General features: G+C 36.1%; 75 protein-coding genes and 2 tRNA genes (2 of these 77 only partly in view). 13 read left to right on the top strand and 64 right to left on the bottom strand.

Annotated elements, in window-relative coordinates:
• From MXE27_RS05395 to MXE27_RS05355, 9 genes are all read left to right on the top strand, one after another.
• Window positions 1-225, top strand: the 3' portion of a protein-coding gene (locus tag MXE27_RS05395; RefSeq protein ID WP_248611382.1) for a hypothetical protein. 291 nt of this gene lie to the left of the window's left edge; 225 of the gene's 516 nt are visible here — the last part of the coding sequence; the start codon falls outside the window, past its left edge; the stop codon is at window positions 223-225.
• Window positions 188-589 carry a nuclease-related domain-containing protein gene (locus tag MXE27_RS05390; protein ID WP_248611381.1) on the top strand — a complete coding sequence of 134 codons (402 nt, stop codon included), beginning with the start codon at window positions 188-190 and terminating at the stop codon, window positions 587-589. The genes MXE27_RS05395 and MXE27_RS05390 overlap by 38 nt, the downstream gene beginning before the upstream one ends.
• A gap of 139 nt (window positions 590-728) precedes the next feature.
• The gene (locus MXE27_RS05385) at window positions 729-2039 is read left to right on the top strand and encodes an ATP-binding protein (protein ID WP_248611380.1); all 1311 of its coding nucleotides are present in this window, start codon (window positions 729-731) and stop codon (window positions 2037-2039) included.
• Window positions 2040-2104: 65 nt separating this feature from the next.
• Complete coding sequence (locus tag MXE27_RS05380; RefSeq protein ID WP_248611379.1) at window positions 2105-2398, top strand: winged helix-turn-helix domain-containing protein; 294 nt, start codon at window positions 2105-2107, stop codon at window positions 2396-2398.
• Window positions 2398-2730 carry a DUF8036 family membrane protein gene (locus tag MXE27_RS05375; protein ID WP_248611378.1) on the top strand — a complete coding sequence of 111 codons (333 nt, stop codon included), beginning with the start codon at window positions 2398-2400 and terminating at the stop codon, window positions 2728-2730. Before MXE27_RS05380 ends, MXE27_RS05375 begins: the two co-directional genes overlap by 1 nt.
• A gap of 180 nt (window positions 2731-2910) precedes the next feature.
• Complete coding sequence (locus MXE27_RS05370; RefSeq protein WP_248611377.1) at window positions 2911-3804, top strand: hypothetical protein; 894 nt, start codon at window positions 2911-2913, stop codon at window positions 3802-3804.
• A 53-nt stretch (window positions 3805-3857) separates the two neighbouring features.
• The gene (locus MXE27_RS05365; RefSeq protein ID WP_248611376.1) at window positions 3858-4781 is read left to right on the top strand and encodes an NAD(P)-dependent alcohol dehydrogenase; all 924 of its coding nucleotides are present in this window, start codon (window positions 3858-3860) and stop codon (window positions 4779-4781) included.
• Between the two features lies 1 nt (window position 4782).
• Window positions 4783-5517 (top strand): class I SAM-dependent methyltransferase, encoded by a 735-nt coding sequence (locus MXE27_RS05360; protein WP_248611375.1) that lies wholly within the window; start codon window positions 4783-4785, stop codon window positions 5515-5517.
• A gap of 11 nt (window positions 5518-5528) precedes the next feature.
• Window positions 5529-6014, top strand: coding sequence for a flavodoxin family protein (locus tag MXE27_RS05355; RefSeq protein ID WP_248611374.1), 486 nt, complete (start codon window positions 5529-5531; stop codon window positions 6012-6014).
• 106 nt (window positions 6015-6120) lie between these two features.
• Here MXE27_RS05355 and MXE27_RS05350 read toward each other — a convergent pair whose 3' ends face one another.
• From MXE27_RS05350 to MXE27_RS05325, 6 genes are all read right to left on the bottom strand, one after another.
• The gene (locus MXE27_RS05350) at window positions 6121-6342 is read right to left on the bottom strand and encodes a TRAM domain-containing RNA chaperone (RefSeq protein WP_248611373.1); all 222 of its coding nucleotides are present in this window, start codon (window positions 6340-6342) and stop codon (window positions 6121-6123) included.
• A 288-nt stretch (window positions 6343-6630) separates the two neighbouring features.
• Window positions 6631-6852 (bottom strand): TRAM domain-containing RNA chaperone, encoded by a 222-nt coding sequence (locus MXE27_RS05345; RefSeq protein WP_248611373.1) that lies wholly within the window; start codon window positions 6850-6852, stop codon window positions 6631-6633.
• Between the two features lie 182 nt (window positions 6853-7034).
• Complete coding sequence (locus MXE27_RS05340) at window positions 7035-7295, bottom strand: hypothetical protein (protein ID WP_248611372.1); 261 nt, start codon at window positions 7293-7295, stop codon at window positions 7035-7037.
• Window positions 7296-7338: 43 nt separating this feature from the next.
• Entirely contained in the window at window positions 7339-7854 is a 516-nt protein-coding gene (locus MXE27_RS05335; protein ID WP_248611371.1) for a DUF1802 family protein, read from the bottom strand.
• A 100-nt stretch (window positions 7855-7954) separates the two neighbouring features.
• Window positions 7955-8608 (bottom strand): ABC transporter ATP-binding protein, encoded by a 654-nt coding sequence (locus tag MXE27_RS05330; RefSeq protein WP_248611370.1) that lies wholly within the window; start codon window positions 8606-8608, stop codon window positions 7955-7957.
• The gene (locus MXE27_RS05325; RefSeq protein WP_248611369.1) at window positions 8601-9695 is read right to left on the bottom strand and encodes an ABC transporter permease; all 1095 of its coding nucleotides are present in this window, start codon (window positions 9693-9695) and stop codon (window positions 8601-8603) included. Before MXE27_RS05325 ends, MXE27_RS05330 begins: the two co-directional genes overlap by 8 nt.
• A gap of 207 nt (window positions 9696-9902) precedes the next feature.
• Here MXE27_RS05325 and MXE27_RS05320 point away from each other — a divergent pair, with 207 nt between their 5' ends.
• Window positions 9903-12479 (top strand): histidine kinase dimerization/phosphoacceptor domain -containing protein, encoded by a 2577-nt coding sequence (locus MXE27_RS05320; RefSeq protein WP_248611368.1) that lies wholly within the window; start codon window positions 9903-9905, stop codon window positions 12477-12479.
• A 91-nt stretch (window positions 12480-12570) separates the two neighbouring features.
• On the opposite strand, the gene MXE27_RS05315 is transcribed toward MXE27_RS05320, so the two are convergent.
• Entirely contained in the window at window positions 12571-13980 is a 1410-nt protein-coding gene (locus MXE27_RS05315) for an MFS transporter (protein ID WP_248611367.1), read from the bottom strand.
• Between the two features lie 136 nt (window positions 13981-14116).
• Between MXE27_RS05315 and MXE27_RS05310 the strand changes: the two genes are divergently transcribed.
• Window positions 14117-15400: a PrpF domain-containing protein gene (locus tag MXE27_RS05310; protein ID WP_248611366.1), complete on the top strand. Its 1284-nt coding sequence runs from the start codon at window positions 14117-14119 to the stop codon at window positions 15398-15400.
• Between the two features lie 79 nt (window positions 15401-15479).
• On the opposite strand, the gene MXE27_RS05305 is transcribed toward MXE27_RS05310, so the two are convergent.
• The 55 genes from MXE27_RS05305 to MXE27_RS05035 all read right to left on the bottom strand — a co-directional run bounded on the left by MXE27_RS05305 (window position 15480) and on the right by MXE27_RS05035 (window position 50509).
• Window positions 15480-16715, bottom strand: coding sequence for an LL-diaminopimelate aminotransferase (locus MXE27_RS05305; protein WP_248611365.1), 1236 nt, complete (start codon window positions 16713-16715; stop codon window positions 15480-15482).
• 14 nt (window positions 16716-16729) lie between these two features.
• Complete coding sequence (locus MXE27_RS05300; RefSeq protein WP_248611364.1) at window positions 16730-18403, bottom strand: glutamate--tRNA ligase; 1674 nt, start codon at window positions 18401-18403, stop codon at window positions 16730-16732.
• A 47-nt stretch (window positions 18404-18450) separates the two neighbouring features.
• The gene (gene idsA, locus MXE27_RS05295; protein ID WP_248611363.1) at window positions 18451-19440 is read right to left on the bottom strand and encodes a short chain isoprenyl diphosphate synthase IdsA; all 990 of its coding nucleotides are present in this window, start codon (window positions 19438-19440) and stop codon (window positions 18451-18453) included.
• Window positions 19440-20789, bottom strand: a complete 1350-nt coding sequence (locus MXE27_RS05290; protein WP_248611362.1) for an RNase J family beta-CASP ribonuclease — start codon at window positions 20787-20789, stop codon at window positions 19440-19442. Before MXE27_RS05290 ends, idsA begins: the two co-directional genes overlap by 1 nt.
• A gap of 1 nt (window position 20790) precedes the next feature.
• Window positions 20791-21843 carry a type 2 isopentenyl-diphosphate Delta-isomerase gene (gene fni / locus MXE27_RS05285; RefSeq protein ID WP_248611361.1) on the bottom strand — a complete coding sequence of 351 codons (1053 nt, stop codon included), beginning with the start codon at window positions 21841-21843 and terminating at the stop codon, window positions 20791-20793.
• A gap of 98 nt (window positions 21844-21941) precedes the next feature.
• Window positions 21942-22754 carry an isopentenyl phosphate kinase gene (locus MXE27_RS05280; RefSeq protein WP_248611360.1) on the bottom strand — a complete coding sequence of 271 codons (813 nt, stop codon included), beginning with the start codon at window positions 22752-22754 and terminating at the stop codon, window positions 21942-21944.
• A gap of 51 nt (window positions 22755-22805) precedes the next feature.
• Window positions 22806-23759, bottom strand: coding sequence for a mevalonate kinase (gene mvk / locus MXE27_RS05275; protein ID WP_248611359.1), 954 nt, complete (start codon window positions 23757-23759; stop codon window positions 22806-22808).
• A 123-nt stretch (window positions 23760-23882) separates the two neighbouring features.
• Window positions 23883-24719 (bottom strand): MEMO1 family protein, encoded by an 837-nt coding sequence (locus MXE27_RS05270; RefSeq protein WP_248611358.1) that lies wholly within the window; start codon window positions 24717-24719, stop codon window positions 23883-23885.
• 100 nt (window positions 24720-24819) lie between these two features.
• The gene (gene rpsB / locus MXE27_RS05265) at window positions 24820-25416 is read right to left on the bottom strand and encodes a 30S ribosomal protein S2 (protein ID WP_248611357.1); all 597 of its coding nucleotides are present in this window, start codon (window positions 25414-25416) and stop codon (window positions 24820-24822) included.
• A gap of 86 nt (window positions 25417-25502) precedes the next feature.
• Window positions 25503-25694, bottom strand: coding sequence for a 4Fe-4S dicluster domain-containing protein (locus MXE27_RS05260; RefSeq protein ID WP_248611356.1), 192 nt, complete (start codon window positions 25692-25694; stop codon window positions 25503-25505).
• 103 nt (window positions 25695-25797) lie between these two features.
• Window positions 25798-27048, bottom strand: a complete 1251-nt coding sequence (eno, locus tag MXE27_RS05255) for a phosphopyruvate hydratase (protein WP_248611355.1) — start codon at window positions 27046-27048, stop codon at window positions 25798-25800.
• 89 nt (window positions 27049-27137) lie between these two features.
• The gene (locus MXE27_RS05250) at window positions 27138-27308 is read right to left on the bottom strand and encodes a DNA-directed RNA polymerase subunit K (RefSeq protein WP_248611354.1); all 171 of its coding nucleotides are present in this window, start codon (window positions 27306-27308) and stop codon (window positions 27138-27140) included.
• A 102-nt stretch (window positions 27309-27410) separates the two neighbouring features.
• Window positions 27411-27542: transfer RNA gene (locus MXE27_RS05245), tRNA-Pro, on the bottom strand.
• Between the two features lie 2 nt (window positions 27543-27544).
• Window positions 27545-27712, bottom strand: coding sequence for a DNA-directed RNA polymerase subunit N (locus MXE27_RS05240; RefSeq protein ID WP_248611353.1), 168 nt, complete (start codon window positions 27710-27712; stop codon window positions 27545-27547).
• A 108-nt stretch (window positions 27713-27820) separates the two neighbouring features.
• Entirely contained in the window at window positions 27821-28222 is a 402-nt protein-coding gene (locus tag MXE27_RS05235) for a 30S ribosomal protein S9 (protein WP_248611352.1), read from the bottom strand.
• A 43-nt stretch (window positions 28223-28265) separates the two neighbouring features.
• Window positions 28266-28688 carry a 50S ribosomal protein L13 gene (locus MXE27_RS05230; protein ID WP_248611351.1) on the bottom strand — a complete coding sequence of 141 codons (423 nt, stop codon included), beginning with the start codon at window positions 28686-28688 and terminating at the stop codon, window positions 28266-28268.
• Between the two features lie 34 nt (window positions 28689-28722).
• Window positions 28723-29088, bottom strand: coding sequence for a 50S ribosomal protein L18e (locus tag MXE27_RS05225; protein ID WP_248611350.1), 366 nt, complete (start codon window positions 29086-29088; stop codon window positions 28723-28725).
• 2 nt (window positions 29089-29090) lie between these two features.
• A complete protein-coding gene (locus tag MXE27_RS05220; RefSeq protein WP_248611393.1) occupies window positions 29091-29891 on the bottom strand; it encodes a DNA-directed RNA polymerase subunit D in 801 nt (266 codons plus the stop codon).
• A 1-nt stretch (window position 29892) separates the two neighbouring features.
• Window positions 29893-30291 (bottom strand): 30S ribosomal protein S11, encoded by a 399-nt coding sequence (locus MXE27_RS05215; protein WP_248611349.1) that lies wholly within the window; start codon window positions 30289-30291, stop codon window positions 29893-29895.
• Window positions 30292-30302: 11 nt separating this feature from the next.
• Entirely contained in the window at window positions 30303-30836 is a 534-nt protein-coding gene (locus MXE27_RS05210; RefSeq protein WP_248611348.1) for a 30S ribosomal protein S4, read from the bottom strand.
• 20 nt (window positions 30837-30856) lie between these two features.
• The gene (locus MXE27_RS05205; RefSeq protein WP_248611347.1) at window positions 30857-31312 is read right to left on the bottom strand and encodes a 30S ribosomal protein S13; all 456 of its coding nucleotides are present in this window, start codon (window positions 31310-31312) and stop codon (window positions 30857-30859) included.
• 160 nt (window positions 31313-31472) lie between these two features.
• A tRNA-Ser gene (locus tag MXE27_RS05200) sits at window positions 31473-31557 on the bottom strand.
• A 226-nt stretch (window positions 31558-31783) separates the two neighbouring features.
• Window positions 31784-32746, bottom strand: coding sequence for an RNA-guided pseudouridylation complex pseudouridine synthase subunit Cbf5 (locus MXE27_RS05195; RefSeq protein WP_248611346.1), 963 nt, complete (start codon window positions 32744-32746; stop codon window positions 31784-31786).
• A gap of 94 nt (window positions 32747-32840) precedes the next feature.
• Window positions 32841-33068 (bottom strand): 50S ribosomal protein L14e, encoded by a 228-nt coding sequence (locus MXE27_RS05190; protein WP_248611345.1) that lies wholly within the window; start codon window positions 33066-33068, stop codon window positions 32841-32843.
• A complete protein-coding gene (gene cmk / locus MXE27_RS05185) occupies window positions 33068-33586 on the bottom strand; it encodes a (d)CMP kinase (protein WP_248611344.1) in 519 nt (172 codons plus the stop codon). Before cmk ends, MXE27_RS05190 begins: the two co-directional genes overlap by 1 nt.
• Complete coding sequence (locus MXE27_RS05180; RefSeq protein WP_248611343.1) at window positions 33586-33852, bottom strand: 50S ribosomal protein L34e; 267 nt, start codon at window positions 33850-33852, stop codon at window positions 33586-33588. Before MXE27_RS05180 ends, cmk begins: the two co-directional genes overlap by 1 nt.
• A gap of 80 nt (window positions 33853-33932) precedes the next feature.
• Window positions 33933-34502: an EMC3/TMCO1 family protein gene (locus MXE27_RS05175; RefSeq protein ID WP_248611342.1), complete on the bottom strand. Its 570-nt coding sequence runs from the start codon at window positions 34500-34502 to the stop codon at window positions 33933-33935.
• A 53-nt stretch (window positions 34503-34555) separates the two neighbouring features.
• The gene (locus MXE27_RS05170) at window positions 34556-35113 is read right to left on the bottom strand and encodes an adenylate kinase (RefSeq protein ID WP_248611341.1); all 558 of its coding nucleotides are present in this window, start codon (window positions 35111-35113) and stop codon (window positions 34556-34558) included.
• Window positions 35114-35151: 38 nt separating this feature from the next.
• Window positions 35152-36501, bottom strand: coding sequence for a preprotein translocase subunit SecY (gene secY, locus MXE27_RS05165; protein ID WP_248611340.1), 1350 nt, complete (start codon window positions 36499-36501; stop codon window positions 35152-35154).
• A gap of 40 nt (window positions 36502-36541) precedes the next feature.
• The gene (locus tag MXE27_RS05160; protein WP_248611339.1) at window positions 36542-36979 is read right to left on the bottom strand and encodes an uL15m family ribosomal protein; all 438 of its coding nucleotides are present in this window, start codon (window positions 36977-36979) and stop codon (window positions 36542-36544) included.
• Window positions 36980-37037: 58 nt separating this feature from the next.
• A complete protein-coding gene (gene rpmD / locus MXE27_RS05155; RefSeq protein WP_248611338.1) occupies window positions 37038-37499 on the bottom strand; it encodes a 50S ribosomal protein L30 in 462 nt (153 codons plus the stop codon).
• 11 nt (window positions 37500-37510) lie between these two features.
• A complete protein-coding gene (gene rpsE / locus MXE27_RS05150) occupies window positions 37511-38155 on the bottom strand; it encodes a 30S ribosomal protein S5 (protein ID WP_248611337.1) in 645 nt (214 codons plus the stop codon).
• Window positions 38156-38157: 2 nt separating this feature from the next.
• Entirely contained in the window at window positions 38158-38739 is a 582-nt protein-coding gene (locus tag MXE27_RS05145) for a 50S ribosomal protein L18 (protein WP_248611336.1), read from the bottom strand.
• Between the two features lie 11 nt (window positions 38740-38750).
• Window positions 38751-39200, bottom strand: coding sequence for a 50S ribosomal protein L19e (locus MXE27_RS05140; RefSeq protein WP_248611335.1), 450 nt, complete (start codon window positions 39198-39200; stop codon window positions 38751-38753).
• A 222-nt stretch (window positions 39201-39422) separates the two neighbouring features.
• On the bottom strand, window positions 39423-39749 hold the full coding sequence (locus tag MXE27_RS05135; protein ID WP_248611334.1) for a 50S ribosomal protein L32e: 327 nt from the start codon (window positions 39747-39749) through the stop codon (window positions 39423-39425).
• 30 nt (window positions 39750-39779) lie between these two features.
• A complete protein-coding gene (locus MXE27_RS05130; RefSeq protein ID WP_248611333.1) occupies window positions 39780-40310 on the bottom strand; it encodes a 50S ribosomal protein L6 in 531 nt (176 codons plus the stop codon).
• A gap of 9 nt (window positions 40311-40319) precedes the next feature.
• Window positions 40320-40712: a 30S ribosomal protein S8 gene (locus MXE27_RS05125; RefSeq protein ID WP_248611332.1), complete on the bottom strand. Its 393-nt coding sequence runs from the start codon at window positions 40710-40712 to the stop codon at window positions 40320-40322.
• A gap of 18 nt (window positions 40713-40730) precedes the next feature.
• Window positions 40731-40874, bottom strand: coding sequence for a 30S ribosomal protein S14 (locus tag MXE27_RS05120; protein ID WP_013295326.1), 144 nt, complete (start codon window positions 40872-40874; stop codon window positions 40731-40733).
• Window positions 40875-40884: 10 nt separating this feature from the next.
• On the bottom strand, window positions 40885-41391 hold the full coding sequence (locus MXE27_RS05115) for a 50S ribosomal protein L5 (protein WP_248611331.1): 507 nt from the start codon (window positions 41389-41391) through the stop codon (window positions 40885-40887).
• Complete coding sequence (locus MXE27_RS05110; RefSeq protein ID WP_248611330.1) at window positions 41392-42120, bottom strand: 30S ribosomal protein S4e; 729 nt, start codon at window positions 42118-42120, stop codon at window positions 41392-41394.
• A 1-nt stretch (window position 42121) separates the two neighbouring features.
• Complete coding sequence (gene rplX, locus MXE27_RS05105) at window positions 42122-42475, bottom strand: 50S ribosomal protein L24 (RefSeq protein ID WP_248611329.1); 354 nt, start codon at window positions 42473-42475, stop codon at window positions 42122-42124.
• Between the two features lie 9 nt (window positions 42476-42484).
• Window positions 42485-42883, bottom strand: coding sequence for a 50S ribosomal protein L14 (locus MXE27_RS05100; protein ID WP_248611328.1), 399 nt, complete (start codon window positions 42881-42883; stop codon window positions 42485-42487).
• Between the two features lies 1 nt (window position 42884).
• The gene (locus MXE27_RS05095; protein ID WP_248611327.1) at window positions 42885-43205 is read right to left on the bottom strand and encodes a 30S ribosomal protein S17; all 321 of its coding nucleotides are present in this window, start codon (window positions 43203-43205) and stop codon (window positions 42885-42887) included.
• 11 nt (window positions 43206-43216) lie between these two features.
• Entirely contained in the window at window positions 43217-43498 is a 282-nt protein-coding gene (gene rnp1 / locus MXE27_RS05090) for a ribonuclease P protein component 1 (protein WP_248611326.1), read from the bottom strand.
• A gap of 17 nt (window positions 43499-43515) precedes the next feature.
• Window positions 43516-43851, bottom strand: coding sequence for a stress response translation initiation inhibitor YciH (yciH, locus tag MXE27_RS05085; protein WP_248611325.1), 336 nt, complete (start codon window positions 43849-43851; stop codon window positions 43516-43518).
• Window positions 43852-44058: a 50S ribosomal protein L29 gene (gene rpmC / locus MXE27_RS05080; protein WP_248611324.1), complete on the bottom strand. Its 207-nt coding sequence runs from the start codon at window positions 44056-44058 to the stop codon at window positions 43852-43854. It abuts the gene before it with no gap.
• Between the two features lie 27 nt (window positions 44059-44085).
• Window positions 44086-44940 carry a 30S ribosomal protein S3 gene (locus MXE27_RS05075; RefSeq protein ID WP_248611323.1) on the bottom strand — a complete coding sequence of 285 codons (855 nt, stop codon included), beginning with the start codon at window positions 44938-44940 and terminating at the stop codon, window positions 44086-44088.
• A 5-nt stretch (window positions 44941-44945) separates the two neighbouring features.
• Window positions 44946-45407 (bottom strand): 50S ribosomal protein L22, encoded by a 462-nt coding sequence (rplV, locus tag MXE27_RS05070; RefSeq protein ID WP_248611322.1) that lies wholly within the window; start codon window positions 45405-45407, stop codon window positions 44946-44948.
• Window positions 45408-45419: 12 nt separating this feature from the next.
• Window positions 45420-45830, bottom strand: a complete 411-nt coding sequence (rpsS, locus tag MXE27_RS05065; RefSeq protein WP_248611321.1) for a 30S ribosomal protein S19 — start codon at window positions 45828-45830, stop codon at window positions 45420-45422.
• 26 nt (window positions 45831-45856) lie between these two features.
• Window positions 45857-46582: a 50S ribosomal protein L2 gene (locus MXE27_RS05060; protein ID WP_248611320.1), complete on the bottom strand. Its 726-nt coding sequence runs from the start codon at window positions 46580-46582 to the stop codon at window positions 45857-45859.
• 34 nt (window positions 46583-46616) lie between these two features.
• Window positions 46617-46877 carry a 50S ribosomal protein L23 gene (locus tag MXE27_RS05055; RefSeq protein WP_248611319.1) on the bottom strand — a complete coding sequence of 87 codons (261 nt, stop codon included), beginning with the start codon at window positions 46875-46877 and terminating at the stop codon, window positions 46617-46619.
• Between the two features lie 35 nt (window positions 46878-46912).
• Entirely contained in the window at window positions 46913-47683 is a 771-nt protein-coding gene (gene rpl4p, locus MXE27_RS05050) for a 50S ribosomal protein L4 (RefSeq protein ID WP_248611318.1), read from the bottom strand.
• A gap of 25 nt (window positions 47684-47708) precedes the next feature.
• Window positions 47709-48719 carry a 50S ribosomal protein L3 gene (gene rpl3p / locus MXE27_RS05045; RefSeq protein ID WP_248611317.1) on the bottom strand — a complete coding sequence of 337 codons (1011 nt, stop codon included), beginning with the start codon at window positions 48717-48719 and terminating at the stop codon, window positions 47709-47711.
• 43 nt (window positions 48720-48762) lie between these two features.
• On the bottom strand, window positions 48763-49575 hold the full coding sequence (locus MXE27_RS05040) for a putative RNA uridine N3 methyltransferase (protein WP_248611316.1): 813 nt from the start codon (window positions 49573-49575) through the stop codon (window positions 48763-48765).
• A gap of 259 nt (window positions 49576-49834) precedes the next feature.
• Window positions 49835-50509, bottom strand: coding sequence for an METTL5 family protein (locus tag MXE27_RS05035; RefSeq protein ID WP_248611315.1), 675 nt, complete (start codon window positions 50507-50509; stop codon window positions 49835-49837).
• Between the two features lie 312 nt (window positions 50510-50821).
• Here MXE27_RS05035 and MXE27_RS05030 point away from each other — a divergent pair, with 312 nt between their 5' ends.
• Both MXE27_RS05030 and MXE27_RS05025 read left to right on the top strand, forming a co-directional pair.
• Window positions 50822-52318: an acetyl-CoA carboxylase biotin carboxylase subunit gene (locus MXE27_RS05030; protein WP_248611314.1), complete on the top strand. Its 1497-nt coding sequence runs from the start codon at window positions 50822-50824 to the stop codon at window positions 52316-52318.
• Window positions 52319-52354: 36 nt separating this feature from the next.
• A complete protein-coding gene (locus MXE27_RS05025) occupies window positions 52355-53329 on the top strand; it encodes a biotin--[acetyl-CoA-carboxylase] ligase (RefSeq protein WP_248611313.1) in 975 nt (324 codons plus the stop codon).
• 21 nt (window positions 53330-53350) lie between these two features.
• Here MXE27_RS05025 and rtcA read toward each other — a convergent pair whose 3' ends face one another.
• Window positions 53351-54367, bottom strand: coding sequence for an RNA 3'-terminal phosphate cyclase (gene rtcA / locus MXE27_RS05020; RefSeq protein ID WP_248611312.1), 1017 nt, complete (start codon window positions 54365-54367; stop codon window positions 53351-53353).
• A gap of 53 nt (window positions 54368-54420) precedes the next feature.
• Window positions 54421-55280: the 3' portion of a TIGR03576 family pyridoxal phosphate-dependent enzyme gene (locus MXE27_RS05015; protein ID WP_248611392.1), read on the bottom strand. The gene runs 322 nt beyond the window's last position; only the last 860 of its 1182 coding nucleotides appear in the window; its start codon lies off the right edge, out of view; it ends in the stop codon at window positions 54421-54423.

Below are 55280 nucleotides of genomic sequence, written 5' to 3'. Positions count from 1 at the left end.
ACAATAATTGGTGTGGGCTTGTATCTATATTCCCAGTCATTTATTTCCATCAATGAACTAAAAGGTAAAGGATGGGCCAAGGGCCTTGAAGGAGAAGACATAGCTTCACATCATCTTAAAGAATTACCTCATGACTATTTTATTTACAATGATGTTAACCTGCTAGGTAAAAAAGGGAATATTGACCATGGTGGTTATTGGTCCCAATGGAATATTTGTAATTGAAACTAAAAATTACACAGGTAAATACTTAATAAAAGGAAATAACTGGTTCTACTATAAAAATGGCAAATATCATGAGACTAAAACTAACCCCGCAAAACAAGTTCTCAGAAATACCATGGAATTGAAGAGTTTTCTGGAGACTAAAGGAGTGGATAGTTCTATCTGGTATCAGGCCATTGTGGCCTTTAAAAGTTATAGTTTTAAGGTTTCAGGAAAGCCTAAAGCATATCGGGTTCTTCTTCCACAGACTGTGCCGGAGTATATTTTAAATCAGAAGAGAAACTATGATCTTGAAATATTAAAAAAAGCAGCCATTGAACTGGAACCTTATTGTGTAGAGCTTTCATTTCTTAATAAACAGTGATTGATAATTTAAAATTGATCTTTATAAACCACAACAATTTAAACTAAAATAGCCAATCGTAGTATTAAATGGTTTAAATCTTTATTTTCAATAAAAAGTTTCCATTTCACCATCAAGAAATTAATTATGAGGCAATTAAATGTATCGTTTAACATCTAAATTGGTGATTTACAAGAACATCAGTAAAGATAGCATATTATTTAGATTATCTAATATCTGCCAAAATTTCAACACAGGCAACTACATAAAAGAAGATCTGATTACAGAGATTTATACAGAAATCAATCGTCTGCTTGATATTTCAACACGTTATGGTTTTAACAAAAACTTATGGCATAATTATCTGGCTTTTGTTTTGTCCATGACTGAAAACCCTTTTACTCTTGTCTCAGAAAAAGTTGGAGCCAATGAAGGTACGGTTAATAAATTTGCCAAAAGTGACTTCCACATCTTCAAACAATTGTTTGATTATGATTTTTCCCCCATAGAAAAAGAACTTGATATCGACTGTTTTTCCATTATAACTGATTATGATGCTGTTGTAAAAAGTGAGCAGATTTTCAACAAAAGCGTGAGTGAAAAGGTTCAAAAACTAAGTAAATCTATTGAAAACTCCAAAAACAACCAGGAACTATATCAAATCATTACAGATTTCTACAAAGAGTATGGTGTTGGAAAACTTGGGTTAAATAAGGCTTTCCGTATTTCAACTGATGATAAATCCAGCCTCCTCTCTCCCATCACTGCAACCAGTGATGTGATTTTAGATGATTTGGTGGGTTATGAGTCCCAAAAGAGAGAACTTATGCAAAATACTGAGGCATTTGTTGAAGGGCGTAGGGCTAATAATGTCCTTCTTTATGGTGATGCCGGTACTGGAAAATCTGCAAGTATAAAGGCTATTTTGAATCAGTATTATAGTCGCGGTCTGCGTATGATCGAGATTTATAAACATGAATTCAAAGAGTTACCTAAAATCATTGCCGAGGTAAAAAACAGGAATTATCGATTTATTATTTATATGGATGATTTATCATTTGAGGAGTTTGAAATTGAGTATAAATATTTGAAGGCTGTTATGGAGGGCGGATTAGAGGCAAAACCTGAAAACGTGCTAATATATGCAACTTCCAACAGACGCCATTTGATACGGGAAAGCTGGAGTGATCGCTCAGATATCTCAGATGATGAACTGCACCTTTCAGATACTGTAAATGAAAAATTATCTTTAGCTGCACGTTTTGGTGTGACCATTGGTTATTATAATCCTCTGCGGGAAGAATATTTCAATATCGTCACCACTCTGGCAAGGCGGCACCCTGAAATCAAATTGACTGATGACGAACTGAGATTAGCAGCAGGTAGATGGGAAATGCATCATGGTGGAATGTCTGGGCGTACAGCACAACAGTTCATCGATTCTTTACTGGGAACTATTGATATAACATGATTTACCCACATATTTATTAATCAGTTGATTTGAAAACTATAATCAGAGTTTTAAAAGGAGTTCCTATGAATAAGGTATTTTTGTGGTGGTTAATTGCCGGCAGTAAGGGTGGGGAAAATCGTGCCAGAATTATACTTGAACTTAAAAATAGGCCTTATAATGCTAATAAATTAGCTAAAAAGCTTTCACTCGATTATAAAACTATTAGACACCATATGGATGTTTTAATAGAGAATAATCTGGTTAAATCTACTGGACAAGCTTATGGTGCATTGTATTTTCTCACTGATGAAATGGAAAAGGTTTATGATAAATTTTTAGAGATTTGGGAAGAATTTAAGGAAAATGAGGATAAATAATGCTAATGGAAACTAATTTATTTGGACTATCCAATATATTACCCAATTTATTAATACTAGTCAAATACTCTGCTTTAATTACAAGCCTGGCCAACATATGCCTTTTAGCAGGTATGTTCTATGTTTACATGGGAAGATACTTGAAAGTTAAGTCTAAATTCACAACAGTTCTAGTTTTATTTACCTTACTTTTCCTGATTCAAAACATTCTATTTTCAGTTTATTTCGCATTCAACGTTCCTAGTGTTCTAGTAAATTCTGTTATTTTATTAATTTTCTTAGGATTAGAATTTGCTGCTTTTGTACTGCTTTTAATGGTAACAAAAGAATAATTACTAATATTTTTTTTTATCTTTTGGATTGAATTTGGAGGCAAATCCCACAATAATGTGAGGAAAATTTGGAATAATTACTTTTAAGTGTTTAAACAAGATTTAAGTATAGAATAAATGATAGAACTATGAAAATCATTTACTAAATTCTAAATTAGATAAAATCGGAGGTTAATTAAAATGATTGATATTAAAGAAATTAAATCAGTTAAACTGACACCTTTTACCAAGATGTCAGCTTCAATATATGGAGTTTTAGGTCTTGTTGCAGCTGTAATTATGTTAATAGCACTCGTCATTATGCAAGCTACTGGTTTTGTGAGTGAATTAGGGCAATTTAATATTGTAACTGGATTTGGAATACCTATGCTTGTACTATTCCCAATAGCTGCCTTTTTCTCCACTATAATGATAAGCTTCTTCTCAGCACTGCTTTATAATATATTAGTGCCCAGATTAGGTGGTATAAAATTAGAAATAGAAGATAATGACATTGTTAAAATTCCTGTGATTTCATTTTCCCTGATACTCTCAGCAATTGGAGCAATATGGGGCCTTATCATGGGAGTGGTACTGGCAGCAGTGATTTCACCTATATTTTCAGTGATTGGTGCCATCAGTACCATGCCGGGTGCTGCTAATATAACCGCCAATATTACTAATAGTACTGGAGCAGCTTTACCAAGCAGTGCTCAAATAGGAGCAGCAGGATTAATAGCATCTTTAGTATTAATAATTGGGCTACCTATACTGGTATTTGTATTTGGATTTATCTGGAATGCTTTGTTTGCATTGTTATACAATTATGTGGTCACCAGAGTTGCTAAGATCAAATTAGAATTCAATCAAATCACTGGAAACTTACATGAACTTAAACATATACCCGTGATACCAACTGCTCTTGCAGTAGCGCTTGTTTACACATTATTAGGACTTATATTCGGTGTTTTATCCGGTAACTACTTTGAATTTATAGCCGACTTTGTACAGTACTTCATACAAACCGCTTTAATTGCTCTTTTATACAACTACCTGGCACCTAAGATTGGTTCAGTTAAATTAAATCTAGAATAATATTTTCCAGATTTCTTTTTTTTATTTTTTTTTTATGAAGGGGATTATTGAATATGAAAGCAGCAATTTATACAAAATACGGCCCACCAGAAGTTCTAGAAATAAAAGAAATAGAAAAACCCACTCCCCAGGATAATGAAGTACTCATAAAAGTAAATGCCACAACAGTAACCGCGGGAGATGTGAGAATGCGTAGTTTCAATGTCCCTCGCTGGCAATGGCTTTTTGCTCGGATTTATTTAGGCATTATAAAACCAAAAAGACCAGTTTTAGGGATGGAACTTGCGGGTGAAGTTGTATCAGTTGGTAAAGATGTAACATTGTTTTGCAAGGGTGATCAGATTTTTGCATCAACATTCGCTGTGGGTTTCGGTGGTTATGCCGAGTACATATGTTTTAAAGAAGATGGGATGCTTGCACTTAAACCAAACAACATGACCTTTGAAGAGGCCGCAGCAGTCCCTGTAGGTGGTCCTACAGCATTGCGTTTTTTAAGGACAGGGAATATTAAAAAAGGTCAAAAAGTTTTGATTTATGGAGCTTCAGGTAGTGTAGGATCTTTTGCAGTTCAACTGGCCAAGTACTTCAAGGCTGAAGTTACTGGAGTATGTAGTACCTCCAATTTAAAGTGGGTTAAAGAGCTGGGGGCAGATATAGTAATTGACTACACATCAGAAGATTTTACCCAGAGCGGTGAAACATATGATATTATTTTTGATGCCGTGGGCAAGGTTTCTTCTTCAAAAAGTAAGAAGGCTCTTTCTAAAGATGGTGTTTTTCTTTCTGTTTTGCAATCTCATGCTAATGACAAGGAAAGAGTTAAAGATATGATGTTCATCAAAGAGCTAATTGAAGCGGGACATGTGAGAACCGTAATTGACAGATCTTACACACTGGATCAAATTGTAGATGCCCACAGGTATGTGGAAAAAGGACATAAAAAGGGTAATGTTGTTATAAAAATTGAGGGGGAATAAAATGAATGAAGAAAAACTGGATTTTGGTGGATCTCGCTTATTTGAGAATTTTCCATGGATTATCGGATTAATATTTTTTATCGCAAGCATGGGGATATTTTTTTATTTCACGTCTTATCTGCAGCTATTATCACTACCACTGATTTTACTCTCAGCAAACTTTTTTATAGGAACTTATGTGACCCGGAATTTCTCAAAATCAGATAATATGACACTGCCTTTTGTTGATTTATTCAACACAGACGATAATATTATCCTTGATGCGGGTTGTGGTTCGGGTAGAGCTACAATTGAACTGAGTAAAGTGTTTAAGGGGAAAATTGTGGCTTTTGACTTGTTTGATCCTAAAGGTGAAAGTATAAGCAGCCGAAACTTGCTTGAGAAAAACCTTGAAATTGCCAAAATTACAGATAGGGTCCAGATAGTGCAGGGCGATGTAACAAATATTGAATTTGAGGATAACACATTTGATGCCGCCATAAGCAGTCTTTTAATTAACAATCTAGGCAAATCCAAACAAACTGCTTTAAAAGAACTATTTCGAGTACTTAAGCCCCGTGGAAAAATATTAATTATTGTCCCATCACGCAACCTGCAAACATTCGCGGTTATGAGTGTTTTTTCTTTAGTGCTAACTTCCACTGAAAAATGGCATTATTTATTCAATGAATCTGGTTTCCAGATTCTGGATGAAGGATTTATTAACTTTGGAAAGTTTTTCCTACTACAAAAATAGGATGTGAATGTATGAATGTTGAAAAAAATGAATTAAAATCTCTTTTAATCTTGTATTCCTATCATCATATGAATACAGAAAAAATCGCTAAAGTATTTGCAAAAGTTTTAAATTGTGAAATAAAAACCCCAGACGAAGTTGAAATTGAAAATTTAAAAAACTATGATCTCATTGGTTTTGGTTCAGGAATATACAGTGCAAAACACCACGAATCTATACTTGAACTTGCGGATAATCTACCAGAAATGAATGGTGAAAAAGTATTCCTCTTTTCAACTGCAGGAATTACAGGTGAAAACAAAGCCCTTAAAGATCACTCTAAACTCAAAGAAAAATTAGAATCAAAAGGTTATTTAGTTATTGATGATTTCCAATGTAAAGGTTTCAATACCAATAGTTTTCTTAAACTTTTTGGTGGTATGAATAAAAGTAAGCCTGATGCTCAGGATCTAAAAAATGCAGAAGAATTCGCCTTGAATTTGAAGCAGAAGCTATAAAAAAAAATAAAAAAAGTAAGTATTTACGTGAAATAGATAAGAGTAAATTTGAATTTAATAAAAAATATGAAATATAAAATTCCATATAATTTTTAGAAAATAATAATTATTCTATTATTTCAGCAAAGGCAAAATTTCTTCGGGTAGCATTAACTCTAATTTTGACTTCATCGCCAACTTTAGCGCCTGAAACAAAAACTACATACCCTTCGATACGAGCAATTCCGTCTCCGTCTCTACCAGTATCTTCAATTTTAACATCGTATTCTCCACCCTCTTTAATAGGGGCGGAATTATCTCTATTGTTGTTATAACTATCTCCAAACAAATAAATCACTTTCCGTTTTGCCTTGTTGGCATACTACTATTTATTTTCAAAGCATATAAAGTAATGGGAAAGATTGTATTTTATTAAGCCAATAATCAAATGAAAATAACTGGATAAAATTCTATAAAATAAACGCGAATATTGTTTTTTGAAAATATACAGCACTAAAATTAAGTAAATAAAAAAAAAGAAAAAAATATTTTATCTATGTGAAATAGGTAAGAGTAAATTTGAATTTAATAAAAAATATGAAATATAAAATTCCATATAATTTTTAGAAAATAATAATTATTCTATTATTTCAGCAAAGGCAAAATTTCTTCGGGTAGCATTAACTCTAATTTTGACTTCATCGCCAACTTTAGCGCCTGAAACAAAAACTACATACCCTTCGATACGAGCAATTCCGTCTCCGTCTCTACCAGTATCTTCAATTTTAACATCGTATTCTCCACCCTCTTTAATAGGGGCGGAATTATCTCTATTGTTGTTATAACTATCTCCAAACAAATAAATCACTTTCCGTTTTGCCTTGTTGGCATACTACTATTTATTTTCAAAGCATATAAAGTAATGCATTGTAATCTTATTTTTTTAATAATTTGAAAACTGATTTAGCTGATCAAAAAAATAATTCAAAATCTATTTTTTAAGTAGGTCTTGCAATAATGTAATAATAAAATAAATGAACATCAATACAATTTATTTACCACGTCTATTTTTTTAAAATAAGCCCCTAGAGTGAATTTCACCTGCTGATCTAGTGCCTGTTTGGTTTCTGCTTCCAGGATGTAGGGACCTATAACCATTTCCGTGTCAGTGTCTTCCACATTCATCTCCACCTGGTGGAACTCTTTTCCATCAATCTCTTCATTGGTGTAATTTTCCACATATATAGTGGCATTTGAGATTTTTTCTACTTTATCTACCAGATCATAGAGTTTCAAGGCCATATTTAATCACCTGTATAAAAAAATTAAAATTAGGGGTTTAAACCTATTTTAAGTCATTCTTTATTTTATTAAATTCAGCATCAGATAATACAGCATCTAAGTCATCCAACGATACGGGTTCATCTGCATCAGCATAAACCATACCATTGGTTCTGTTGACCATAACAGGTTCTTTTAGTTTATATACTCTTAAAAGCCATACATAAGTCTTTTCCGAGTTGATATAATCCTGGACATGTTGATTGGCCCATATATGATATTTACTTAAATCATCAATACCATCTGCTGGTTTTTCAAATTCTTCTTCTAATACAGCATAATATTTGAGTTCATGGTCAGGTCCATCTACTTTAGGATTGGAATTTTCCTTGACAAAAGATTGATGTTCATTTTCAAAGCTATCCATATAGTTTTCATCTTGAAGATAATCTGCATTAGGATAGAGTAAAAAACCGTCAAGAGTGTTTTTATAATTTCTAATTAGGATAGACTGTTTACCCTGACCTAAGGCCTCTACAATTGCGTTGTTTTCGATTAAACATTTTTTTGTTGATTTCATAGTTTAGCTCTTATAATTTAAAAAAAAATATTAACATATATAGTTTGTTTTGAAACCATTATAAATTATGGGGTTTAAAAAAAATTATTTTAATCAAGTTTTAGATTATGTCCCCATCCTGCATGTTTATTATTTCCCCGGCATACTCTGCAGATAATGGGTTATGGGTCACCGCCACAATGGTCAAACCATCCTTTTCATTCAACTCTTTAATTAGCTCCATTATCACTCGGGTATTCTCTGTATCTAACTCACCAGTAGGTTCATCAGCAAGTAGAAGTGAAGGATTATTAGCCAGTGCCCGTGCAATTGAGACCCGTTGTTGTTCTCCACCTGAAAGTTGACTCTGCAGTCGATTATATTTACCAGATAAACCCACTTTATCTAATAACTTTTTAGCTTCCTCTTTATCCGGTTTAATCATAGGAAGCATTACATTCTCCAGAGCATTTAACTGGGGCATTAAGTTGAATCTTTGGAATATGAAACCAATATTTTCCCTTCTTAGTTTTGCCTGTTCCTTAGTAGAATAATCCTTAATATTTTTACCATTCAATAAAACCGTGCCGTCTGTTGGCGTATCAAGAATCCCTGCCAAATGCAGCAGAGTTGATTTTCCAGACCCCGATGGTCCCATTACTGCTATGAATGATCCTTTTTTAATTGTTAAGTTTACGCCCCTTAAAGCTTTTACTTCTTCAGATCCCATGATATATGTTTTCCATACATCGTTAAATTCAAGAACATTAGTCATATCTTAATGCCTCCACTACATTTAATCTGGATGCCCTCCAAGCAGGGTACAAACCAGCTAAAACACTGAGCAATGTTGCACCACCTATTACGCCTCCAACCAGCCACATAGGCAACATTTCAACTAAAGTTATGCTATCCATATTCAATTGCGGACCATATACTGTGATTCCGATTTGTAGTAAAACAGCAGCTATAATTATTCCTATTATAGATGCTATGAAACCTAAAAAAGCAGCTTCTAATAAAATACTCCCCAATATTTCCCTGTTAGTGAAACCAATGGCTTTTAGTACTCCAATCTCACGTGTACGTTCTGTTACATTTACCAGCATGATATTTATAATACTTATCACCCCAACCAGAAGGGCAATACTGGCTATGGCACTGATAAATAACATGATCCCATTAACCATGTCCCCAATTTGCTGGGATAAATCTGATTTAGTTAAAGCACTGGTTCCAGGTATCTCACTTTCGATTTCTTTGGTTACAGTTTCTGTATCGTTTTTGGTGTTGGCTGTGATAATTGATACTTTGTTATCATTTAAAGGGAGCGCAGTTTCTGTATCTAAAATCACGATACCAGTTCCTGGTCCCCCATCTGCTTTGGTTATTCCAGTTACTTGGAGTTTGTCATCTTTAATAGTAATATTGCTTCCAATTTTATAGTTATAATCATCAGCTAGTGATTGACTTATAACCACACCCTTAGTTCCTTTTACTATCTTTATCTGGTTCCAGTCAGTTAACCCTATTACCACTACAGGTACATTTTTTATATTAGTGTTAAACTGAGTTTGTTTCTTGATGTCATATAACTGGGTCATATTTCCAATTTTAGATACTGCCTTTTTACTAAGGTATGTGTCACCTGATCCCATTATAGAAGATCCGCTGGAGTTGTTCATTATGGTAATATCCCCATAAAAATTGGTTGTCTGCGAATTTATATAAGAGGTCAACCCGGTGCCAATACCCATAAGAACCACAAGAGCGATTACTCCTATTATCACTCCTAGCATAGTTAATGCACTCCGGAGTTTCCTTCTTTTAAAATTTTTTAGTGATAGTGTGTAGATACTCATTTAATCCCTCGATTAGATTTAAAATTCTAAAAATATTATCGCTTAATAATTTTTTTTATCATGATTGATTTAATAATATAATGCCATTATGTTTTTATTAATAAATATTATTTAAAGTCAACTATTAATAATGGAACATTATTAAAATAGAAAAAATAGATCATTTTTTCCAAAGAATTATCTTTTTTAAAATCATATTAATATACAATGAATCCTGTGCAAAATAAAGACGGTACCATTAATTTTAAAAATGTGCTTACCTTCTTTATCATATTCTTAATTGCCACAGCCACTATACTATACATCTTTAAAGATAATGATTATATCATAACCGTGGCCAGCGACATTATAAATCCTTTAGTTAACTTATTTGCCAGTGTTTGTTTATTATATGCTGCAAAACTATCTAAATGGTATGGTAAGAGAGTTTACTGGACATGGTTACTTTTAGGTATAGGCCAATTAGTTTTCACTTTAGGAGATATTTCATGGGGTTTTATTGAGCTTTATCTAAATCAAGAACCATTTTTTTCAATTGCAGACATTTTTTATTTGCTTTATTACCCATTATTTGCATTGGGGATTTTGCTGCTGCCCCGGATGAAAGTTAATCGCCTAAATTTAGTTAAAACAGTTTTAGATATTTTAATTATGACTATTACTATTGGACTTTTGCTTTTAACCTTCTTAATTATGCCCCTGATAATGAAAAATAGTGGGGATTTCAACCAAATCATATTATCTGCATCTTATGTTCTTTTAGACTTTGTACTGATATTTGCTTTACTTGACTTAATTTATACCAGAATCGGAGCTATTAATGACCCATTGATACTTTTAGCATCAGGAATATCTGTTCAAATAATTAGTGATGTTCTATTCTACTATCAAAGCACTGCCGGAACCTATTTTTCGGGTAGTTTACTAGACTTAGGTTGGTTAGTTGGATTCATGTTGGTTGGGCTAGCCGGAATAATGCAGGCCAATAATGCCAAACAAAAAATTGCTTTAAAAATTACCACACCTTCTCCAGAATGGCTTTCTTATATACCATTCCTCTGGATCATAATAGCTTATTTAACATTTGCCTGGAGTTATGGTCAAGAAAAACTGCATTTTGAAAATATCATATTCATAGGAAGCATCATCATTGTACTGGTTATTTTCAGACAAATTGTAGCATATAGGGAAATAAGACAGCTGTATAATGAAGCAGAAAATGAGATTATTAGAAGAGTACAGACCCAGAAAATTCTAAAACAAGAACGGGATAAAGCTCAGAAATACTTGGAAATGACTGGAACTTTAATTTTAGTTTTAAACCACAAAAAGAGAATTGTTCTAATTAATAAAAAAGTTACTGATGTACTGGGTTACAGAGAAACAGATCTTATTGGTAAAAAAGGTTCTGATCTTTTTTCAAAATCCTGCCAATTGAGTGAATTATTTGATACCAGTGCTGAAAGCCACTGCGAAGGAGAAATTTTATCCAAAAATAACGAATTAAGATACATTTCATGGAATAACCGCATATTAAAAGATGAAAATGGAGAATTTGTAGGAAGTATATTCTCTGGTGAGGATATTACTGAGCGCAGATTAGAAGAGTTGGAAAAAAAGAAAGCTATAGAAAATAATATAAAAAGGCAAAAAGCCCTTTTAACATTATCACAGAGTAAATTAGAAGATATTGATTTGTTTTTAAGGAATTTAATAAAAGTGGATAGTGAAATTTTAAATGTAGAACGGGTGAGTATCTGGTTTTTCAATGAAGATAAAAGCGCCATTAAATGCTATCGGCTATATAATTTAAGTGAAAACTCCTATGACAGTGGAATCATCCTCAAAGCTAAAGATTACCCCAACTATTTTAATGCCATAAATAATAGGCATACTATTAATGCCCATGATGCTGAAGTAGATCCACTTACAGCAGAATTTAAAGATTATATTAAACAATATAATATAAGGTCAATGCTTGATTCTCCCATATGGCTTCATGGAAAATTAAATGGCGTTTTATGCCATGAACACGTAGGGGAGGATTTTAGAACCTGGAGTCTTGATGATCAGGACTTTGCAAATGCCATTTCTAACCTGGTTTCTCTGGCTTTAGAAACTGATGAGAAAAATAAGGTAGAAACCAAGATAAAAGAATCTTTACATGAAAAAGAAATATTAATTAAAGAAATCCACCACCGAGTTAAAAATAATATGCAGATTATTTCCAGCCTTTTGAGTTTGCAGTCCCGCCAAATTGAAGATCCTAAAGCAGCTAATATATTTACAGAAAGCCAGAGTAGAGTTAAATCAATGTCAATGATACATGAAAGGCTTTATCAATCTAAAACATTATCCCGTATCAATTTTTCAGAATACATAACCAGCTTATCTAGAGAACTAGTAGCTACCTATGCTCAAAAGGATAGTGCGATTAATTTAGAAGTTAATGCAGAAGATATTCAGCTTAATATTGATACATCCATTCCCTGTGGTTTGATATTGACTGAAACTATTACCAATTCACTGAAATATGCGTTCCCCAATGGTGAAGGTACGGTAAGTATAGATTTTTACCGTGACAATCACTGTTTTGTTTTAAAGATTGCTGATGATGGTATTGGAATTCCCGAATCTATAAATTGTGAAAATACTACAACTTTAGGGCTGCTCTTAATATGTTCCCTAATCGAACAAATCAATGGAGAACTCAGTATTGACCGTGCACATGGAACCAGTTATACTATTAAATTCCATGAATTGGAATATGACGAACGTATCTAATTATATGAATGAAAATAAAGAGCATTTTTGAAAATAAAATAAATAGAGGCCCAATATAATTTTGAGTTGGAATTGACGAAGTATTCTAACTCTAATTATTTTCTTCTTTTACAAATAGTATCAAAACTAATGCAATCACTATAATAACGGCCCCTGCAAGATAAGCAGAACTGAAACCGTGCACAATCTGGTCAGGAGTTAAATGAGATTTGTTAACTACACCATAAGCTAAATAAATTCCAATTACTGCTACAGATTGCAATATGGCTACCCCAAACGCATTTGCAGTCATTCGGGCAGTGGTTACAATTCCAGAGGTTACCCCCCTCATTTTTTTAGGACTTTCACCCATGATAAATTTCATATTAGGTGGGTTGTATAATGCCACAGAGGCACCTACTAAAAATACAGATAAGCCAATATAAGCCATACTACTAGAAGCATCTAGTGTTGATAAAAGTAAGAGTGAGATTATACCTACCAAAGCACCTAAAGCAGTTATTTTATTAGGGCTAGATTTATCAGATAATTTTCCCGCGATGGGACCTACAATAAGAACTGCTAGTGGCATTATGGCTAAGACCAGACCTACCTGACTCACTTCAATTCCTTTTACTAATTCTAAATAGAACGGGAACAGTACCATGACACCTGCATTGGGCATGTTAAAAAAGAAGTTGCTGGCTGTGGGAATACTTATATGTTTATTTTTCAGCAGTTTTAGATTGAGTATGGGATCAATATACCTTGATTCCCTCCAGATGAACAGTATCCAGCAGATTATTGCTGTTAGAACTGTTCCCATAATTAAGTAAGAAGTCCAGCCTAGAGCTAGGCCTCGATTAAGTGCAAAAATAAGGGTGGCTTGGGCAATAAATAGCAATATAACACCGACATAATCAAATTTACCGCTAATTTCTTTATTTTTCACTTCTTGTAGAACACTAATTCCTAAAAATATTCCAATAATACCAATAGGAACGTTAATGAAGAAAATCCAGTTCCAACTTAAAAATTGAGTAATGTAGCCCCCAATAACTGGTCCAAATGCAAACCCCAGAGAGGCAAAAGTTGCAACATAACCCATATAAAGGCCTCTGTTTTTAGAAGGAAGATAATTTGCCACCATGGCCGCGGTTAGGGCACTGAACATGGCCGCCCCAGTGGCCTGGATAAATCTAAATAAAATCAGTTCATTGAAGGTGGCGGAAATTCCACATAAAAAAGACCCTATAATAAATACTAAAAAACCTGTTAGATACACTTTTTTATACCCTATTCTTTCGGCAAGGCTCCCAAATGCTATGAGGAAACTGCTGAGTGCTAAAACATAAATCAAAACCACCCAGGTAACAATACTAACATCAATACTGAAATGATGTGCTATTGTAGGGAGGGAGACATTTACAATAGATATATCAAAAAAACCCATAAAAGAAGCCAGACAGATAATTATTATAGTTAATTTTTGGTTATTTCGAAGTTTTTCTAACAGTTTCATTCCCCCGGGATAAATAAAATAATTTAGTCTAATTAAAGTGTATCCATCATATAGATATAAATTTTTTTAAAATTAATAAAAAATTAGTAGAATAAACCATTTAAATTAATTACAGAAAAAAAAGGGACGTGGTTAAATGAGTTACTTCAAACATGACCGGAATTTAGAGCAAATATTAGCCCCTATTACCATCCTGCGAGGTGGAACAAGTCGAGGTTTTTATTTTGATGGACGCAATGTACCTAAACCAGGGAAAGGTTTGGAGGAGTTCCTTTTAGCTGTGCGTGGATCACCAGATCCTATGGGTATGGATGGTTTAGGAGGTAACACTATTTTACAGTCCAAGATAGCCATAGTATCACCTTCCACCAGGAGCGATGCAGATGTGGACTATACTTTTATACAGATTTTCCCTGATCAGGTCGCGGAAATTAGTTATAAATTGAATTGCGGGAACATATCAGCAGGAGTGCCTGTTTTTGCCCTTATGAAAAATATGATAGGTGATGTTCCTGATGGAGAGCTGACTATTAAGGCATTTTCCACCAACACTGGAAAGATGATGTACATGACCCTGGAAGTTTTAAATGGTGAGGCCATGGTTCACGGTGAGACTCAAATCGGAGGCATACCCGGCACTGGTGCTGAAATAATGGTTGATTTTAGAGATCAAATTGGTGGATTTACCGGTAAATTACTGCCCACCGGTAATCTTATTGATACTATTCAGATGAACGATGGTAGCCTTGTTAATGTAACCATCATGGATCTAGTAAATATATGTGCCTTTTTTGATGCTGAAGAGTTTGGTTGTACCGGTTTAGAGCTGCCTAATCCAGATGGTTCCCTGAGAAAACCTTATGGCATTGAAGAAAAAATTGCAGAGTTTCGATTAAAAGTTGCTAAACTTATTGGATGGGACCAATACGATATGGATACTATTAAAAAATCTGCACTTCCTTTTGCCGTATCTATAACCAGATCTAAAAGTTACAGTGATATGAATGCGAAGAAAATAAGTTTAGATGATGTAGATTTAGTGGCGCGTTTTTATGCAGAATCAATTATGCACACCGCAGCCCCAGGGAGTGGGTCTACGACTCTAGGTGCTGCGGCTTCAATTCCAGGCACCATCCCTAATCAGGAGCTTGATGAAAGTAGTTTAAAATCAGGTAATGGTGGTGAGTTAACTTTTGGCCATCCCAGCGGTACTTTTTCCATTAAATCAAAGCCGGTTTTAAATAATGAGCTTAATGAAGTCCATTTTAAACATCTTTCTTTTGCACGTACCGCGAGAATTATCTGTGATGGGACAGTTTATATTAAAAATAATACTCCACCAGAGAACTGGAAAGACGCCAGCGAGTTTACTACTGCATCGTTCTTTTTAGAATCAGAAAGTATCCACATACAAAAATAATCAGAACTATGCAGTAAGAGTGCGCGGGATTCATTATTATAAGATCTTACCGAGATGTATCTCAATTAGAAAAAAATATTTAAAAGGAAAGTTTTGAAATTCTTTCCATTGCTTTTTTAGTATTTTCTAATGTGTTGAATGCAGTGATACGGAAATATCCTTCACCACTGGGTCCAAAACCAACTCCAGGTGTTCCTACAACATTAGCTTCAGTTAAGAGTAAGTCAAAGAATGCCCAGGAATCTATACCTTCTGGTGTTTTTACCCATATGTAGGGAGAGTTTACTCCACCGTAGATTTCCAAACCTATTTCCACTAAGCTTTCCCTGATTATTGCTGCATTTTGCATGTAGTAATCAATTGATTCTTTAATTTCTTTCTGCCCTTCTTCACTGTAGACTGCAGCTGCTGCTTTTTGAATAGGGTAGGATACTCCATTAAATTTGGTGGTTTGTCGTCTGTTCCAGAGAGGGTTTACTGCTTGAGCATTATCTTCTAAATCATAAGCCATAACTTCCTTGGGCACCACTGTATAAGCACATCTGGTACCGGTGAATCCTGCGTTTTTAGAAAAACTTCTGAATTCTATGGCTACTTCCTTAGCACCGTCTATTTCATAGATACTATGTGGAATATCGTCTTCAGTTATGTAAGATTCATATGCCGCATCAAATAGGATAATAGATTTGTTTTCTCGAGCATAGTTCACCCAGGTAGTTAATTGTTCTTTAGTGAGTGTAGTCCCAGTGGGATTGTTAGGGAAGCAAAGGTAAATTATATCCACATCTTCAGAGGGTAGTGCGGGTACAAAGTCATTTTCAGCAGTGCATGGTAAATAGACCAGTTTTTCGTATTTTCCTTCATCACCCATAGGACCAGTTCGACCAGCCATAACATTGGTTTCTACATATACAGGATATACAGGATCAGTGACGGCTATTACATTGTCTAATCCGAATATTTCCTGTATATTTCCCGTGTCACATTTTGCCCCATCACTTATAAAGACTTCATCTTCACTTAGATCTATTCCTCTACTTTTAAAATCGTTTTCAATTATTTTATTTATTAAAAATGAATAACCTTGTTCGGGGCCGTAGCCCATGAAGGTTTCACTGTGACCCATTTCATCTACTGCTTTTTGGAATGCTTTTATTACTGCCTTAGGTAGTGGTCGGGTTACATCACCTATGCCCATTCTGATGATTTCAGTTTCGGGGTTTTCTTCCTGGAATTTATTAACTCTTTGATTAATTTCAGCGAATATGTAGCTGCTTTTAAGTAATAAGTAGTTTTCATTTATTTTTACTGACATATTATCCCTTCTAGTTATTTATGTGTAAAGTAGAATCTTATTTTATCTTTATTTATTTCATCAACCCGAGCAAAGCCGAATCTTTCCAGTTGTACCTCGTCCTCAACTTTAAGTAATCGGGCCGCTGGTTCAACGCAACCTTTAATTATGGATGCATCGTCCATTACTATCTCTACAGGAACATTATCATCAACAGGCACCCACTGTACTGCCTGGGCCTTTATAGAACGTGCTTCTTCAAAGCTTTCACTGTGAAATATAGCGCCATTATCCGTTACCTTAACATTGACTGCATCCATGAGTCGTATGATTTTTCCCATTTTTAGATCATCTTTTGATAGATAAACTTTTCCATTAAATGGGATTTTTCTATCGCCCCTATCCAAAAAATCAGGATGCAGTGGTCTTTCCACAATTTTTTGAGCACTTTCTGGAACATCCTGTATAACTATTTTTTCAGGATCTGCAACAAAGAAATACCGATTGGCAGTTTCTTCCAATATGTTCCTGTTTAAACCATATACTTTCTTCCAGCTGATGGTGGCATCAGCTATTTTCACACCAATCTCTGACATTAATTCTTTTATGGCATCTGCTTGTATCCCTCTTCGAGCAATGGCCCTGATGGTTCCTAATCGTGGATCGTCCCATCCAGAATATGTTCCGTCTTCAATGCCGGCCCGGGCTTGGGATGTGCTTAAAGCAACATCATCCATTTTTAATCTACCATAATGAATAAATACCGGGATTTCCCATCCCATGTGATTGTAAAGGTATTCTTGTTTTTCTGAGTTGGCTAGATGGTCTTTTCCTCTGAGTACGTGAGTTACACCCATTAAATGGTCGTCTACTGCTACTGAGAAATTCATCATAGGATAAACCTTATATTTTTTACCGATTCTCGGGTGTTCATCTTCCACGATTCTCATAGCCACCCAGTCACGTATAGCTGGATTTTTATGTTTTATATCTGTTTTTATCCTTAAAACTACTGAACCTTGATCCAAGGCGAACATTTCTTCCCATCTACGGAGATTTTCTTCGATTGGCAAATCACGACAGGGACAGCTGATTTTTTCATCTTTTAGTTTTTTAAAGTCCCCACCATCACAGGTGCACATGTATGCTGCGCCAATTTCTATGGCTTTTTGGGCGTATTCATAGTAAATAGGGATTCTGTCACTTTGGATAAATGTTTCATTACATTCTACACCCATCCATGAAAGGTCTTCAGGGATCATTTCATAAGCATCCATGTGCACTCTTCGTGGATCTGTGTCCTCTATACGCAGAACCAGTTTACCGTTATACTTTTTAGCATATTCTGAGTTTAAAACTGCTGCTCGGGCATGGCCAATGTGCAGGGGTCCACTGGGGTTAGGTGCAAAACGCAACACTACGTTGTCCTTAACTTCAGGTAGTTCCCCTAATCCTTTTTCCTCAACTTTCTTTTTTTCTTCTACTTGACCGCCGGTTTTTTCAAGTTCAGCGATTTGTTTTTGCGGATCCATGGCATTGACTTTTTCCACTATTTCACCTGCTAGTTTAGAAATAGTTTTAGCTTCTCTTCGAAGTTCGCTCTCATTGCTCATGATGGATCCTATGACTGCTCCATTGTGAGCTTTTCCATTATGTTTAACTGCGTTAATCAAGGCGTATTTGTAAACAACTTTCTCTAAATCATTCATAAAATCACTCAATGTAGAAGAATAAAAAATTAAAAATAATATTTTTTTTAGTGCTGTCTTTGCAGCACAAAATCAGCAATCAAAATAAGTGCATCTTTAGCTTCAGAATCATCCAATATATTTAGTAGTTCTTTGGCTTTCCTTACATTATCTAAGGCAACATCATGAGCATATTGAATGGAACCATATTTTTCAAATATATCTATTGCTTCCTGTACACGGTCAGGGTTTTTTTCTTTGAGGATGTCGAGTAATGTTTTCTTATCCACATCAGATGCCCTTTCTAACGCCTTAACAACCATTAAGGTCATTTTCCCCTCAATAATGTCACTACCCACGGGTTTACCTAGAGATTCCTCATCACTGACCACATCAAGGTAGTCGTCCTGGATCTGGAAGGCTAATCCGATCAGTTTACCATATTCAGCTAATGCTTTTACCTGTTCTGAATTTCCTCCACCCATTATTGCCCCTGCTTTGGTGGCGGCAGCAATAAGAGCAGCGGTTTTCTTGTAGATCATGTCCATGTATTCTACTTCATTAACATCTAATCTTTCTTCAAAACTCATGTCACAAGCCTGGCCTTCACATATCTTAATACATGAATCCACTACCACACCCAGAGCTTCATTAACCCTTTCGTATGATGAGTCATTAATTTTGGTCCGGATTACAGTTTCAAATGCCTTTGAAAATACTATGTCACCAGATAATATGGCCATGGGTTCACCCCACAGTACATGTACCGACGGTTTTCCCCGGCGCATATCATCTTCATCCATAATATCATCATGGATTAGGGAAAAAGTGTGTATCAATTCTATGGCTGCTGCTGTTTTAAGAGCATACTCTGATTTTCCACCCACAGCTTCGCTACTTAATACTGCTAAAGAAGGTCTTAATTTTTTACCACCCGCCTTAGTAAGGTGATTTGACGCTTCTCTAAGTTCTGCAGGACTTATAGTTGACAGTGCTTCATTAATTTCATCATCTATACTTTCTGAATATTTTTTTAGAATTTTTAATACATCACTCATCAAATCCCTCCATTAAAAACTTGTGCTTGTCCATTTCTCAGTACGTGAACATCATTACCCATTTTATATCCCTCTTCCTCAGCAATTTCTGCATAGGCTGCCAGCATATGTAAATCCCCGTGAGATGGAACAATGTGTACTGGATTCAGCATACGAATAAAGTCCCTGTGATCTTCCCTTCCGGCGTGACCTGAAACATGAGCATTGGTATATATCCTAGCTCCACTGGAGCTCAGCCTGCGTTCCATCAAATTACGGTTAGCTTTATTCATAGGGTTAGGGATGACCGGGGCAGATATTATTACATTATCTCCTCTTTTAATATTAAATTGAGTCTTAGCATTCGCTATACGAGGTAAAAGTGCATCTGGCTCACCCTGATGTCCAGTGGTAATCAATAAATATTCATCCCTCTTATCTTCAGCCCTAGATAGTGCTTTATTAACAGCTTTCGGGCTACCATAAATACTGGCATTTGAAGGTAACTTTAAAATACCCATGGATTCAGCCAGAGTACAGTATCTTTCCATTGATCTGCCCAGAAGCAACATCTGCCTATCACTGTGTTTTGCAATATCACTTATGGCCTGGATCCTTTCTATGTGGGATGAGAAAGTAGTGATTATCACCCCATCCTTTTCCTGGAGAGGGGCCTTCATAATGTCTTCCAGGACAATACGCGCCACCTTCTCAGAATGGGTTTTTACTTCCTGTTTTTCGGATGCCCTCGTAGTTTCTACAATAAGAGCTAGTACACCTTTCCTACCTAACTCTCTCAAACGGTGATAATCCGTTGGTGGGGAAATTTTTTGGTGATTATCAAACTTAAAGTCATTAGCATATACTATTATACCTTCCGAAGTGTGAAGGGCTGCTATAACTGTTTGAGGAATACTGTGAGTAGTATTAATAAATTCTAATGTTATGTCTGGTGATATTTGACGTTTTTCACCAGGATTTAAAACCTGTAATGGATTGGATACCTTAAATTTCTTTTCGCTCTTAATAGTACTTTCTATAAGAGATAATGTGTAGGGAGTGGCTATTATAGGTGCCCCATATCTGTGGGCTAATTTAGCTACAGCACCTATATGGTCCAGGTGCCCATGGGTGAATACTATGGCCCTGACTTTTCCATCCACATCTTTCATTAATGTATCATCAGGGATTACGCCTCTTTCAATTAAATCCAGACTGTGCATCCTTGAAATATCAGTGTCTTCATGAATGTGTAATCTATCCAGGTGGATACCCATGTCAAAAATTACTACATCATCGCCTACTTTAACGGCAGACATGTTTTTTCCAACTTCTTCATATCCACCTACGGCTATTACTTCAACGCTCAAATTACGTCCTCCTCGCGTATTTTTTTGTGTCAACGCCCCTTTCCTGTAGCCATTCTTTAGTGCTGCCTTTAATAACTAATTTTGACTCTTTTAATTCATCTAAGTTATTAGCACCCACTAAAAACATTGCTACTTTTAATGATTCTTGTAATCGTTTTATAACACCCATTACATCTCTATATCCAATATAAGCTTCTTTTAAAACAGGTAATGCAATTCCAACAGATTCAGCCCCTAAAGCAATAGCTTTAGCAGCATCTAAACCGCTCCTTATGCCCCCGGAAGCTATGACTGGAATATTAACAGATTGAGTTACTTCAACTGTGCTTACAGCTGTAGGAATACCCCAATCCCAAAATAATTCTCCTAAATATCTATCTTCTGCACGATAAGTTTCTACTGCAGCCCAACTAGTTCCACCAGCCCCTGCTACATCAATAACATCTACCCCCTTACTTTCTAGGGATAGTGCGTCTTCTTTTGAGATACCAGTGCCTGTTTCTTTGACCACTACCGGGACATCAACTGATTTTACAATTTCGCCAATAGATTCCAGATAGCCGGTGGCATCTATGTCTCCTTCAGGTTGGATTGATTCCTGGAGTGGGTTCAAGTGAACTGCCAATGCATCAGCATCTATCATTTCCACAGCTTGAGGAGCATATTCTATCTGAGGAGCACCAATATTTCCAATTAAAAGAGTGGATGGTGCAGTTTCTCTTGCCACGGTGTAAGTAGATACCAGTTCAGGGTTCTCTACTGCAGCTCTCTGGCTACCTAATCCGATACCTATACCCATTTTTTCTGCGGCAATGGATAGTTCTCGATTTATTGCTAATGATGAAGGGTGTCCCCCAGTTATAGCAGATATAATTATCGGTGCTTCCATTTCTTTTCCTAAAAGTTCTGTGGATATATCTATTTTTTCTTTATTTACTTCAGGTATGGCTCTGTGAATAAGCTCAATATCTTCAAAACCTGTTGTTTTGTTTTTATACTGCACATCACAGTGTGCACATAACAATAAATGTTCTAATTTCCTATCTGAAATCATTTTTTTAACGCCCTTTTTTATAAATTACTTTATTAAATGAATTATTAATTGTCCTTAAGGACAAATCCTCCCGCATAATATATTATGATTGTGATAAATTAGTTAATTCTATTTCCAGTGCTTTTAATTGTAGTTCCAAAAACTTCTTCTCCATTAAGAGCCTTTTCAATTAAACCTTCTTTTCCGGCATTTATAATTTCTGATTCAATGCCCGCCTCTGCTAAATGCAGCAATTCCTTGAGTTTACCAACCATTCCCCCAGTTACATCAATATTGGTGGTGGTATCCAAAGAGTCCAGATCATTCAAAGAGGTGAATTTTTCGATTAATTCTGCACCCGAATCCTTCTTAGGATTCTTATTAAAAACTCCGTCTACATCTGTACCAAGAATTACTCTGGTGGGTGTTAAATTAATGGCCAGGTGATTAATTATCTGGTCGCCGGATAAGACTGCCATTTTAATATTTTCATCAGTATCCAGTACCACATCCCCATAGATTACCGGGACAAATCCCTGGTTAAGGTATTCAATTATCAGATCCAGGTTTGCGATTTCAATCCTTTTTCCGTGGGTGATTATAAATGATGATGGTTGTATTGAGACTGCAGGAATTCCCTGTTCTCGAAATGCATCACAGACAAGGGTGTTGAGTTTTTTAACCCAGCTCTGAGTAAGAGAAAAGCCTATTCTTTTCCTTTCAAATTCTTCTTCTGATGTAATAGGATTCCCAATTTCATATCCTCTGGCAAAAGGGTGTCCAAATGACCCTGCACCGTGCACTATTATTAAGTCTTTTTTAATTCCGTTTTTTATTTCACGGGATATTCTATTTAAATTATCTTTATCAATAGTGGGAGATTCCGCTCCTTTAACTGTTATTATACTTCCGCCAAGTTTTAGAATTATCATGATTACACCGGTTCATCCAGTTTTCATATAATTAAGCGGTAAACCACTTAATTAATGGACCACCACGCCTTCTGTGGCAAAATCTGCTTTAATTGCGTTTTCGTTTTGTTTTAGAATGCCCAATACTTCATTAACCTTTCCAGGGCAGTAAGCAATTATGCTTCCTCCACCCCCAGCACCAGTAATTTTAGAGCCAGAAGCTCCAGCAGTCCGTGCTAAATACACCATATCCGATAAATCCCTGGTGTTAACACCCATGGCATCTAAAAGACCATGGTTTATATTCATTAGTTCCCCTAATTCATTTTTATTATCGTTAATTAAGGCTTTTTTTGCCTTTTCAGTAATTTTCGCCACGGAATCTATGACTGGATCCATTATTTCAGGGTTATTATCTCTCCTTTTTCTAACACCCGCCACCATTTCACCAGTGTTTCCTCTGCTGGAAGTATATCCTATTACCAGTGAGTCTTCTAAATCACATTTAATGATTGATACTATTCCGTCGCCAGATAAAAATATTAAACCGCCATAAGCACTGGTGGCAGTATCCAATGGGCTAGCGGCACCCTGCACCTCAATTTCTACTTGATGTGCTTTTTGGGCAATTTGAGGGATGTTGATCTTTTTATCATGGTAATTATCAAGTGCAGCTAATGTGGCTACAGTAACAGCTGCTGATGATCCTAAACCCGCTCCAATTGGCATATCTAATTTTAGGTCCACATCCAGTGGAGATCCATCATGATTGATTAATAATGATTGTAAAATATATTTTATAATACCTGATTTTCCTTTTTTTAGATTTAAATAATAATTATCAGGGTTTATTTCTGCTAAAAAATCCAGATCTTTGGACTTTATAGTAGTATATTGATTTTGAGATTTATTTATCGTTATTTCTGCTCTTTTATCTACGGCAACTGCAATAGCGGGTTTGCCGAAAACCACAGCATGTTCCCCGAAAAGTATGGTTTTGCCCGGTGCAGAAGCTGTAGAATTCATTTATTCACCATTTATAGATGGATATTACAATAGTATAATGTACAGATATTAATCATGAAAATTGTTTAACCTGGATTTTAGCCTATAGAACCCGTGCGAATATGATTAAAGCTGAAAACATCTTCATTCAAATACGATGGAACCATATCCTACTACAGAAGAGTTATCCTCAGTAATATCCCCACTGGTGGCATATTTTAAAATTTCCCCTTTAGTTGCCCCCATAAGTTTTGATGTGATTATGGTGGTTGCTACCGGACCATACCCACACATGGAAACATCAAGATTTGCAACACGTTCATACATCAATTTTTCATCCATTTTAGATATAGCATCCATTACCTGAGAATCATTAGATAGTGCAATTGATGCTGGTTGATAGTGTGTAAAATCAGTGCTAGCAATGACGACTACATCTCGTTTTAATGCATTAGTAGTCTTAATTATTGAATTAGCTATTTCTTGTGCTGTTTCTAAATCCTGCATCCACATGGAAATAGGTATTATCTTAAAATCCTGTTTAAAATACTGTAAAAAGGGGATATGAACTTCACAACTGTGTTCTTGAGAATGGGCAGTTGAATCTGCATCAATAATTCCTGAATTTATTAAATCCCCAGCCAATTCTTCATCTATTTGAACCGTGCCTAGGGGAGTTATCCATTCTCCTTCAGGAAAAAGAGATACTCCTGAACCCATACCAGTATGGTTGGGGCATAAAATAATAAATGTTTCAGGAAAGCCATCCTCAATAATTTTATAATAAGAGTGAGCTGCTACTGGTCCCGAATAAACATAACCCGCATGGGGAGCTACAGCTCCTTTGATACTGCGGGACTTTCCAATTTTTGGAAGTTTACCCGGTCCCAAGCTATGCTGGAAGCACCACTCAATTCTTTTTTCTAGTAAAGCAGAATCGCCTTCATAGAAAATTCCTGCTACAGCAGGTTTTCTTATCATAAAATCACAGTCATATAATCCATATACATAGGTATGATTTTTGTTCAATTAGTTAAACTAAATTTAACTTATATCCCTAATTATTAATTATAGTTTCGAATTATATTTTTAACTCAAATTCAGTTGCTGGAATGTCCAGATCTTCATCTTCTTTGAGTATTTCTTTTTCCCTTAAGAATTGTCTTGCTAGTAACCAGTAAACTAAAGCAATTGCTTTTCTACCTTTGTTATTAACAGGAACAGCTACATCCACATTGCCCAGCAAGTTTTCAGTGTCACATAAAGCCATTACAGGTATTCCTATTTGTCTAGCTTCAATGATTGCCTGGGAATCAGATCTAGGATCAGTTACAACTAATACTTTAGGTTCTATGAATTTAGCGTAATTAGGATTAGTTAATGTTCCTGGAATGAATCTACCTGGAATGGTCTTTGCTCCAGTCACTTCTCCGAATTTTTTTACAGGAGCCTGTCCATATTGACGAGTTGAAACAACTAATATATCGTCCGCATCATATTTTGCTAAAAATTTGGATGCCTCGATGATTCTATCATTAGTTTTTCGTACATCAAGTACATATAAACCGTCGGATCTTACTCTGTAAATGTATCTTTCCATATCTCCAGTTTTCTGTTGGGTTCCAATGTGTAAACCAGCTGCTAAGTATTTGTCCAGTGGAATTAAAAGTTCTGACAAATTATCACCTCATTTTATTTACTGTTGCCTCTGTAATCTAATTTTTTAGATAAGAGTAATTTTTAATTAATTTAATTTTAAGAAGATTAATCTTCTTTTACATCTATTGCTTCGTGTGGACAAACGTCCATACATACTTCACATAAACTGCAGTCTTCTTTATTTTGAACGACTACTTTATCCCCATCAATTATCAAAATTTCCATGGGGCAAACATCCACACATTCTGCGCAGTCTGCTCCATCACATTCATCGTAATCAATGATAATTTTTACCATAATATCGCCTTTGAAATAAAAGATGGAGTTTAATATCATATGATATTAAACAGTACCCTAATCCTGAATAATAATTTGAAAAATTGTAGTTTTTTTATCAAGATTATAGCTCTAATTGAGCCATTTTTGGATTAGAAACTTCTTCTTCAATACGTATTAACTCATTTAACTTGGCTATTCTTTCTCCACCTAAAGCTCCAGTCTTTATTAGTGGTGCAGAAAATGCTACCGCCAAATGAGCAATAGTTTCATCAGTGGTTTCTCCAGATCGGTGCGATACTACAGGAACATACTGGTTTTCTTTGGCCAGCTTTACAGTTTCATATGTATCTGTTAGAGTTCCTATCTGGTTAGGTTTAATTATAATGGAATTTCCAGCTTTGATATCAATTCCTTCTTGTAATATTTGTTTATTGGTAACAAAAAGGTCATCACCACAGATTAAACATTTATCACCGACTTTAGAAGTTAAATCTGCAAATCCTGCAAAATCTGCTTCGTCTAGTGGATCTTCCACATATAACATATCATATGTCTCTATGATTTCTTTAACGAACTCTATTTGTTCACCAGTATCCCGGGCAATGTTTTCCTGGGTGTAAATATATTTTTTCTGGGAAGCATCCCACATTTCACTGGCAGCCATATCAAGACAAGGCCTAATTGATATGCCCATTTCATCTCCAACTTCTTCGCAGGCTTGAGCTTGTATTTCTAAAGCATCATAATTTGAGATATTAGGGGCCCATCCTCCTTCATCACCTTTTCCGCCGGTGAAAGTTGTATCTTTGGATTGAATGAGTTCTTTTAATTTTTTATGAACATTAGAATTAGCAAATACTGCTTCAGTAATGTTTTTAGCACCAACAGGCACTATCAGAAATTCTTGAATATCCGGTGCATGCTTACCAGCATGTGCTCCACCATTAATCATGTTACCCAATGGATAGGGTATTTCTGTTTGCATGTTGCCGCCTAAAAACTTGTAAAGAGGCATATTATATGAAGATGCTGCTGCTTTAGCCACAGCCATGGAAACAGCTACGGTAGTGTTACCTCCAATTGAGGCAAGGTTTTCTGTTCCATCAATCTCCTTTAGGACCATATCAATATCTTGCAGGTCTTCGGCATCCATTCCAATAAGTTCAGAGGATATTATATCTTCCACATCACCTATTATTTTATTTACCCCACCCTCTGGAAATGCTACAACTTCTCTAGAACCAGTACTGGCACCACTGGGTGCAGCGGCTCTCCCAAAACCATTCCAGGTTATAACATCTACTTCCAAAGTAGGGTTTCCTCTACTGTCTAAAATTTTACGTACTCGTACGTCTTCAATAACGCTATCCACAAAAACACCTCTTTGTAAAAAAATAGTGGTTAATTAGTGGTTTATTAGTGGTCTTCAATATATGGTTATTTCTAAAAAAAAGTTCTGTATTATTCCCTATGAATATCTAAAGGAATTACTCTCTTTTTTAGTTCTAAAGATGCTATGTCTATAGGATCAAGAGACTCTGGCACATCAACTAAAGGTTTTGCGCCCATAGAAAGCTGAAGAGCTCTTGCACCGATAATTCTAGCTTTTTCAAATCGGGTTAATTTTGCCATAAAATCTCTCCTCCATTATCTCCTATTCATATTCTCATTTATTTAATTAACGGTTATTATTGAGAATTATAAAATATAGATTATTATAATAAATTAAAGTAATGGGACCGCCGAGATTTGAACTCGGGTCTCCAGCGTTCCGGTGTTGACCATCCCCGTTCCAGTTGAATAAACTACTCATTTAGAAATTTAATTCAATGGCTGGGAGGATGGACCAAGCTACCCTACGGTCCCCTTTACCATGTTTCTACATGGCCAATTAACATTCTTCTGCAACAGTATCTGGTTACACCCATATCATCCAAGACTACTTTTGGATCTTCTCCTTCTGCAGTTCTTTTTTGATATTCATCAAAATATGCTGATACTGCTTTACCACAGCTTATACATCTTATAGGAATCATAACAAACCAACGATTTTTTTTGTTTTTTGGTTGAAGATAAAAATATCTCAAGTTTATCTAATAAAAAGATTATAATTTTAAAAAAATTATAACCATTCAAATATGCAATTATCGATAACTCTTTTGTCTTCTGGCTCGAGCGCCTCTTCCACCATATTTCTTAGGTTCTGAACGCCGAGGGTCACCTACCAGCATTGTTCTGTCGTATTGGACGAACTTTTCTTTTAAATCCATATCATTGGTCCACTGCACTAACCCTTTGGCAATAACCATACGGGCAGCTTCAGCTTGTCCCATAACTCCTCCACCAACAACTTTAACATCGATGTCAACGTCGTTGACAACATCCCCAGCTAAAGTCAATGGTTCAGTTATTTTCAGACGAGCTAATTCAGGGTCGTAGAGTTCCACAGGACATTTATTAATCCTAATTCTACCTTTTCCTTCGTGGAATGTCCCTCTAGCAATAGCAGTTTTCCTTTTTCCACTAGTATGAACAACTTTTTTCATCGTTACACATCCTGATAATCTAATCTTCCAACTATTAATTAAGTTAGAACTTAGCTCCTAGTAATTTTGAAATTTCTCCCAGTTCCATACCTTTCTTAACAGCCTTTACTTCTGCTTGTGAAACTTTAGAAATTTCTTCATCTTTAAATTCTCGGGGGACTCCTACATAAGCTTGCAGTCCCTTAAAAGCTTCCCTACCTTTAGTCTTCCGGTAAGGTAACATTCCCCTTACAGTCCTTCTGAATATATCTTCAGGCCTTCTAGGGTATTTAGGACCCATACTACGAGGGTTGGAAATACTTGCTCGGTCGAGTCTCTGTTTGTATCTAGCATAAGCCCAATCCTTTGAGCCAGTGATAATTATTTTCTCAGCATTGAGAACTACCACCTTCTCTCCGTCAAGGAGTTTTTGACTAACCACACTGGCCAGCCTCCCTAAGATGTGTCCTTCTCCATCGATAATCATAAAAACACCACGTTAATTTTTAATACCTACTGCTTTATTCGATGATTCGAATATTGCTACCCTTAGGGTTTTGTTCCAGTATGGTATTTATATCCAAGCATTCTCCGCCTACTTTTTCTATTTTTTCCTGAGCCATCTTTGAAAAGCTCAGTGCTACAACTTGTACTTTATGATCCAGGTCCCCGCTGCCTAAAACTTTTCCTGCAACTAAAACAGTTTCATCATCAGATGAGTTTCTGTTGATCTTTGATAAGTTTACTTGAGCTTTTCTACGGGTGGATCTTTCTAATCTTCGAGCCAAATCCTTCCAAATGGCTGCTTCTTCTGCATTAGATTTTTTCTTAAGATTCCCTATTAATTCTATGAGATTAGGATTAGTTTTGGTAATTCTCTTTACCATAATTAGCCTCCTTCACAAAATGTTACAATCTTGTCTGCTTTTTCAAAAAGCACATCACAAGCTTTTAATAAAACCTCTTCAGGAGGTATAGACCCATCAGTTTCAATTATGAATATGAACTTTCCTTCTTGATAACCAATATTAATTGCACCAGTATCACAAACCCTTACGCAGCTTTTACACATGGAACAGTTTTCCAAATCAACCACTTCGACTTTTTTAGCCTTCTGGTCAAATTCTAAAACGCCTCGGGGGCAAGCTTCTACACAGTTTTGACATTCATCACAGTTTTCATCAATAGTTATCTGAGGATAGAATTTATAGGCACATGCAGTAGTAGGTTCCCATTTAGCATGTTCTATTCCAATACCTAATTGGGCTATTGCCTCTAATTCTACTTCCTGATTGTCTTTGAGCTTTAGAAGAGGTATAGTATCATATACTGGTTTTATTTTTGAGTCTTCTGAAGAAAGATCTTTGGAGTAAACGACTCCCGGGCCTTTTTTCTTTAATACCAATGAAACAGTACATTTAGGACAATAATCCTCACAATCACATTCATCTGGCATTACAAGAGTTTCTATTGACTCAGAATCAGATACTAATGGTATCAATCCAAGTCTATGGGCAAGAACTTCGTCAAACATTGCGGAATCATTTTTTACAACATAGACATCTTCAATAGCCATTTTAGGGATTTCCATCATGCAAATCCTTCGAATAGCATTAACAAATGTCACATCCACATCTTCAATAACGAAAACGAGTTCATTTCCATTCTTCTCTTTGACATCAATCTCCATATTAGACCCTTCTTCCTCTCTTACCTCCAGGTCGTCCTGTACCATCGTGAGGTATGGGAGTTACATCTTCTATTTTTCCTATTCGGATCCCTGCTCTAGCTAAAGCCCGTATAGTTGCTTGAGCACCAGGTCCAGGAGTTCTTGGACCGTTTCCACCAGGAGCACGTACTTTTATATGTAAACCGACGATCCCTTTTTCTCGTACATCATCTGCAGCTCTAGAAGCTGCTTCCATTGCAGCGAAAGGGGACGATTCCTGTCGGTCAGCACGGACCACTTTTCCACCAGACCATTGACTTATAGTCTCTGCTCCAGTGATATCAGTGACTGTTATAATAGTATTGTTAAATGATGAGTAAATATTAGCTATACCCCATTTTTCTTTTTCTTTTTCAGCCATTTTATCGCTCCTTATTTAGCTTTTTCCTCAGTTTTAGTTTTTTGTTGGGATTCGATTTGTTTGGCTACTGGGGATGATGGATAAAATCCAATCTTATCTTCTTCGCCTCTTTTAACTAGGTAGCTTGGGGAATCGATCTTCTTACCACCCATAGCAATATGGCCGTGTACTACAAAGATCCTTGCTTCTTTAGCAGTTCGGGATAATCCTTTCTGGTGAACTACAGTTTGAAGTCTTCTTCTTAGAACATCTTCCACTGTTAAGTTTAAAACATCTTCCAGTTTGGTGGTTTCTCCCAAAATTCCGTATCTTATTAAGTGCCCTAAAAGTTGCTTTCTTTCATTTTCGGTGTGTTCAGATGATAAACCGAGTAAATAACGAGCATCCCTCCGGTATCTTCTTACCATTGTTTCGGCTTTCCAAATCTCTTTTTTATTTTTCAAACCGTATTTTAATGCCAGTTTATTTTCTGATTTAATCCTCTCAGCATTCCATGGATGAGGTGGAGTATCGTATTTTTTCCTTGCTTTTCTTGGATGTCCCATAACCATATCTCCTTATAAGTTTATTGTCTTCCTCTTCTTCTTCTTACACCGACAGAAGAGCCTTTTCTGAATGTAGATTTTGTTCTCTGTCCTCGAACAGGTAACCCAACCTCGTGTCTTCTTCCTTTGTAACTTCTGGTCTTTTTCATCCTGTTTAAATCGTCACGCAGACGCATTGCTAAATCGGATTCAATTAAGTGTTGAGTTTCACCAGTTTCATAATCATTACGACGGTTCAACATCCATTCTGGAACGTCATATTGTTGAGGGTCTCTAAGTGCTTCCTCAATTTTTAAAACATCATCATCAGAAAGATAGCCCATTTTTTGATCAAGATCAAAACCCATACCAATACTTATAGCTCGGGACAAGGCGTTTCCAATACCTTTAATATCTGTTAAAGCATTTTCAATTGTCTTATTACCATCTACATCCTTTCTGGCAATACGAATCATATGCTTGAAATCTTCTTCCATTTTATTTAACCTCCAATTAGAGCAAATTCGCAAGACGGGATTTAGCGAATTCAAGACATTTTTCATGTCCGTTTTTTTCATTTGTTTATTCGTGCAAATTTATATGTCATAGGGGCAAGAACTAAAGAAATCTTTAGTAACTTGCTTAAATACCAATAAACGCCGGGACTGGGATTTGAACCCAGGCGGAGGATACCTCCACAAGATTTCCAGTCTTGCGCCTTACCAGGCTAGACTATCCCGGCATCTGATAAACAGTTGCTTACTAATTCATACAATAATGAGAAAATTTACTAAGTGAATTTATTATCTATTAAATAATCTCTCAACTTTACAATTAGCAGGTATTATATATAGCAAGATAGTATTTAAATAGCATACTATTTAACCCTTTCTTAAATGAGAAAGTTGAAAATATACCTCTCTTTGTTTTATATTGAAGTTTTTTAAGCATTAATTTGGTGTTAATAATTATTTCCACATCTTAGGATATGTTTCAGGTTCCATAAAAACCTTTTTTGTATCTACCATGATTCCTTTAGCAGATTCTAATATTTCAAGTGAATTTGCTAAGCTTTCACCAGAAGCAACCAGTTCACCTTTAATGGTCAATATAACAACAATATCTCCTTTTTGGATATTATCATCCAGACTTACTATACCACCCGCAGCGAGGTCAGCTCCATGGCATATGGCATCTACTGCAGAATCCCGTATAACTATTTTTGGAAGATGCGTAACCGCCATCTCCATAGGTAGTACTGCTTTGCGCAGGTATGATTCATCACCATCTTCTTTCCAGTAGCAAAAAGCATCGGTAACATCCTGAAGAGTTACCAGAGCCTCATTTTCATGGAAGGGACCTGATTTTGTTCTGCGGAGTTCCGCCATATGGGCACCGATACCCAGTGCTTCGCCAATATCATGACAGTATTTACGTATATAAGTTCCTGATTCACATCCAATTCTAAATAGAACATCCTGACCATCAATTTCAATGATATTAACATAGTAGATACTGCGAACTCTTAACTCTCTTTTTACTGCAGATTTAAGAGGGGGTGTTTGATAGATCTTACCCTGAAATTCTTCAAGAATATCTCTAATAACATCCTCTTCTATTTCCTGGTGAAGCCTCATCAAACAAACATATTCCTTATTTGCCACCAGTAATAGTTGGATTACCCGGGTGGCATAATCAATACCAATAGGCAATACTCCTGTAACTTTAGGATCAAGAGTGCCACCGTGGCCAGTTTTTTGAGCATTGAATATTTTTCTAACCCATGAGTCAACTTCATGAGAAGTGGGTCCTGAAGGTTTATCTAGATTAATTATCCCTTTAGTTAGATGTTCTTCAATAGGCCTAAGTTCAGGTGAACATCCATATTCAGGATTAGTTTCACTTTTAGCCTTAATCAGGAAGTTTACCATTAAATAACCTGCAAAAAAAATATTGTTTCAATGCTGAAATTATTAAACCAATTAAAAAATAGATCCATTTTAGAATAATATTATAAGATTAATATTATTCCAAAGTTTCTAATTGTTTTTTGATCTCTTCAGGGTCTTCAGATTTTATTTCAATTGTTTGATCAACAGGTTCCAGGTGTTGTATATTACATCTTCTATTTTTAATAGATGAACCTACAACTTCAACGAACTTTTCATCAATAACATCTACAATCACACATTTTTCTCCCGCTTCTCTACCTGCGGTTTTAACACATACTCTTCCTACTTCTATTGCTGGCATTAAATCACCTTTGTAACTTTTAATATTATGTCGGCGACGCTTTCAGCTTGAAAACTATTCGTATTCAAGATTAAGTCATAAATTTCTAAATTATTAATATCGATATTGTGAATTTCATGATATCTCTGAGCTTCACTAGTCTCACGTATTTGGATTTCTTTTTTTACTAAATCTACTGGTTTTAACTCTCTTTGACTGATTCTTAAAGATCTAACATCAAAAGGAGCTATCATCCATATTTTTAAATTCGCGTCCACAAAATGGGCGGAAAGGCGTCCTTCAACTATGAGGTTTTCTGCTTCTTCAGCCATTTTGGCCTGTCGCTGATCTATCTCAATATCAATTTCATTATTATTTTCGGCGAATTTGCTGAATTCAAGTATATCCATGCCACTTTCAGCGGCCATCTGCCGGAAAATATCTCCTGCAGAAACATAGGGTATACTCAATTTTTCAGATAATATTCTGGAAGCAGTAGTAGTTCCACTACCTGCCAGTCCACCGATAGTGATAATCATTAGGACCTTGCCTCTTGTTTGAATACTTTTCTAGCGCATTCTGAACAGAGGTATCCTCCGTATGGACGGTTTGGTCTTTTTTTAGTTTTGGCTAATTTTCTAATTTCATATGGTCGTCCCCTAGGAACGCCATGTAGAAGTTTTCCACATTCAGCACAGATGTGCTTACTTGGTTTCTTCTTTTTATATTGTAAAACTGTTTTTCCACCAGGAGTCCTTTTAAAAGTCCTCTTATATGATCTGGATCTAAATCTTAATGCTGGCATATAATCTCTCCTAATTTAATTAATTACAATTTAATATACTTTAGAATAAGTATATTGATTAAACAATAATATTTTGTATATTACATTCCTCCTCCTTTAAGTCCCATTAACTTTCGGAATAATTGGGACATGGAGAATGAACATAGAACATACCATCCCAACCATTCTATTGCACCTGGAGGAGTGGTAGGTGCGGTGTGATAGAACATGTGGAATAAAGGTACAAGTAAAACATAATATGCTACTTGAGGCAGCATTACCACAGTTTGAGATATGTGTGGTTCCTGGGCCATCCACCAAAATACAATCAAAATAGGAACCATGGTCACAATCATGGGTTTAAAAGACATGGTCATCATTTCTTTTTGCTTACCCATCATCTCCATTTGTTGTTTTTGCATTTTTTCCACTGCTTTAGGATCATTAGCTTTCCTTGCTTCCATCATCTCTTGCTGAAACTCTTGCATCTCTATTTTAAGAGATTCTAATCTATCCTGATTAACCAACAGTTTATTGGCCAGGGTAATTACAAAAGCCACTAAAGTGGAAATTAAAAAAATTGTGAATATGGGGTTATTTGGATTGGGATCCAGGGCAATAACAGGTCCAAAAACAGCATTTAAAGCCCCGTAAAATATATCAAGTACCATTTTTATTTCCTCGTGTTCTAGGATAATTCATTATTAATTTAAATTTAATATGACTAACTCAATGTATCTACCATTTCTGCAATGGAATCATCCAGCTGATCATTATGGTTTTCTATTATTTTAACTGTAGCTCCAGTTAATGCAGCATAAGCCATGGATACTGCGCGATTCATTTCCTGGTGAAGATTAATATCTTTCATCATTTCCATGTCTCTACTTCGAGTAGTGTCACTGATTCGACGAATCAATATTTCATCAGCATCAGCTTCAATCAACACAAACATATCCGGTTGTAACTCATCTAAAACCCATTTTGGCAATCCTGGTAGGAAACCAACAGGTGTTTTAATAGTGCAGTGAGTATCAACGATTATGTTAGTTAGCTTCGACCTTTCTCTTATACTTTTTGCTGCAGCTTTCTGAATTTCTTTCTGAACATCAGGGGATAATGTTCTCATTTGATCTCGATTTTCAACCAAACCTTTTTCCTGAGCTATTTGAAGCATCACATCCCCATAATTAACATTTACATAATCAAGGTTTTCTAATGCGTGGTCTAATATAGTAGTACTTCCTGAACCAGGTATTCCCGCAATTACAACTACTTTCATTTTACCATAACTCCCATTTTTATATTTTTGCTCAGCTATTAATCCCCTAAGAATTTTCTCAACATTGGATGCATGTCCATTAATTGTTCCTGTGCTATCTCCTCATAGAGTCTGTAAACAATACCCACAGTTAACAGTACACCAGTACCCCCACCTAATGCGCTAGTCAAATCAGCACCAAATGCAAGGAGACCTACAAAAGCACCACCTAAAACTGTGATGGCGGGGATGTACTTTTTAAGTATTTTTTCAAACTGTCTTTTGCTGCTTCTAAAACCTGGAATTTGCATTCCCATGCCATGCAACTGTTTGGCTACTTGTTTTGGGCCAATACCACTTAATTCCACCCATAAAATAGCGAACAATATACAAATTCCAATGAAAACTACACCATAGAATAGAACTCTTAATGGATCTGTGAATAGAACTTCTATTGAAGAAGGTGGTGTCAAATAATAAGCCAATCCGTTTATAGCTTGTCCATTGGAAATAGTGCCCAAAATAGGGTATCCTATTTTTTGGAATATGTTTGCAAAAAGCTGCACATTTAAAAGTAATGCGCTGGCTAAAATTACAGGCATGTTACTGGCATAAATAAATCTCAAAGGATATTTACCCCTAGCACCTTTCACTCCACCATAAGATAGTGGTATTTCTACCCTCATACTTTCCGCATAGACCACTACTAAAAATACTATGATAACCGATATCACCGGCATGAGATAGTAAACAACATCTGGACTTTGACCTGTCGATAGAAGATATAAAAATCCGGTTAACTTACCTGCAGGTACTCCAGGTTGAGTGGGTGAGGCTAGAGGGTTGAAAGCTCCAACAATAATTTGTTGTGCTACTCCCCCAGCAATAAACAGTCCTACTCCACTACCAAATCCCCATTTAGAAATCACTTCATCTAAAAATATGACTAAGATTCCGCCAATGGTCATTTGCAAAATCAAAATCCATATATAGGATTGGGAAGTAGCTGCAATTGCTCCAGTGAGGACCATTACCAGTGCTTCGAAGAGAGTAAATATTATAGCAAGAAGTTTTTGAGCACCTTGAAAGAGGGCTTTATCTTCATGTTGAGAAAGATCCAATTTTAAAATTTTCCCCCCAACTAGCAACTGCAAAACAATAGATGCAGATACAATGGGCCCTATTCCTAAAGTCAGTATTGAACCGAAACTACCTGCAAGTACTGCTCTCAGTTGAGCAAATTGATCCACAGCTAATGGGCTTAGCCCATATAAAGGTATGTTTGAAAGTACAAAATATAGTACCAATATGATACCAGTCCATTTCAGTTTTTCCTTGAAAGAAACCCTATGGGCTGGTGATGCGACTTGAGGTAAAATTGAAAAAATTGGCTGTAATTTCTCTAACAATTACTTCACTCCTTGCCTTTAAAGATGAAAAAATTAAATATTAGAGGATTAAAGCCTCTCCTCCAGCTTCCTGGATTTTCCTCTCAGCACTTGCAGAAAAAACAGGTGCTTTGATATTTAAAGGCTTGGTTAACTTACCCTGACCTAATACTTTATTATATCCAAGGTCAGTGACATCAATAACAATAACGTCATTTTCTTTAGTAGCCAATCCTTTTTCCAGGAGTTGTTCAGATTTTTCATCTAAATAACTTAAATTTACAGTGTTAACTTCATTTATAGATTTTAGAGGTCTTTTGAAACCGTATTTACCAAAGTGTTTTGGATCGTATTTAACAATCCAGCTCCAGAGGTGTTTATGGCTTCCAGCCATACCTCTTCCACCACGGTGACCTGCTCCTCTTCTTTTCTTGGAACAACCGCCACCAACGGTTCTGGATCCTCTCATCTTATTTATTTTCCTTGATTTCCTGATCATTATAAAATCTCCTTATTTGTCCTTAATTGGTATAAAACCGATTAGGAATAATGAAGGACTAGACCATTTTTTTGATGAGGTCCTTTATTTGTTCCTTCCGGTATCCTAAACTTCCTCCTTCAGCAAAAGCGGTTTTAACACTCTCATATCCTTTTCTTGGAGGGTGTAGTCGGAATACTGGTTTTATGTTGGCTTCCTCTAAAGTCACTTTGGACTCAAAGATAGCCTCAGCAAATTCTTCTATAGAAGAATAATCTGTGTTATCATTAATGTACTCATCAGTTACTTTTTCGCCACCGACAATCCGTCCTCTTTTTTGAATAAGTTGTGCGAGGATTTCTGAGTCTATTTCACCCCAGGTTATGTAATCTTTGGATTTTATGAGCATTCCATTGTAACTAGGATTTTCATCATCAATTAAAACTGCATGATTAATCCGGTTGAGTCGTAACATCATCATGGTGTCTGAAATATCTTTCTTAACACCGGCTTCGCCTCTTACTCTAATTGCTGCAAACATTTTATCACCATTTAACTGGTACAAACACCCAGATTTTTAAGATCTTTTTTCTGGGCTTTTACCTTACTTAACTGTTTCAAGGCATCAAAGGTTGCATTGGCAAAGTTTACAGTAGTTTGTGTTTGGCCACTAGTTTGGGACCATACATCATCAATACCTGCTAATTTCATGATAGTTTTTCCAACATCACCAATAGCTAATCCTACTCCTCCAGGAGCAGGCATAATAGTTACCCTGACACTACCAGTTTTTCCAGACACTTTGAATGGTACGGTGTGTTCTTTTCCACAAACACAACCCCAATCTCCACAGCCCCTTCTAACTTTTATAATATTGTATTTAGCATCATCAACTGCTTTTCTGATAGCAGGGCCTACTTCACGTGCTTTACCTTGACCTAAACCCACATAACCGTCTTTATTTCCAACAGCAACAATTACTCTAAAATTTACTTTTCTTCCAGATTTGTGCATTCTTTGGACCAGGTTAACATCCATTACTTCTTCTTCTAAACCAGGGAGTAATTTATCTACAATTTCTAGTTCCATTATAGGTAAACCCTTTTCGAATATTTCATCAATATCCGTTATGACGCCGTCTTTTACCATGCGCCCTAAATTAGTTTTAGGTTCCCAGTCCTCTTTGTTAAAGTTCATGATTATACCTCAGCCTCATTTATCTTGTTCTTTATTTCTTCAAAGTGGTCTGGTAAATCAACTGGTGAAAGACCTTTTTCTAAATATTTTGAGAACTTATTCTTAAGTTCAGCATCATCTAAGGACTTAGCATATTCTGCTATATGTTCACCAGTAATCCTGCTTTCATCAGGAAGAATTGATTCTCCATGAGGAACATTCAAACCAGCATCAACTGCTCCTTTTAATGCTGCAAATACTTTAGAACCAGTTGTAGATGATTTGAGACCTATATCTAAAACAGCGCCATCAATACCTCTGTTTAATGCTTTTTTAGCACATAAGTATGCGGTTAAATATGCTGCAGACGTATTTTTGGTTCCAGCTAACCATCCTAATTTTTCTAATTCTTTAGAATGAGCTGAAACTAGTGTCTCATCACCATTTTCTGCCACGTTGATTATTTGAGCAATGACATGATTGTTAGAAATTCTAACAACCAGACGTGATTTATCCAGATCAACTAATCTTAATCTGGCATGATAATCAGTTTTTCCTTCTCTTCTTCTTCTAAATGCTACTTTATATCTTGATCCGTGTGCCAACTTAATCCCTCCTACTTCCTGAGCAAGTCGTGGTCCCGGGCATAGGTTTTCATGTAAGATTTACTTCTGAAGGCACCGCCCTTTGCCATCCTGTAGAGTTTACGATATGAAGTAGTGTTGATCTCCCGATCGTCTCTCATTTGTTTAAGGTCCTTCCTTAAGGCCCTTATGGTAGTCATCCAAGCTTCCTTCTTAGGACTTCGAGCGCCTTGGGCGCCTTTAATACTACCTCTACCTTTTCTTCTTCCCTTACTTTTTTGTTGGGCTATTTTTTTAGATCTATAACTGCTTATCCCTTTTTGAGGTTTAGCCTTGATAACCTTGGCATCTATTAGCTGCTTCACACTTTCCCTGGTTATAGCCCGTGAAACTTCTTCTACTTGTTCAGGGTCAATCCATACACGGTTTACCCCTACTTTAAGTATATCTGCAGCCAATCTTTTCTGAGTAGTAAGATTCATTTAAGAAACCTCCTTGTTCAGCGTTGAGCTGATAAAATGACTTGAACCATAATGATTCAAGTATGCCCGTTAATGAAATGATGTTCAAATCATTTCAAGATTGGATTAATTTTATATTTCCTTACCAATCCCTCATCAATAGCCATTTTGGCTTTTGAATAATAATACATCAAATGATATATATGATAATAATCATATCGGACATTTCTAAAAGAACTGATATTATTTATTTAAGATTTTAATACCCAGTTCTTTAGCTTTTTCTAACATTATTTCCTTTTTTCTTTTTCCTACAGTAGAACTTACTCTTCCTGCTTGTTTGCTAGGATCTAAGTTCTCTAATTCCTTAACATTGTTTACTAGAATATCCTGGTAGCCGGAAGGGTGAAGGCCTCTAGTTAATCTTGGAGTACCATAACCAATAGTTGGCATGGCAGGTTTGCCCTTTTCGTATCTCCTTCTTTTACTAGTTTTTCCTCTGGCTTTTCTCCACTTTTCACCGAGCTTCTTATACCTGGCATATTCCTGACGTTTGAATTTTTTCTTCATTGAATCACCGATAAAGTAGTTCTCAATGCCTTAATCTTTATTAATGAGGTATATACCATCTTGGAATACCCTAGGATCTCTTCCCTTAATTTTAGTGGCCTGTTCTAAGTTAGCCATGGTTTGTCCCACGTCTTCCTTGTTAATCCCGGTCACTATGACTTCATCACCTTTAACTTGAACTTTAGCAGTCCCGACTATATTAGCAGTACGGGGATGTCTTTCTCCAAGGAAATTTTCAATAGTAACTTTATTCCCAGTTACTTTTACAGTCATAGGAAAGTGAGCGTAAACTATTTTCATAGTATATGTGAATCCATCAGTTACCCCAGTAATCATATTTGAGATATGGGATCTGATTGTTCCCAGCATTGCTTTATCTCTCTTTTTAGGAAACTGACTTTCCAATACTACTTTCTCATCTTCTTTTTTTATGGTGATGGGGTAGGTAAATTTTCTTGAAAGTTGACCTTGAGGCCCATTTACATTAACCTCATCATTTAAGGTAACTTCCACACCTTCCGGGATTTCAATTTCTTCCCGAATTACAGCTGCTAGAACCATGATATCACCTTAATATATATATGCCAGCAATCTGCCACCAATACCCTTTTCTTTTGCTTCTTTGTGGGTTATTATACCCTGAGGGGTGGTAACAATCATTATTCCGAAATTTTTAGCTGGTAAATATCTTTTTTCGAATTTTTCGAATTCATCTTTTTTAACGGCATGTCTGGGTTTGATAACCCCACATTGGTTTATATTTCCTTCCAGTTCAACAATGAACTTTCCAGCTTTGCCGTCATCAATGTATTCAAATTCACCAATGTAGCCTTCTTTTTGCATAGTCCTTAAGACACGCCCTATTAATTTAGATGCTGGGGAGATATTACAATTCCCATTTCCCTGCATTTCATTGTTCCGCATATTAGTTAGGGCATTTGCAAGAGGATCCATAAGAGTCATATTTAAACACCTCTATACCTAATTATACTTTTTAAATCCAATTTTTGGGGCAAGTTCTCTGAAGCACTGTCTGCATAACATAAGCCCATATCTTCTAACCAGAGCAGAGTGATCCCCGCATCTTGAACATTTTCTGGATGCCTTTCCATATTTTCTTGGCACTATATCACCCTTACTTTATTTTAACCTGGAATTTATCCTGCATAAACTTCATGGTCTCTTCTTTATTGACCTGGTGTTTAGCCGGGATTTTTTTCCTTTGAATTTTTCTTCTTTTAATTCGGTATCCGGGTTTTTCAAAAGTTATAGACAGGTTCATCCCAAATATTCCTATTTCCGGTTCATATCTCATTCCTGGAATATCAATATGTTCTTCAATTCCAAATGAAACATTACCTTGAGCATCAAACTGTCTTGCTTTTAATTTATTACCTATTCCACTTAAAACCATTTTTATAGCTTTTTCAGATTTTTCACCACGTAAGGTTACTTTACATGCTATTGGTTGGTTTTTTCGTATACCAAATTCAGGATTAGTTACTTTAGAATAAGTTCGAACAGATTTTTGATCAGTGAGTGAGTTTAATAAATTCTCAGCACGGACTAATCTTTCACCACCTTCACCAACACCAATACTGACAGTGGCTTTAGCAATGGTTATTTCCTCCATAGGGTTCATTTACTTACCTCCAGGGAGTGAAATAACTGGTTCTTCTTTTCCAATAACAAAAACATAATCTTTCAAAGTTAGGAATGTCTTTTTGCTTTCAGTTTCAATAATAACTGTGTTAGGTCTTGAAGATTTAGTTATATTAATTTCTTTAATCTTTCCAATTTCACCAATGTGCTTACCACCGGTGACCAGACCAATATTACCTTCTTCAAAAATTATGGATTCCATAACTTCTTGTTCAGGTACTTTAAGTTTCACTACATCTCCAGCTTTATGTTGTTCTTCGCTGAGACAGTTCCTTCCGTCATGTAAGTTTAATTGAGTTTTTCCACCTTTAACAGTAGTTTTATCTTCAATTTTACATAACTTAAATTCTACATTTTCTTCTTTGATTGGATGTAGTATAAGTCTTCCTTTTTCATCAGGCAAAACCCTGTAGACGCTTCCATTGGTAGGAATCTGTATTACATCCATAAATCCTACGGGGAATTTGTAATCTTTTCTTACACGTCCATCTACTAATATCTCACCATTGTTAATGATTCTCTTTGCTTCCCTTGAGTTATCAGCAACTTTTAGAATATCTCTGATAACAATCATGAGAGGTAGTGAGTCTTCAATGGCATGAGGGCCTGCAGACGGTTTAACGGTCCATTTATCTTCCTTAGGATGAATGGGCCAATGTTTAGGTGACTTGAAACGTTTAAGATGTTTTCTTGATCCCATCTTTGCCATGTTATCCCTTCCGCTCTATAATTTTATTTCTTTTTTCATCTTTCAAGTCCATATCCACAATCATCAAATTTGATGGGTGAATCGGGAAAAAAACTGCATTTCCATCTGTTTTTTGAGTAGTAGCACCCTCGACCAGTACCCGGTAGTTTTTAAGATCCACTTTTTCAATTTTTCCTTCGTGGTTCTTAAAATCACCACGCATAACTTGAACAGTGTCTCCTTTCCTTACAGGAAGGGATCTTCTACCAAATTCTTCTCGAAGATCTTTACTTAAGGTCACACCCATAAGTTTGTGGCGTGCGTGTAAAGGTGCAGTGTAAATGTATTTCCTTTGTTTTCTAGGTTGTGTTGACATTTTATCACCTTATACAATTATACTAGCTGCGCTTCCTACACCAGGCCATCTGTCAGCAGCTTCTTTAGCTACAGGACCTCTAATTTCAGATCCTTTAAGCACACCTTCTGGACTGATAATTACAGCTGCATTATCTTCAAATTTAACTCGTAGTCCATCAGCACGTCGGAATTCTTTTTTCTGTCTTACAACAACTGCAGTCATGACTTCTTTTCTCATGTCAACAGCTCCTTTTTTCACAGAAACAATAATCATATCACCGACACCGGCTACATCAAGTCTACGGCGAACACCTTTGTATCCTTTTACAGAGATAATTTCCACTTCTCTAGCACCAGTATTGTCAACGCATTGAAGTCGGGCACCTATAGGTAGTGCTTTGGCAACATTAGATGTAATAGCCTTCATTTCACTTCTCTCCCTTTACCTCAACCACTACAAAATGCTTGGTCTTACTTAAAGGCCTGCATTCTGCAATTTTAACTGCGTCTCCAACTTGTACCTGAATACAATCTGGAATGTGAGCGCTGATTTTTGATTTTCTTTTTTCGTATCTTTCATATTTTCTAATGAATTTGTAAAAGCTTCTTTCCACAGTAATGGTCCTTTCCGCTTTATCATTAGTAACTATTCCTTCCAGAACTTGTCCTCTAACAGGTAAAGTTCCGTGAAAAGGACAGTTAGGATCATTACATTCGGATTTAGGCTCTGGAACGTCGATACCAATCATATTATCACCAATTAAATTTTCCTAAATTTCTTTTTTATTCTGTCTTCCGGGCGACTTACTAAGATTTTTCCATCAATTTCCACTTTCTGACCATCAGGAATTAAGAAATGAAAAATTGCAACATTTTTCGCAATCAGAGTTTCTCTACCACTTTCATTTTCAATTTGAATAGTATTTCGAGTCTCATCTACAATTTTCCCTTTAATCCCTACTAACTCTTTATGAGAGCTTTTCATAATTTCAACTTCAAGCCCAATGAGCTCATGTCGAAATATATTTTGTGGAGTTATCATGTTGGCCCAATACGAATTTATCTTCGTCTGTTACTTTTTCGATCCATTTCACGGATCTCAATAGTGTCTGAAGAAAAGCCCATGTTAGCAAGAACTTCTTTAACACGTTTTTTATGGTCCCCTTGAAGTTCTATCTGACCTTTTTTAGCAGTACCTCCGCAGGCACATTTTGCTTTCAGCTCTTTAGTAAGTTCCCTTATGTCAATATCGTGCTCGTCAATGCCCTCTACAATGGTCATCAGTTTTCCGAATCTTCTTCGTACTGTGTACACTTTAACTGTCTGAACTTCCCGTGCTATTTCTTCACAGACGCAGAGTTCATCTGGAAGACCACATACATCGCAGATTTTCATTTATGTCTCCTTCTGTTTTTCATTCATAATTGTAAGAACACGAGCAATAGTTCTTTTTAGTTCCTTGATTTTACCAGGGTTTTCATAAACACCAGCTGCGGAACTTTTGGAGATGTTTTTGGCATATTCTGCCTTGAGTTCATCCAATTTTTTTTGGATTTCCTCTACATCCATTTCTCTTATATCTCTACTTCTTAAGATTGCCATTTTTTTCATCCCTTTGAAGCCTATTGCTTATTTTTCTGCTTCTGAAGGTTTTTCGTCAGATTCAGATTCTTCCACATCAGCTTCAGCAACTTCCTCTTCAGAAGACTCCTCAGACTCTTCCACATCAGCTTCAGCAACTTCCTCTTCAGAAGACTCCTCAATTTCCTCTAATTCTTCAAGTTCTTCTTCAGATTCAACAATTTCATCTTCTTCTTCAGATTCTAGAGGTTCTTCAGCTTTTTCAGTATCAACTGTTTCTTCAACTATTTCAGTTACAGTTTCTTCAATTACTGGAGCTTTAATATCCACCTTATCAGGTAAAACTACACCCGGAGGCATTATACGAACGTATATTCCAAGAACACCAGGTTTTAATTGAACAGTTGCAAATCCTTCTTTAACTAATCGAATTGAAGGTTCACCACATTTTTTAATGTAACCATCAGTGAATTTAGCAGTAGCAGATCTAGCTCCTCTGATTTTACCAGAGATAGTAACTTCTACACCTTGAGCTCCTGAGCCCATGATTCTTCTTATAGTAGTATAAGCTACTCTTCTAAAATGCATACCTCTTTGTAGCATGGCTGCAATTTTATGAGCCATGATTTTAGGATTTAATTCAGGCACATCTACTTCTTTAACCTCTACTTGTGGGTTTTCCAAATCAAATTTGGTTTTTAAGTTTTGAGTGATGCCTCTAACAGTTTTTCCGCCTCTACCAATAACCATTCCTGGTCTTTCAGCGTAAACTACTACCATAGTACCTAGAGGGGTTACTTGAACTTCCATTCCACCGTATCCGGCTCTTTCAAGTTCTTTTTCAAGATATTCATCGATTCTTGTTCTTCTTAGGCCTTCTGTGACGAAATCTTTCTCTATCATGTAATCTAAGCCTCCCCTAGAACTATCTGCAAGTGAGTAGTTGGTGTGTTAAATGGACTTGCTCTTCCAAATGCTCGGGGAGTCCAGCCCTTCATTACAAAGCCTCTGTGACTAGAAATATGAACAATTTTCATGTTTTCTGTGTCTAAACCTTTGTATTCAGCATTTGCTTCAGCATTTTCTAGAACTTTTAATATTTGGGTGGCTGCTTTTACAGGGTATCTACCACTAGGCCATCCAGTTAATCCTTTTCTGTGACCAACTTTTTTGTTATGTCTTTTGAAAGGAACAGCTCTGTTCATTTGAATTACGTCTTCCAAGTAAGTTTTAGCACTTTCCAGATTTTTTCCTCTTAGTTCACGGCAAAGTTCTACAGCGTGTTTAGGAGATATCTTAAGTGATCTCCCAACAGATTTTGCAGTTTTTGCCTTATCGTCCTCGTTATAAGCGTATTTAATTTTAGCCATAATAAAATCTCCTTATTTAAGAGGTACGAACATAGATGATCTGGTAGCTCCCATTCCTGGGTCTCCGTGCTGAACTTTCTGTCTAGTAGGTGCAAATTCTCCAAAGTAGCATCCAATCATTTCCGGTTGGATTTCTACTTGGACAAATTCTTTACCATTATAAATTCCAAAGGTAATTCCTACCATTTCAGGAAGGACGATCATGTCCCTGCAGTGAGTTTTAATAATTTGGGGTCTTCCGCCCTTATTTTCTTCTTTCTTTAATTTTCTAATTCTTTCCAGTACCTTTTTTTGCCTTGGTAAAAAACCCTTTTTCAGGGATCTTCTTTGCCTGGAAGGGAATATTTGTATAACATTATCCAGGGGCATTTCCTGTAATTCTTCCAAGGTATAACCACGATACTTAAATACTTTACGTGCCAATCAGCTACCTCCTAATAGTTTTAAAGTTATCTCCTCTTCCCTGTTCTTCGGGCAGCAATTGAACCAACCTTTCTTCCTGGTGGAGCATGTCTGGATATAGTAGTAGGTCGTCCAGGATGCTGTCTGTTTCCACCACCGTGTGGGTGATCAACTGCGTTCATAGCCACTCCTCTAACACTAACACATTTCTTACCCTTAGCATTGAGAGCATGGTATCTATTACCTGCTTTAAGGAATGGTTTTTCCCTTCTTCCGCCACCAGCTACAACGCCTATAGTGGCCCTGCACTGAGGATTAAATGCTTTTAATTCACCGGATGGGAGTTCAATGACGGCTTTATCAACGTCATGAGTGATCAAAGAAGCGTAAGTTCCAGAAGACCGGACAAATTTGCCACCGTCTCCTGGCCTGTTTTCAATATTATATAGGGGAGTACCTTCAGGAATTTCACCTATTGGTAAGGAATTACCCGGACTAATAGGGGCAGAAATTCCACAGGCAATATCATCATTAATTTGAATGCTTTCTGGGGCTAAAATAAGTTTCTTTTCTCCATTTTCGAATTTGACCATTGCAACAGGGGCGCTTCTTCCAGGATCATGCATAATATCAATAACCTTTCCCTTTAAGCTACCTTCTTTTTCCAATGAGTCATAGGAACGATATTCTATCTTTCCTTTAAAACGGTGAGAAGCACTTCTATAAGTAGAGGTTCCCCTTCCCCTCCTTTGTGAAATCAAACGTTTTCCCATTTTTTTTCCTCCAAGTAAACTTGACAGTTAATAATTAAAATACTCCCATTTTTACGGCGATGTCTTCAGCTTTGTGTTCTGAAGATAACTTAATATAAGCTAGTTTTACACCTTTAGAGTTTATTTGAGTATTAACTTTCTCCACTTTAACTGCAAAGAGTTCTTCAAAAGCCCTTTTTATAGTGGATTTATCACTAGTTCTTAAGACTACAAATGTTAATTCATTATTTTTATCAATTAAGTTCATGCTTTTTTCTGTAACATGAGGTTTTACAATAACTGCGTAAGGATCCATAATATCCCACCTTTTTCCTATTTAGGGATTAATCCCTACTGGAAGAGTTCCCCCAATTTTTCAATGGCAGACTTAGTGAAAACTGTTAGTCTTCCAGGGTGAGTTCCAGGCGCTAAAAGCTCAGTATTTAAATTTTCTACAGAAACTATGTCCACACCAGCGTGGTTTCTAGCTCCTAAACTAATACCTTTGTCTTCACCTACAACTATTAGAGGTCCTTTTGGAGATTTATATTTTCGACCTCTCATCTTTCCTTTTCCAGATCGGATTTTTTTACCTTCTTTAGCCCTTACAACATCATCCATAATACCCAGCTTTTTAAAGATTTCACGGGTTTCTTTGGTAGTTTTGACCTTGCAGAGTTCATCATCCACAACTAAAGGAATTTGAGGTATGTTCTCTAATTTATGTCCTCTATTTTCCACAATTTCCAAATTGGAAGTGGCTGCTAAAGCAGATCTAATAGCGAATCTCCTTTCCTTTCTATTTATTTTTTCATGATAATTCTTTTGAGGTCGTGGAGGATGTGCTTTCCTACCACCAATTGCCTGAGGTACAAATGCTGCTTTAGAACCAGAGCCCTTTATACGAGGTACCATTGCCACACCACGACCAGCACCATATGATTCAGCACTGGTTCGTTTGCCGGCCATTGGATCGGAACCCCATGGTTGTACTCTGGCGGTTTGTGATGAGATTACAGCTCTTTTGATAAGGTCAGGTCTGAATTCTTCCTGGAATATTTCAGGCAATTCAATCTCTTCTGTGACTTCGCCTTCCAATGAATAAACCTTAATTTTTTTCATTTAAACCACTCTTAATTAAAATCAATTAGACACCCTGTTTAGATGCAGTACTAATATAGTTGATCTGCGGTGCGTCGTTATTTTTTCCATGGGCTCTTATAGCTTTTCTTAATATTACTAGCCTCTTAGAAGGACCTGGTATTGATCCTTTAATGATGATGTAGTCATTTTTAACTAAACCATACTTTACAAACCCTCCAGCAGGGTTTACAGCATCGACTTCAGATGACTCACCAATTTTTAAGATTTTTTTGTTATATTCAGTTCTTTTGTGGTATCCCATTTGACCAGCTTGAGGAACAGTCCACATGGTCCTTGAAGGGGTCCATGGACCAATAGAACCAACGTGTCTAGCTTTACTACTTCGAGCAGCTTTACCGTATTGAATCCTGATCCCCCATCTTTTAACTGGGCCCTGGAAACCTTTACCTTTAGTTACTGCAATGGAATCCACAAATTCCCCATCAGAAAAAATATCTTTGGCACTAATTTCTTGTCCCAATAATTCTAAAGCAAAATTTAATTGTTCTTCTGCAGTTTTGCCTCCGACACCACATTCAAATATTTCTGGTTTCTTCTTAGGCACACTGGTTACTTTGGGATTAGTGTTAATCAAAACTCGTATTTCTGCCACATATTCCAAATTATCCTGGATTTTTTTAAGGGCAGATTCTTTATTGTATTCTTTAGGAAGTGAAATCTTCCTTTTCAATTCTTCATTTAAAGTTTCTGAGAGAATATCCCCCATAGCTTTTAGTCCGCGAGAAGTTTTTTCATAAGCCCTGATCCCCATTACAAAAATGGGAGGAACTTCAAGAATAGTAACTGGAGTAGCAACTTCCATTCCCTCGGTTGGAGAATTTTTAGCGTTGTCTACCATCATAACATGAGTCATACCCACTTTATATCCAGCAAGACCCAGTAATTTCGGCTCTTCAGCCACTGGCCAGGACTTGATTCTTGGTGTCTCTTTGGCGGCTCTCTTTCTAGGACTAAATGCAACTGATCCTTTTCTTGGTTGATGATGTCTAGCCATTTAATTTTACCTCCTTACTTACACAATTTTCCTATTTTCCTGATTATTCTAAATTTAAGAGCAAGTTAAATATTGACAAAGTCGCTAAAACCGCTTCTTCGGTCCTTACAGTTTTGGCACCTTGATGGGGTATAGTATTCACTTCAAGATCAACCAGTTTTTGGCTTTTAATATTATTAGGCAAGCCAGAATAAGGACCACCAAACAAAATAGCAATGCGTTTGGCATCTTTTACCTTAGATTCTACTTCATCTAAAATAGAAGTTATTGGTGCAGCACAACGGGAAGTTGCAACCACAACATCCGGTTTTACTGACTTAATACTTTGGTGAAGATTTTTATAAGTAGATAATGTCTCATATCCCCAGTATTCATCTACTGGTTCATCGGGTTCAACAATTATCTCTTTACCCAGTTTGGTTACTCGAAAGCTTAGTATGATGTTAACTGTTAGTTTTTCCTTGCAAAAAGCGGGTTTATCCGCTCCTATATCAACGAAAGTCCCCTTTTTGGTTCTTTTCAGTGTTAATCCTTGTCTATAATCGCCTTCACTGGGCTTCCCTGTGGGGTGATGTGGAGTCCTAAGCGGTGGGAGAAGTCCCACGTGTTTAAACTCCTTCCTTATAGGAAAGACCTTCTTTCGAAGGTATTGAGGTGTATTCATATAAGTGAGAATATCACTAATAAAATCTGCCTCTTTCTGATTTGCATCGTCATGATACACAACAATCCGGTCAACATTAAATATAGCCGCGGATCTTCCTATCACTCCAACCTTATTGGTTTTCAGTTTTAAATCCTTAGTTTCCGCGGTTAGTGAGTCCGGGATGAAGATTGATAAATGCTTCTTTAGCATCTTTCAATATTGGTCTTCATCTATTATAAATATTGCTATAGTCCAGACTAGGCAAAATTTTTAACACCACATTATATATTCAAATATAATGTTAGGGCAGTTCCACTGCATACCCGATATTCACATTAGAATGTAGGTTAGTAGAAGTTGGTTAATAAGGTATTTAAACTTTCTGTTTACATTTCCTTTTAATATCTGTTAATATGTGAAACAGAAAACAGAAACATAAGCAGCAGAGTTTTATAAAAAAGATATAATTTTAAATTAAATTATTAATCCTTTCTACTCTAACCACGATGACTTCTATGTCTTTAGATTCTTTTTTATGAAAATGGTAAATTTTAGGTAGTGGAAATTGATAAAAAAACTTATGAGTTATTTTTCCGCCAAATTTTAAAAAATATTTTTCTACAAAATCTTCAGTTTCTGCCATATGAAATGAATATACAACCGGAGAAATTTGCAAAGATTTTTCCATAAATATTCGATCTGATCCCTTTAAAGAACGTGATTGTGACCCAAATGGAGGATTTTGAATAATGGTGTCTATTTCTGCAAATTCTAAATTAATAATTTTATCCAAATCATCTTTTCTAAGATCTAAGGCCATAAAATTTATCCTTGAAGTTAAACCTTTTTCTAAAGCAATACTTTTTGCAGTTTGAAGAGCGTGCTCATCAATATCTATGCCCCATACTTCTCTCGCACCTAAAATTTTAGCACCAATAGCAAATATGCCTGTACCACATGCTAAATCCAGCACATTTTTATCTTCAATATCTCCCAGAGAGTAGGCGGTCCATAAAATATCAGCAGCTATTACAGATGGGGTGGAATACTGTTCCAATTCTACTTTAGGTTCTAAATGTCCTGGAATGGACTGCAGGTGAATCTCCAAATGTTTCTTCTTTTTTATTGGTTTATGCTGCTTCATGAAAACTCAGTTCAATTATTTGTAAAACTCAATTTTTCAATTGATTAACGTATATCAAAATTACTTTTACAAAATCTTATATATAATAATTATACACCCGTCAAAAATTTCAATTTAATTCCTTAATTACATATCTTAATATAATTAGTGGATTAAAATAGAAGAGGGTGACATAATATAATATGATGACATAATTTTTGTGACAAGGTGTCTAATGCCATCTTAGAAAAAGTATGATTTATGTTACCTATATCAAAATTGCTTTAAAAAATAGTTAATGAAGATAAATTATAATTAATAAGGAGCTATGCCATGTTTAACAAACTTCTAGTCGCCAACCGTGGTGAAATAGCCATTAGAGTAATGCGTGCTTGTAACGAACTGGATGTAAAAAGTGTTGCGGTTTATTCTGATGCAGATAAAAATTCTCTTTTTGCCAAATATGCTGATGAAGCATATAACATAGGAGAATCAACCCCTGCTAAGAGTTATTTAAATATAAATAAAATTATTGAAGTAGCTGAAGAATGCGGAGCAGATGCTATACACCCAGGTTATGGTTTTCTGGCTGAAAATTCTAATTTAGGTAAAGAATGCGAAAAGCATGGCATAAAACTCATAGGCCCTAAAGGTTCTGTAATTGAAGCCATGGGAGATAAAATTACTTCTAAAAAATTAATGCGCAGTGCAAATGTCCCAGTGATTCCAGGAACAGATAAAGGAGTCTCTAATATAGATGAAGCAGTTAAAATTGCAGAATCTATTGGATATCCTGTTATTGTCAAGGCCTCCGCAGGTGGTGGTGGAATAGGCATGAGAACCGTTTATGAAGAAGATGAATTGATTCGTGCTATAGAATCCACACAGTCTGTAGCGGCTTCTGCCTTCGGAGATCCCACGGTATTCATAGAGAAATATCTGGAAGAGCCACGTCACATTGAATTTCAGATTATGGCGGATGAAAATGGTAACACTATCCACGTAGCCGACAGGGAATGTTCTATACAGAGAAGACATCAGAAATTGATTGAAGAAGCACCTTCCCCTATAATGACTGATGAGTTGAGAGAGAAAATGGGCTCTGCAGCAATTAAAGCAGCAGAATCAATAAATTATACTAATGCTGGAACTGTGGAATTCCTTTATGCTAATGGTGATTTTTATTTTCTGGAAATGAACACCAGAATACAAGTAGAGCACCCTATAACAGAAATAATAACCGGGATTGATCTGGTGAAAGAGCAGATAAAAGTTGCTGCCGGTAAAGATCTCTGCTGTTCTCAAGATGAAATTAGTGTTAGAGGGCATGCTATTGAATGCAGAATCAATGCAGAAGATCCTTTAGCAGATTTTACACCTACCCCTGGAAAAATTACAGGGTACCGATCACCAGGAGGGACTGGGGTTCGTGTAGATAGTGGAGTTTATATGAATTACACCATCCCCACATTTTATGATTCTATGATATCCAAACTCATAGTTTATGGACGAAACCGTAATGAAGCTATTAATAGGATGAGAAGGGCTTTAAGTGAATACGTAATTTTAGGAGTGAAAACCACAATACCATTCCATAAAGCAATAATGAGAAACAAAGAATTTTGGGAAGGTAAACTGCATACCCACTTTGTTGACCAGCACCGTAATGGCATTAACCAGGAAATGGAAAGAGTGGTTGCTGAAGACAAAGAGAAAGAAGCTCGTTTAAGATCCACATTCTTACCAAATAAAAAAGTAGCTGCCGTTTCAGCAGCTGTTGGTTCTTATATGAGTCAAGCAACCCAATCAACTGATTCAAAAAGCGAATAATTAGATTAAAATCTCGATATTATGGGAGGTTTTTATATGCTGGAGAAGATATTGGAGATCTTGTATCAAAATCAGAACAAACATATTTTACCAGACGAAATTGCATCCACATTGGGTATTAATGAAAATGAAGTTAAAAAGGCCATACAAACTTTAGAAGATGACGGATACACCTTGGAATTCACTCCAAATTCTGGCTATAAATTAAAAAAATCTCCTAATTTATTGCTCCCCTATGAAATTAAGAATAATCTAGAGACTGATTATATTGGTCATGAAATTTACTATTTTGAAGAGGTTGATTCTACAAATAACGTTGCTAAAAAACTGGCTGAAGATGGAGCTGCTGAAGGAACAATTGTAATTGCCGAAACCCAGACTAGAGGTAGGGGAAGAAGAGGTAAAACCTGGCTATCACCTACAGGGGGAGTATGGATGTCCATAATACTGCGCCCCAATATACCTCCTGCTGAAGCTCCACAATTAACATTAATGACAGGGGTTGCGGCTGCTGAAACCTTAAAAGAAGAATGCGGGTTGAATGTTGGAATTAAATGGCCTAATGATATATTGATTGGTTCTAAAAAAGTTTGCGGCATACTAACTGAGGCCAATGCTAAATTCAGCACCCTGGATTATGTGGTGGTGGGCATTGGTATCGATGCCAATGTGGACCCCGAAATATTCCCTTCTGAAGTTAGAAAAGGTGCAACTTCGCTGAAAATGGAATTAAACAAAGAAATAAAAGGCCCATTATTAGTCCAAAAATTTTTAAAACGGTTTGAGTCAACATATAATAGTTTCAAAGAAGGTAATTTCCCAGAAATACTTAATGAATGGCGTAAACTATCTAAAACAATTGGTAGTGATGTTGAAGTGAGAAAACAACTGGGAAAAGTAGTTAAAGGTGAAGCAATAGGTATAACTCAAAACGGAGCCCTGATACTAGAATTAGAAGATGGAAGTCTTCGAAAAGTAATATCTGGAGAATGCTTACATGTAAAAAAGTAATTTTGCTTTTTTCAGGTAGACTCACTTGCAGGATATGATTGATTTTTCACCCAGTTTACCCATGACTTTAAATTTTTTTCCAGTCAATGTTTCCACAATGTGGATATTAGTATGGGCATGTAAAGTGTATTCCGCCACATTTATCAGAGAATCCCCAGCTATGGCCATATAGGGGATAATTTGATCCCCCATATATTTATCAAGTGGGGCTTGAGCATTTAAGAAATTTAAAAGCATCATAGCAGCTTCTTGACCTACTTTTTCTGCGATTTTTCCAGGTTCTCCTATTGAACTTCCGCCTAAAGGAGTATTCCCTTCAGTCCATAAAAATATTCCAGATCCCGGCGAGATGGAATCATCTGAATGTTCAATTTCTATATCTACATCCCATCCATTTCTACTTAATATTTTTTCTGCAGATTTAGCTTGTCTTTCTGCCACATGTCTAGGAAGATTGACTGAATGAGATATGCCTTTTATTGAGTCAATTTCCATCTCTAAAAGTTCTATTGATTTTAATTTAGTTACTGGTTTAATACTGGCCTTAACCAAGCCACTCCCGCGAGGATAATGGCCCCGGGTAACCAGATCAATATTCATATAGTATCCCATTTTTTCCAGTACAGGTAGCATGACTTTTTGTAAATAATTGATTGGAGGTGACCATCTTACGTCTGTACCTCCCCTAACTGAAATATTTACAGGAGATGATGCAAATGCCGCCGGAATCATAAAAGCTTGTAGAACTAAACTTATACTTCCAGCAGTTTTGATGTTTAAATCATAGCTTCCTCCTTTTAAATTCCCTGGTGAGAAAACTATTTCTGTGGAGCCAATTTCAAGTCCTTGTATAGACGCATCACACAACTCAGCAACAGATTTAACAGCAGTTAGATGTTGAGCAGCTAATCCTTTTTTAGGTCGATTAGCCCGAATATTGAAAATTCTTAAAGGTTGTTTGCTTAAAGCTGAAAGAGCAACAGATATTCGTATTAAAGCCCCACCACCTTCACCAAATGAACCATCCAATTCAATCATGAAAGCACCCCATAATTAATCAAAGGAAAAAAAGTAATGAATATTCTTATATTTTAATTAAAAATGATATGGCTGCATTCTTCAATAATTTCTTTTTCTGATGAATTTGGTTTGGATAAAACAGATATTAAATCATTAAATGAATCAGTAACCATTTCTGTTATATTTTCTATTGGTAACAATTTAGCATCCTTAGAAGCGAGGTCAATGCGTATAGTAGGTGAAGCACCAGGCATTCCTACAGCAGGGATAGTTAAGATACCTTTTTCTTTAAGGAGCATTATAGCCCATAAAAAAGATAAATCTGAATCAGATAATGAAGTTCCAATGCCCCTACTTTCGATTTCCCGTTCTAAAGATTGAGGCGTAATCATTACACCAGTAGGCGTTTGTTCAAATCCTTTAAAATTATAATTTAATGAATCCAAAAGCCGATTTTTATTTTCAAAAGATTTCAATAGAATTTCTGGATTGAAATTTTCTAATGCCCGGACTATGCCTGCAATCACAGGAGTTTGGGCTTCTAAACCAAATTGATGAGCTTTGGATTTTATTTGATCCATTAACTCAGATTTACCTGCCATTAACCCTCCTCTCGGACCGTCCATTAATTTATCAGTACTGGTTACAACAAGATCCGCGCCTAAATCAATTGCAGAAGGTTGGTTAAAAATAACAGTGCGCAAACGAGCTCCAGACGCATCATCAACCATTACTGGAACTTTTCCATCAGCTTTTTTAATAATATCCTGAAATTCTTCAACGGCGATAACCTTATGGTCCATGGTAGATCCAGTAATTACTATAAGAGATGTATTCTCAGGTATAAAAAATTCATCCAGATTATCAAATTCAAGATATTCAGCACCCACCAATTTTGCACTGCGCGGGATAGAAGGGTGTGAGGGTAATT

The organism is Methanobacterium alcaliphilum, from assembly GCF_023227715.1.
In the GTDB taxonomy this organism is placed as follows: domain Archaea; phylum Methanobacteriota; class Methanobacteria; order Methanobacteriales; family Methanobacteriaceae; genus Methanobacterium_E; species Methanobacterium_E alcaliphilum.
Note: the sequence above shows the minus strand (reverse complement) of the source record. Positions and strands in the feature narration are given on the sequence as shown.

What these genes read in the sequence shown, in the direction of transcription:
- mvk (WP_248611359.1), bottom strand. Translation starts at nt 23,759, where the DNA reads ATGAATTCTACAGCTTCTGCACCGGGCAAAACCATACTTTTCGGGGAA.
- rpmD (WP_248611338.1), bottom strand. Translation starts at nt 37,499, where the DNA reads ATGTTTGCAGCAATTAGAGTAAGAGGCGAAGCCGGTGTTAAGAAAGAT.
- MXE27_RS05250 (WP_248611354.1), bottom strand. Translation starts at nt 27,308, where the DNA reads ATGGCAAAATTAACCCGATTTGAAAAAGCTAGAATTATCGGTGCAAGA.
- rpl4p (WP_248611318.1), bottom strand. Translation starts at nt 47,683, where the DNA reads ATGAAAAAAATTAAGGTTTATTCATTGGAAGGCGAAGTCACAGAAGAG.
- MXE27_RS05125 (WP_248611332.1), bottom strand. Translation starts at nt 40,712, where the DNA reads ATGACTCTTATGGATCCTCTTGCAAATGCCCTAACTAATATGCGGAAC.
- MXE27_RS05270 (WP_248611358.1), bottom strand. Translation starts at nt 24,719, where the DNA reads ATGATAAGAAAACCTGCTGTAGCAGGAATTTTCTATGAAGGCGATTCT.
- MXE27_RS05170 (WP_248611341.1), bottom strand. Translation starts at nt 35,113, where the DNA reads ATGAAAGTAGTTGTAATTGCGGGAATACCTGGTTCAGGAAGTACTACT.
- MXE27_RS05195 (WP_248611346.1), bottom strand. Translation starts at nt 32,746, where the DNA reads ATGGTAAACTTCCTGATTAAGGCTAAAAGTGAAACTAATCCTGAATAT.
- MXE27_RS05190 (WP_248611345.1), bottom strand. Translation starts at nt 33,068, where the DNA reads ATGCCAGCAATAGAAGTAGGAAGAGTATGTGTTAAAACCGCAGGTAGA.
- MXE27_RS05130 (WP_248611333.1), bottom strand. Translation starts at nt 40,310, where the DNA reads ATGGTTCTAGCAGCTGTAATTCGGGAAGAAATTGAAATCCCGGAAGGT.
- MXE27_RS05370 (WP_248611377.1), top strand. Translation starts at nt 2,911, where the DNA reads ATGATTGATATTAAAGAAATTAAATCAGTTAAACTGACACCTTTTACC.
- MXE27_RS05355 (WP_248611374.1), top strand. Translation starts at nt 5,529, where the DNA reads ATGAATGTTGAAAAAAATGAATTAAAATCTCTTTTAATCTTGTATTCC.
- MXE27_RS05330 (WP_248611370.1), bottom strand. Translation starts at nt 8,608, where the DNA reads ATGACTAATGTTCTTGAATTTAACGATGTATGGAAAACATATATCATG.
- MXE27_RS05390 (WP_248611381.1), top strand. Translation starts at nt 188, where the DNA reads ATGGTGGTTATTGGTCCCAATGGAATATTTGTAATTGAAACTAAAAAT.
- MXE27_RS05375 (WP_248611378.1), top strand. Translation starts at nt 2,398, where the DNA reads ATGCTAATGGAAACTAATTTATTTGGACTATCCAATATATTACCCAAT.
- MXE27_RS05060 (WP_248611320.1), bottom strand. Translation starts at nt 46,582, where the DNA reads ATGGGAAAACGTTTGATTTCACAAAGGAGGGGAAGGGGAACCTCTACT.
- rplV (WP_248611322.1), bottom strand. Translation starts at nt 45,407, where the DNA reads ATGGCTAAAATTAAATACGCTTATAACGAGGACGATAAGGCAAAAACT.
- MXE27_RS05240 (WP_248611353.1), bottom strand. Translation starts at nt 27,712, where the DNA reads ATGATTCCTATAAGATGTATAAGCTGTGGTAAAGCAGTATCAGCATAT.
- MXE27_RS05160 (WP_248611339.1), bottom strand. Translation starts at nt 36,979, where the DNA reads ATGATCAGGAAATCAAGGAAAATAAATAAGATGAGAGGATCCAGAACC.
- MXE27_RS05055 (WP_248611319.1), bottom strand. Translation starts at nt 46,877, where the DNA reads ATGGATCCTTACGCAGTTATTGTAAAACCTCATGTTACAGAAAAAAGC.
- MXE27_RS05215 (WP_248611349.1), bottom strand. Translation starts at nt 30,291, where the DNA reads ATGGCTGAAAAAGAAAAAGAAAAATGGGGTATAGCTAATATTTACTCA.
- MXE27_RS05315 (WP_248611367.1), bottom strand. Translation starts at nt 13,980, where the DNA reads ATGAAACTGTTAGAAAAACTTCGAAATAACCAAAAATTAACTATAATA.
- MXE27_RS05360 (WP_248611375.1), top strand. Translation starts at nt 4,783, where the DNA reads ATGAATGAAGAAAAACTGGATTTTGGTGGATCTCGCTTATTTGAGAAT.
- MXE27_RS05030 (WP_248611314.1), top strand. Translation starts at nt 50,822, where the DNA reads ATGTTTAACAAACTTCTAGTCGCCAACCGTGGTGAAATAGCCATTAGA.
- MXE27_RS05305 (WP_248611365.1), bottom strand. Translation starts at nt 16,715, where the DNA reads ATGTCAGTAAAAATAAATGAAAACTACTTATTACTTAAAAGCAGCTAC.
- MXE27_RS05115 (WP_248611331.1), bottom strand. Translation starts at nt 41,391, where the DNA reads ATGAACCCTATGGAGGAAATAACCATTGCTAAAGCCACTGTCAGTATT.
- MXE27_RS05040 (WP_248611316.1), bottom strand. Translation starts at nt 49,575, where the DNA reads ATGCTAAAGAAGCATTTATCAATCTTCATCCCGGACTCACTAACCGCG.
- rpsE (WP_248611337.1), bottom strand. Translation starts at nt 38,155, where the DNA reads ATGAACTTTAACAAAGAGGACTGGGAACCTAAAACTAATTTAGGGCGC.
- MXE27_RS05310 (WP_248611366.1), top strand. Translation starts at nt 14,117, where the DNA reads ATGAGTTACTTCAAACATGACCGGAATTTAGAGCAAATATTAGCCCCT.
- MXE27_RS05335 (WP_248611371.1), bottom strand. Translation starts at nt 7,854, where the DNA reads ATGAAATCAACAAAAAAATGTTTAATCGAAAACAACGCAATTGTAGAG.
- MXE27_RS05230 (WP_248611351.1), bottom strand. Translation starts at nt 28,688, where the DNA reads ATGATTATCGATGGAGAAGGACACATCTTAGGGAGGCTGGCCAGTGTG.
- MXE27_RS05205 (WP_248611347.1), bottom strand. Translation starts at nt 31,312, where the DNA reads ATGGAAGAAGATTTCAAGCATATGATTCGTATTGCCAGAAAGGATGTA.
- MXE27_RS05175 (WP_248611342.1), bottom strand. Translation starts at nt 34,502, where the DNA reads ATGGTACTTGATATATTTTACGGGGCTTTAAATGCTGTTTTTGGACCT.
- MXE27_RS05135 (WP_248611334.1), bottom strand. Translation starts at nt 39,749, where the DNA reads ATGAAGAAAAAATTCAAACGTCAGGAATATGCCAGGTATAAGAAGCTC.
- rtcA (WP_248611312.1), bottom strand. Translation starts at nt 54,367, where the DNA reads ATGATTGAATTGGATGGTTCATTTGGTGAAGGTGGTGGGGCTTTAATA.
- idsA (WP_248611363.1), bottom strand. Translation starts at nt 19,440, where the DNA reads ATGAGTGATGTATTAAAAATTCTAAAAAAATATTCAGAAAGTATAGAT.
- MXE27_RS05325 (WP_248611369.1), bottom strand. Translation starts at nt 9,695, where the DNA reads ATGAGTATCTACACACTATCACTAAAAAATTTTAAAAGAAGGAAACTC.
- MXE27_RS05280 (WP_248611360.1), bottom strand. Translation starts at nt 22,754, where the DNA reads ATGATAATTCTAAAACTTGGCGGAAGTATAATAACAGTTAAAGGAGCG.
- MXE27_RS05260 (WP_248611356.1), bottom strand. Translation starts at nt 25,694, where the DNA reads ATGGTAAAAATTATCATTGATTACGATGAATGTGATGGAGCAGACTGC.
- MXE27_RS05340 (WP_248611372.1), bottom strand. Translation starts at nt 7,295, where the DNA reads ATGGCCTTGAAACTCTATGATCTGGTAGATAAAGTAGAAAAAATCTCA.
- rnp1 (WP_248611326.1), bottom strand. Translation starts at nt 43,498, where the DNA reads ATGATAACTCCACAAAATATATTTCGACATGAGCTCATTGGGCTTGAA.
- MXE27_RS05095 (WP_248611327.1), bottom strand. Translation starts at nt 43,205, where the DNA reads ATGATTGGTATCGACGTTCCAGAGCCTAAATCCGAATGTAATGATCCT.
- MXE27_RS05210 (WP_248611348.1), bottom strand. Translation starts at nt 30,836, where the DNA reads ATGGGACATCCAAGAAAAGCAAGGAAAAAATACGATACTCCACCTCAT.
- cmk (WP_248611344.1), bottom strand. Translation starts at nt 33,586, where the DNA reads ATGATTATCACTATCGGTGGACTGGCAGGTAGTGGAACTACTACTGCT.
- MXE27_RS05035 (WP_248611315.1), bottom strand. Translation starts at nt 50,509, where the DNA reads ATGAAGCAGCATAAACCAATAAAAAAGAAGAAACATTTGGAGATTCAC.
- yciH (WP_248611325.1), bottom strand. Translation starts at nt 43,851, where the DNA reads ATGAAAATCTGCGATGTATGTGGTCTTCCAGATGAACTCTGCGTCTGT.
- fni (WP_248611361.1), bottom strand. Translation starts at nt 21,843, where the DNA reads ATGATTTCAGATAGGAAATTAGAACATTTATTGTTATGTGCACACTGT.
- MXE27_RS05300 (WP_248611364.1), bottom strand. Translation starts at nt 18,403, where the DNA reads ATGAATGATTTAGAGAAAGTTGTTTACAAATACGCCTTGATTAACGCA.
- MXE27_RS05220 (WP_248611393.1), bottom strand. Translation starts at nt 29,891, where the DNA reads ATGGAGATTGATGTCAAAGAGAAGAATGGAAATGAACTCGTTTTCGTT.
- MXE27_RS05100 (WP_248611328.1), bottom strand. Translation starts at nt 42,883, where the DNA reads ATGAAGGCTATTACATCTAATGTTGCCAAAGCACTACCTATAGGTGCC.
- MXE27_RS05320 (WP_248611368.1), top strand. Translation starts at nt 9,903, where the DNA reads ATGAATCCTGTGCAAAATAAAGACGGTACCATTAATTTTAAAAATGTG.
- MXE27_RS05140 (WP_248611335.1), bottom strand. Translation starts at nt 39,200, where the DNA reads ATGAATCTTACTACTCAGAAAAGATTGGCTGCAGATATACTTAAAGTA.
- rpl3p (WP_248611317.1), bottom strand. Translation starts at nt 48,719, where the DNA reads ATGGCTAGACATCATCAACCAAGAAAAGGATCAGTTGCATTTAGTCCT.
- MXE27_RS05110 (WP_248611330.1), bottom strand. Translation starts at nt 42,120, where the DNA reads ATGGCAAAGATGGGATCAAGAAAACATCTTAAACGTTTCAAGTCACCT.
- rplX (WP_248611329.1), bottom strand. Translation starts at nt 42,475, where the DNA reads ATGTCAACACAACCTAGAAAACAAAGGAAATACATTTACACTGCACCT.
- MXE27_RS05380 (WP_248611379.1), top strand. Translation starts at nt 2,105, where the DNA reads ATGAATAAGGTATTTTTGTGGTGGTTAATTGCCGGCAGTAAGGGTGGG.
- MXE27_RS05235 (WP_248611352.1), bottom strand. Translation starts at nt 28,222, where the DNA reads ATGAAAAAAGTTGTTCATACTAGTGGAAAAAGGAAAACTGCTATTGCT.
- MXE27_RS05225 (WP_248611350.1), bottom strand. Translation starts at nt 29,088, where the DNA reads ATGGTAAAGAGAATTACCAAAACTAATCCTAATCTCATAGAATTAATA.
- MXE27_RS05180 (WP_248611343.1), bottom strand. Translation starts at nt 33,852, where the DNA reads ATGCCAGCATTAAGATTTAGATCCAGATCATATAAGAGGACTTTTAAA.
- MXE27_RS05075 (WP_248611323.1), bottom strand. Translation starts at nt 44,940, where the DNA reads ATGATAGAGAAAGATTTCGTCACAGAAGGCCTAAGAAGAACAAGAATC.
- MXE27_RS05025 (WP_248611313.1), top strand. Translation starts at nt 52,355, where the DNA reads ATGCTGGAGAAGATATTGGAGATCTTGTATCAAAATCAGAACAAACAT.
- MXE27_RS05365 (WP_248611376.1), top strand. Translation starts at nt 3,858, where the DNA reads ATGAAAGCAGCAATTTATACAAAATACGGCCCACCAGAAGTTCTAGAA.
- rpmC (WP_248611324.1), bottom strand. Translation starts at nt 44,058, where the DNA reads ATGGCAATCTTAAGAAGTAGAGATATAAGAGAAATGGATGTAGAGGAA.
- MXE27_RS05385 (WP_248611380.1), top strand. Translation starts at nt 729, where the DNA reads ATGTATCGTTTAACATCTAAATTGGTGATTTACAAGAACATCAGTAAA.